52 protein-coding genes and 3 pseudogenes are annotated in these 57,671 nt (G+C 43.4%); 25 read left to right on the forward strand and 30 right to left on the reverse strand.

From position 1 onward, the window contains the following. Positions 1-509, reverse strand: a pseudogene (locus tag BFN00_RS15915) (hypothetical protein); the annotation flags it as partial. Positions 510-645: 136 nt separating this feature from the next. Next, on the reverse strand, positions 646-1,875 hold the full coding sequence (locus BFN00_RS04840) for an acetamidase/formamidase family protein (RefSeq protein ID WP_005247596.1): 1,230 nt from the start codon (positions 1,873-1,875) through the stop codon (positions 646-648). Between the two features lie 369 nt (positions 1,876-2,244). Between BFN00_RS04840 and BFN00_RS04845 the strand changes: the two genes are divergently transcribed. The 7 genes from BFN00_RS04845 to pal all read left to right on the forward strand — a co-directional run bounded on the left by BFN00_RS04845 (position 2,245) and on the right by pal (position 8,852). Further along, the gene (locus BFN00_RS04845) at positions 2,245-3,588 is read left to right on the forward strand and encodes an amidohydrolase (protein WP_171260764.1); all 1,344 of its coding nucleotides are present in this window, start codon (positions 2,245-2,247) and stop codon (positions 3,586-3,588) included. A gap of 267 nt (positions 3,589-3,855) precedes the next feature. Then, positions 3,856-4,263, forward strand: coding sequence for a tol-pal system-associated acyl-CoA thioesterase (gene ybgC, locus BFN00_RS04850; RefSeq protein WP_004645668.1), 408 nt, complete (start codon positions 3,856-3,858; stop codon positions 4,261-4,263). 27 nt (positions 4,264-4,290) lie between these two features. Next, positions 4,291-4,989: a protein TolQ gene (gene tolQ / locus BFN00_RS04855; protein WP_005106405.1), complete on the forward strand. Its 699-nt coding sequence runs from the start codon at positions 4,291-4,293 to the stop codon at positions 4,987-4,989. Continuing rightward, the gene (gene tolR, locus BFN00_RS04860) at positions 4,989-5,438 is read left to right on the forward strand and encodes a protein TolR (protein WP_005106404.1); all 450 of its coding nucleotides are present in this window, start codon (positions 4,989-4,991) and stop codon (positions 5,436-5,438) included. Before tolQ ends, tolR begins: the two co-directional genes overlap by 1 nt. A 3-nt stretch (positions 5,439-5,441) precedes the next feature. Next, positions 5,442-6,737: a cell envelope integrity protein TolA gene (gene tolA, locus BFN00_RS04865; RefSeq protein ID WP_071850622.1), complete on the forward strand. Its 1,296-nt coding sequence runs from the start codon at positions 5,442-5,444 to the stop codon at positions 6,735-6,737. Positions 6,738-6,941: 204 nt separating this feature from the next. Next, on the forward strand, positions 6,942-8,225 hold the full coding sequence (gene tolB, locus BFN00_RS04870; protein WP_171260765.1) for a Tol-Pal system beta propeller repeat protein TolB: 1,284 nt from the start codon (positions 6,942-6,944) through the stop codon (positions 8,223-8,225). Between the two features lie 54 nt (positions 8,226-8,279). After that, positions 8,280-8,852 carry a peptidoglycan-associated lipoprotein Pal gene (gene pal / locus BFN00_RS04875; protein WP_004279115.1) on the forward strand — a complete coding sequence of 191 codons (573 nt, stop codon included), beginning with the start codon at positions 8,280-8,282 and terminating at the stop codon, positions 8,850-8,852. A gap of 79 nt (positions 8,853-8,931) precedes the next feature. Here the strand turns inward: pal and BFN00_RS04880 are convergent, their stop codons facing one another. After that, positions 8,932-9,117 (reverse strand): NF038105 family protein, encoded by a 186-nt coding sequence (locus tag BFN00_RS04880; RefSeq protein WP_004645674.1) that lies wholly within the window; start codon positions 9,115-9,117, stop codon positions 8,932-8,934. A gap of 180 nt (positions 9,118-9,297) precedes the next feature. Here BFN00_RS04880 and BFN00_RS04885 point away from each other — a divergent pair, with 180 nt between their 5' ends. The 5 genes from BFN00_RS04885 to BFN00_RS04905 all read left to right on the forward strand — a co-directional run bounded on the left by BFN00_RS04885 (position 9,298) and on the right by BFN00_RS04905 (position 12,596). Then, the gene (locus BFN00_RS04885; protein ID WP_004731742.1) at positions 9,298-10,272 is read left to right on the forward strand and encodes a class 1 fructose-bisphosphatase; all 975 of its coding nucleotides are present in this window, start codon (positions 9,298-9,300) and stop codon (positions 10,270-10,272) included. A 51-nt stretch (positions 10,273-10,323) separates the two neighbouring features. Beyond that, positions 10,324-11,100, forward strand: coding sequence for a TrmH family RNA methyltransferase (locus BFN00_RS04890; RefSeq protein ID WP_044112049.1), 777 nt, complete (start codon positions 10,324-10,326; stop codon positions 11,098-11,100). Between the two features lie 167 nt (positions 11,101-11,267). After that, complete coding sequence (locus tag BFN00_RS04895) at positions 11,268-11,882, forward strand: RNA polymerase sigma factor (protein ID WP_004645678.1); 615 nt, start codon at positions 11,268-11,270, stop codon at positions 11,880-11,882. Then, a complete protein-coding gene (locus BFN00_RS04900) occupies positions 11,879-12,196 on the forward strand; it encodes a hypothetical protein (protein WP_071850624.1) in 318 nt (105 codons plus the stop codon). Before BFN00_RS04895 ends, BFN00_RS04900 begins: the two co-directional genes overlap by 4 nt. Next, positions 12,186-12,596 (forward strand): DUF3106 domain-containing protein, encoded by a 411-nt coding sequence (locus tag BFN00_RS04905; protein WP_005103857.1) that lies wholly within the window; start codon positions 12,186-12,188, stop codon positions 12,594-12,596. The genes BFN00_RS04900 and BFN00_RS04905 overlap by 11 nt, the downstream gene beginning before the upstream one ends. 56 nt (positions 12,597-12,652) lie before the next feature. Here the strand turns inward: BFN00_RS04905 and BFN00_RS04910 are convergent, their stop codons facing one another. The 4 genes from BFN00_RS04910 to cxpE form a co-directional block, all read right to left on the reverse strand. After that, complete coding sequence (locus BFN00_RS04910; protein WP_071850625.1) at positions 12,653-15,064, reverse strand: CSLREA domain-containing protein; 2,412 nt, start codon at positions 15,062-15,064, stop codon at positions 12,653-12,655. 9 nt (positions 15,065-15,073) lie between these two features. Continuing rightward, on the reverse strand, positions 15,074-16,873 hold the full coding sequence (gene rbtA, locus BFN00_RS04915) for a rhombotarget A (RefSeq protein ID WP_071850626.1): 1,800 nt from the start codon (positions 16,871-16,873) through the stop codon (positions 15,074-15,076). 120 nt (positions 16,874-16,993) lie between these two features. Further along, entirely contained in the window at positions 16,994-17,698 is a 705-nt protein-coding gene (gene hda, locus BFN00_RS04920) for a DnaA regulatory inactivator Hda (protein ID WP_004645685.1), read from the reverse strand. A 14-nt stretch (positions 17,699-17,712) separates the two neighbouring features. Continuing rightward, a complete protein-coding gene (gene cxpE, locus BFN00_RS04925; RefSeq protein WP_004279126.1) occupies positions 17,713-18,933 on the reverse strand; it encodes a chloramphenicol efflux transporter CxpE in 1,221 nt (406 codons plus the stop codon). Positions 18,934-19,068: 135 nt separating this feature from the next. On the opposite strand from cxpE, the gene purM reads away from it, so the two are divergent. Then, positions 19,069-20,139 carry a phosphoribosylformylglycinamidine cyclo-ligase gene (gene purM / locus BFN00_RS04930; RefSeq protein WP_005106398.1) on the forward strand — a complete coding sequence of 357 codons (1,071 nt, stop codon included), beginning with the start codon at positions 19,069-19,071 and terminating at the stop codon, positions 20,137-20,139. 6 nt (positions 20,140-20,145) lie between these two features. Continuing rightward, positions 20,146-20,775, forward strand: coding sequence for a phosphoribosylglycinamide formyltransferase (purN, locus tag BFN00_RS04935; RefSeq protein WP_071850627.1), 630 nt, complete (start codon positions 20,146-20,148; stop codon positions 20,773-20,775). Positions 20,776-20,840: 65 nt separating this feature from the next. Here the strand turns inward: purN and BFN00_RS04940 are convergent, their stop codons facing one another. Continuing rightward, positions 20,841-21,644, reverse strand: coding sequence for an alpha/beta fold hydrolase (locus tag BFN00_RS04940; protein ID WP_005252462.1), 804 nt, complete (start codon positions 21,642-21,644; stop codon positions 20,841-20,843). Continuing rightward, entirely contained in the window at positions 21,641-22,663 is a 1,023-nt protein-coding gene (sppA, locus tag BFN00_RS04945; RefSeq protein WP_071850628.1) for a signal peptide peptidase SppA, read from the reverse strand. The genes BFN00_RS04940 and sppA overlap by 4 nt, the downstream gene beginning before the upstream one ends. Before the next feature lie 125 nt (positions 22,664-22,788). On the opposite strand from sppA, the gene BFN00_RS04950 reads away from it, so the two are divergent. Then, a complete protein-coding gene (locus BFN00_RS04950; protein WP_071850629.1) occupies positions 22,789-23,763 on the forward strand; it encodes a lysophospholipid acyltransferase family protein in 975 nt (324 codons plus the stop codon). Here BFN00_RS04950 and BFN00_RS04955 read toward each other — a convergent pair. The 3 genes and pseudogenes from BFN00_RS04955 to BFN00_RS04965 all read right to left on the reverse strand — a co-directional run bounded on the left by BFN00_RS04955 (position 23,752) and on the right by BFN00_RS04965 (position 28,208). Beyond that, positions 23,752-26,213: pseudogene (locus BFN00_RS04955) on the reverse strand (DNA internalization-related competence protein ComEC/Rec2). The gene BFN00_RS04950 and the pseudogene BFN00_RS04955 sit on opposite strands and share 12 nt — an antisense overlap. An 83-nt stretch (positions 26,214-26,296) precedes the next feature. Further along, the gene (gene lolD / locus BFN00_RS04960) at positions 26,297-26,980 is read right to left on the reverse strand and encodes a lipoprotein-releasing ABC transporter ATP-binding protein LolD (protein ID WP_004645694.1); all 684 of its coding nucleotides are present in this window, start codon (positions 26,978-26,980) and stop codon (positions 26,297-26,299) included. Continuing rightward, positions 26,973-28,208 carry a lipoprotein-releasing ABC transporter permease subunit gene (locus tag BFN00_RS04965; RefSeq protein WP_004645695.1) on the reverse strand — a complete coding sequence of 412 codons (1,236 nt, stop codon included), beginning with the start codon at positions 28,206-28,208 and terminating at the stop codon, positions 26,973-26,975. Before BFN00_RS04965 ends, lolD begins: the two co-directional genes overlap by 8 nt. Positions 28,209-28,234: 26 nt before the next feature. On the opposite strand from BFN00_RS04965, the gene BFN00_RS04970 reads away from it, so the two are divergent. Beyond that, positions 28,235-28,798, forward strand: a complete 564-nt coding sequence (locus BFN00_RS04970; protein WP_004279140.1) for a PilZ domain-containing protein — start codon at positions 28,235-28,237, stop codon at positions 28,796-28,798. A gap of 9 nt (positions 28,799-28,807) precedes the next feature. Here BFN00_RS04970 and BFN00_RS04975 read toward each other — a convergent pair whose 3' ends face one another. Together BFN00_RS04975 and BFN00_RS04980 are read right to left on the reverse strand one after the other, a co-directional pair. Further along, positions 28,808-29,722, reverse strand: coding sequence for a DMT family transporter (locus BFN00_RS04975; protein WP_071850630.1), 915 nt, complete (start codon positions 29,720-29,722; stop codon positions 28,808-28,810). Positions 29,723-29,743: 21 nt separating this feature from the next. Next, a complete protein-coding gene (locus tag BFN00_RS04980) occupies positions 29,744-30,229 on the reverse strand; it encodes a YaiI/YqxD family protein (protein ID WP_171260766.1) in 486 nt (161 codons plus the stop codon). Positions 30,230-30,479: 250 nt separating this feature from the next. Between BFN00_RS04980 and BFN00_RS04985 the strand changes: the two genes are divergently transcribed. Beyond that, positions 30,480-31,412, forward strand: coding sequence for a hypothetical protein (locus BFN00_RS04985; RefSeq protein ID WP_071850632.1), 933 nt, complete (start codon positions 30,480-30,482; stop codon positions 31,410-31,412). Positions 31,413-31,822: 410 nt separating this feature from the next. Here the strand turns inward: BFN00_RS04985 and BFN00_RS16225 are convergent, their stop codons facing one another. After that, a complete protein-coding gene (locus tag BFN00_RS16225) occupies positions 31,823-31,954 on the reverse strand; it encodes a hypothetical protein (RefSeq protein WP_257221144.1) in 132 nt (43 codons plus the stop codon). A gap of 40 nt (positions 31,955-31,994) precedes the next feature. After that, complete coding sequence (gene serC, locus BFN00_RS04990; RefSeq protein WP_071850633.1) at positions 31,995-33,074, reverse strand: 3-phosphoserine/phosphohydroxythreonine transaminase; 1,080 nt, start codon at positions 33,072-33,074, stop codon at positions 31,995-31,997. Positions 33,075-33,434: 360 nt separating this feature from the next. Here serC and BFN00_RS04995 point away from each other — a divergent pair, with 360 nt between their 5' ends. The 4 genes from BFN00_RS04995 to BFN00_RS05010 are packed head-to-tail and all read left to right on the forward strand — an operon-like array spanning position 33,435 to position 38,264. Continuing rightward, positions 33,435-34,895 carry a TolC family protein gene (locus BFN00_RS04995; RefSeq protein WP_071850634.1) on the forward strand — a complete coding sequence of 487 codons (1,461 nt, stop codon included), beginning with the start codon at positions 33,435-33,437 and terminating at the stop codon, positions 34,893-34,895. Between the two features lie 11 nt (positions 34,896-34,906). Then, a complete protein-coding gene (locus BFN00_RS05000; protein WP_071850635.1) occupies positions 34,907-36,037 on the forward strand; it encodes an HlyD family secretion protein in 1,131 nt (376 codons plus the stop codon). Further along, positions 36,037-37,167, forward strand: a complete 1,131-nt coding sequence (locus BFN00_RS05005) for an ABC transporter permease (RefSeq protein ID WP_071850636.1) — start codon at positions 36,037-36,039, stop codon at positions 37,165-37,167. Before BFN00_RS05000 ends, BFN00_RS05005 begins: the two co-directional genes overlap by 1 nt. Beyond that, positions 37,164-38,264 carry an ABC transporter permease gene (locus tag BFN00_RS05010; RefSeq protein ID WP_071850637.1) on the forward strand — a complete coding sequence of 367 codons (1,101 nt, stop codon included), beginning with the start codon at positions 37,164-37,166 and terminating at the stop codon, positions 38,262-38,264. Before BFN00_RS05005 ends, BFN00_RS05010 begins: the two co-directional genes overlap by 4 nt. 27 nt (positions 38,265-38,291) lie before the next feature. Here BFN00_RS05010 and BFN00_RS05015 read toward each other — a convergent pair whose 3' ends face one another. From BFN00_RS05015 to BFN00_RS05040, 6 genes and pseudogenes are all read right to left on the reverse strand, one after another. Next, complete coding sequence (locus BFN00_RS05015) at positions 38,292-38,717, reverse strand: DUF3887 domain-containing protein (protein ID WP_071850638.1); 426 nt, start codon at positions 38,715-38,717, stop codon at positions 38,292-38,294. A gap of 69 nt (positions 38,718-38,786) precedes the next feature. Then, on the reverse strand, positions 38,787-41,768 hold the full coding sequence (gene gyrA, locus BFN00_RS05020) for a DNA gyrase subunit A (protein ID WP_071850639.1): 2,982 nt from the start codon (positions 41,766-41,768) through the stop codon (positions 38,787-38,789). Between the two features lie 320 nt (positions 41,769-42,088). Beyond that, a pseudogene (locus BFN00_RS05025) lies at positions 42,089-42,750 on the reverse strand (hypothetical protein). Between the two features lie 179 nt (positions 42,751-42,929). Further along, the gene (locus tag BFN00_RS05030) at positions 42,930-43,862 is read right to left on the reverse strand and encodes an FAD-binding protein (protein ID WP_071850640.1); all 933 of its coding nucleotides are present in this window, start codon (positions 43,860-43,862) and stop codon (positions 42,930-42,932) included. Between the two features lie 18 nt (positions 43,863-43,880). Further along, positions 43,881-44,633, reverse strand: a complete 753-nt coding sequence (locus tag BFN00_RS05035; RefSeq protein WP_004731799.1) for an electron transfer flavoprotein subunit beta/FixA family protein — start codon at positions 44,631-44,633, stop codon at positions 43,881-43,883. A 522-nt stretch (positions 44,634-45,155) separates the two neighbouring features. Then, entirely contained in the window at positions 45,156-45,761 is a 606-nt protein-coding gene (locus BFN00_RS05040; protein WP_071850641.1) for a LysE family translocator, read from the reverse strand. 112 nt (positions 45,762-45,873) lie between these two features. Here BFN00_RS05040 and BFN00_RS05045 point away from each other — a divergent pair, with 112 nt between their 5' ends. Next, positions 45,874-46,368, forward strand: coding sequence for an Lrp/AsnC family transcriptional regulator (locus BFN00_RS05045; RefSeq protein WP_004645712.1), 495 nt, complete (start codon positions 45,874-45,876; stop codon positions 46,366-46,368). A 208-nt stretch (positions 46,369-46,576) separates the two neighbouring features. Here the strand turns inward: BFN00_RS05045 and BFN00_RS05050 are convergent, their stop codons facing one another. From BFN00_RS05050 to BFN00_RS05080, 7 genes are all read right to left on the reverse strand, one after another. Next, the gene (locus tag BFN00_RS05050; RefSeq protein WP_004731804.1) at positions 46,577-46,960 is read right to left on the reverse strand and encodes a hypothetical protein; all 384 of its coding nucleotides are present in this window, start codon (positions 46,958-46,960) and stop codon (positions 46,577-46,579) included. A gap of 231 nt (positions 46,961-47,191) precedes the next feature. Next, the gene (gene xerA / locus BFN00_RS05055) at positions 47,192-48,127 is read right to left on the reverse strand and encodes a site-specific tyrosine recombinase/integron integrase (protein ID WP_071850642.1); all 936 of its coding nucleotides are present in this window, start codon (positions 48,125-48,127) and stop codon (positions 47,192-47,194) included. Then, positions 48,128-48,733 carry an alpha/beta fold hydrolase gene (locus tag BFN00_RS05060; protein ID WP_071850643.1) on the reverse strand — a complete coding sequence of 202 codons (606 nt, stop codon included), beginning with the start codon at positions 48,731-48,733 and terminating at the stop codon, positions 48,128-48,130. 88 nt (positions 48,734-48,821) lie between these two features. After that, entirely contained in the window at positions 48,822-49,667 is an 846-nt protein-coding gene (dapF, locus tag BFN00_RS05065; protein WP_071850644.1) for a diaminopimelate epimerase, read from the reverse strand. A 12-nt stretch (positions 49,668-49,679) separates the two neighbouring features. Beyond that, positions 49,680-50,924: a diaminopimelate decarboxylase gene (gene lysA, locus BFN00_RS05070; RefSeq protein ID WP_071850645.1), complete on the reverse strand. Its 1,245-nt coding sequence runs from the start codon at positions 50,922-50,924 to the stop codon at positions 49,680-49,682. A 24-nt stretch (positions 50,925-50,948) separates the two neighbouring features. After that, positions 50,949-51,182, reverse strand: coding sequence for an LPS translocon maturation chaperone LptM (gene lptM, locus BFN00_RS05075; protein ID WP_071850661.1), 234 nt, complete (start codon positions 51,180-51,182; stop codon positions 50,949-50,951). Positions 51,183-51,314: 132 nt separating this feature from the next. Next, positions 51,315-52,718, reverse strand: coding sequence for an amino acid permease (locus BFN00_RS05080; protein WP_071850646.1), 1,404 nt, complete (start codon positions 52,716-52,718; stop codon positions 51,315-51,317). A 319-nt stretch (positions 52,719-53,037) separates the two neighbouring features. On the opposite strand from BFN00_RS05080, the gene BFN00_RS05085 reads away from it, so the two are divergent. Then, positions 53,038-54,384, forward strand: coding sequence for an alanine/glycine:cation symporter family protein (locus BFN00_RS05085; protein ID WP_071850647.1), 1,347 nt, complete (start codon positions 53,038-53,040; stop codon positions 54,382-54,384). Positions 54,385-54,480: 96 nt separating this feature from the next. On the opposite strand, the gene BFN00_RS05090 is transcribed toward BFN00_RS05085, so the two are convergent. Continuing rightward, the gene (locus BFN00_RS05090; protein WP_071850648.1) at positions 54,481-54,885 is read right to left on the reverse strand and encodes a hypothetical protein; all 405 of its coding nucleotides are present in this window, start codon (positions 54,883-54,885) and stop codon (positions 54,481-54,483) included. Between the two features lie 174 nt (positions 54,886-55,059). Here BFN00_RS05090 and radA point away from each other — a divergent pair, with 174 nt between their 5' ends. Together radA and BFN00_RS05100 are read left to right on the forward strand one after the other, a co-directional pair. Continuing rightward, entirely contained in the window at positions 55,060-56,451 is a 1,392-nt protein-coding gene (gene radA, locus BFN00_RS05095) for a DNA repair protein RadA (RefSeq protein WP_004731817.1), read from the forward strand. A 118-nt stretch (positions 56,452-56,569) separates the two neighbouring features. Next, the gene (locus BFN00_RS05100) at positions 56,570-57,574 is read left to right on the forward strand and encodes a Tim44 domain-containing protein (RefSeq protein ID WP_071850649.1); all 1,005 of its coding nucleotides are present in this window, start codon (positions 56,570-56,572) and stop codon (positions 57,572-57,574) included. The last annotated feature ends 97 nt before the right edge of the window (positions 57,575-57,671 follow it).

The raw sequence follows: 57,671 nt of genomic DNA on the forward strand, positions 1-57,671 counted from the left end.
TCATTTGAGAATCTAAGTACTAAATATGCCCACGATTCATCTTCAATATTAGACAACTTTATAAGTAGAAATTTTAAAGTCAGTTTCACTGTACTAATATATTCAAAGGAAAGCTTCCTAAATTCAGCTCTGTCTGCCTCTTTTCTTTGAAATGATAATTCAAATTTTTTTTGGCTCTCTTGGCTTTTTATCAACTCTTGATTAGTAGTCAAAGTAATTTTCTCGGAACTTTTAATTTGTTCAATTAAAGAATCAAAGGATTGCTTAGTTAAATCAAAACTTTTCCGTCCATACCAATAAGCTAGCCAAGTCGCTAAACTTCCTAAAATTAAAGCGATAATTACGGATAAAGCGAAAGATGATATTGCTGTTGTATCTGTCGAATGAGTGAGATTAAGTTCCATTTTCTTATTTGGATTTTCGACCATACTTGTAGTTTGTACTAAAGGTTGTTGTGGCACTGTCCACGGAAGCTGAATCATCACTTCATTATTATTCTGCTCTGCCACACCCACCCCTTTTAACTTAAATGAATTTTTATTATCAACATTCTAAACATTTTCAAAGTATCACAAAAGAAAAAGCCAACTGACCATGCCTGAATCAGTTGGCAAAAGCACAAAATAAAAAACTAAATAAAAAAAATTACTTCTCTTCTTTCTTAAACTCCTTAAAATCCGCTTTACGAATCATGGCATGAATACCTTTGGTTCGATCGACCACTTGTGACACTTCAAAGTCAGTCGCAGCACTTAAGTAGGCATAGGCAATTTCTTCAGAAATGCCATATTCATTGACCAGAAAACGGATCGCTTCACGGGTGGATTTACGCATGGCTTCATCTAAGTCTTCATCCAGACCCGGCGTAATCCAGAATTCAGCATTTTCAGCCAGCGGCTGTTTAATCTCTGCACCTGGAATTTTATCCTTGCCAGATTTAAGTAAAGTGAATTTTAAAGTCGCACGTGCCGAACCTTCCAAGGCAGTTAAAGCCACCTCACCATCACCTTGTACAAAGTGACTATCACCTGTATAGAACAAAGCACCTGGCACCTGTACAGGATAATAGGCCGTAGCCCCTGCTCCTAATTCATTGATGTCGATATTCCCGCCATAAAATGATGGTGGTACAGAGTGCACAGGCTCACTGGTATTTGGTGCAACGCCCATCGTGCCCATAAACGGATTCAGCGGGAAACGAATCGCTTTACCAGATTCAGTTTTTAAAACGCCTTCCCATACACCATCCGCATTTTTCTCAATTGGGGTAAAAATGGACACGTTGCCATAAGCATCAGGATTGGCTGGAGATGCATGCTCATGTTTCTGACGTTTCGGAAATTCGGGTAAGGTCCCTTTGCCATGACGGTTTGAAATCACGCCATAAGGCACACGCGGTTCAACTTTTAAAATCTCCACCTTTAGAATATCGCCCGGCATTGCCCCTTCTACATAGACAGGCCCGGTAATAATGTGTGGTCCATCTTTATGGAAATCATGTTTTAATTTGGAATTCGTGATCAGCTTGGCTTCATCTAAAACTTGTTCAGGCTTGACACCTTTTGATGTGAAATATTTCTCTGCATTGCGGCCTTGATCTTCCAGCAGCCCTTCATGCGAAACTGTATCGAAAGTAACTGTGCTACCTGAAGGGACAGTCAAGACAGGTTTTGCATCTTTATTTGGCAGATAACCCCAAGTAATCGTATTTAAGGTACTCGGCACATAATAATGACCTTTATATTCACCACTTTTGAGTAATGTCGGTTTATTTTCCAGCTGTTTCAGTATCTTAAAGTCTTCAGCCCATAGGCTTGTCGAAATAAAACTTAAGCTTGAAGCTACTGCCAGAGATAAAGCCAAAGGTTTTAACATGTGTTCAATTTCCGTCATAAAAAATATTACGAAAGAGTGAATGCAATCTAAGTGCCAAAATAAGTTTAAGAGGTTTAAAAAATCTTCACTTCATTCAGATTATTGATATAGAGGTAATCGTTTTTATCCCTTTTTAGCCTGAAATTTTTATAGTTTTCATACCTTATAAATATAAAAAATCAATTTAGATACATATTTTTACAATGTAAAAGAACAAATAAAGCTCTTTGAGAACAGATATTAACACCAACAATACCTTTAAAGTATTAAAAAATACTTAGAGGGTTTTGGTCAAAATTAGATCAGTATGCCATCCTAAAGAATCACTTTAACCATTTCAAATTCTTAAGGTTCTCCCGAAGTATGAATATGTATAAGCAGATATCCCTTTGTCTCCCTCTTCTTTTCTGTAGCCAGCTCAGCCTGGCCGACTGGATTGATGATTCTGTACAAGCTGCTGAAGCACACACCATCAAATTACGCCAGCATATCCACCAGCATCCTGAACTGGGCAACATGGAATTTAAAACCTCGGAACTGGTCCAAAAAGAATTAAAATCCTACGGCATTGAAGTACGTAAAGGCTATGCCAAAACTGGTGTAATCGGTGTATTAAAAGGTGCAAAACCCGGCCCTGTGATGGCCTTACGCGCAGATATGGATGCATTGCCAATTAAAGAAACTGCACCCGCGCCTTTCGCCAGCAAGCAAAAAGCGATTTATCAAGGCAAAGAATCTTATGTGATGCATGCCTGTGGACATGATGCACATACTGCGATGTTGTTGGGTGCAGCCAAAGTTCTGGCCGCCAATAAAGATAAAATTGCGGGGACAGTGGTGTTTGTATTCCAGCCGGCTGAAGAAGGCGGTGCAGATATTGATAACTTCACTCATGGCGATCAGATTGGCTCACGTAAAATGATTGCCGACGGTGCCTTAAAAAATCCAAAACCTGAAGTGATTTTCGGGATGCATGTCATGGCAGGCATGCCAAGCGGCAATATCTTCTACAAAGATGGTGCGATTTTGAATAGTGCCGATCATCTACGTATTCAGGTCAATGGCAGTCAGGTACATGGCTCCATGCCTTGGGCAGGTAAAGACCCGATTTATGCTTCTGCCCAGATGGTGACCAATTTACAAAGTCTGATCAGCCGTAAAGCCGACCTGACCAAAGGAATGGGTGTGGTCAGTATTGGCAGCATTCAGGGCGGCACCACCGGTAACGTCATTCCAGATCAGGTCAATATGGTTGGCACCATCCGCTCCAATAGTGAAGATGTACGTCAAGGCATTTTAAAAGACTTGCCGAAAATGCTGGAACACAATGCCGCAGCCAATGACGTCAAGGTGAAAGTCGAAATTGCACCTTATGCACCAGTGACCACCAATGATAAAACCTTGACTGAATTGATGCGCCCGACATTAGCGAGCGTGCATGGTGAAGATAAATTGCATGTTTTAGACAACAATGCCAGCGCCAGTGAAGACTTTGCTTACTATGGCCAGCTCATGCCATCGCTCTTCGTGTTTGTTGGTGCCACACCAGCAGATCAGGATCCGGCAAAAGCCGCACCGAACCACAACCCGAATTTCATTGTCGATGATGCGACCTTGAAAACCGGGGTCGAAAGCCATGTCCGTTTTATTCTGGACTATCCAAAAGTGGCCGAGCAGGTTCAGGCCAACTGGAAACAGAAAAATAAAGGCTAATCTTCTATTACTAAAAATGCGCGGCTCCAAGGACTCGCGCATTTTAGTATCTGCTGCTGTTTTATAAATGAGCTGTTAAGCGCTCAGTACTTCATCTTGGCGACTTCTCTCCAGATTTGACACCTTGTGCCATTGGTCTCAAAACTCACAATGCTAAACTTTGAACCGCTAAATTGCTTGACTGTTGGCAGGAATCCGGCAAACTCTAATCCCTTTCCTGCATCTAAAAACAAGCAAAAATTTCGAAAATCTGCATGGAACAAAACTATGGCGAATCACTTTGAATTCAATATCCGCGTTTATATTGAAGATACTGATGCGGGTGGCATTGTCTATCACGCCAATCATATTCGCTATATGGAACGTACCCGTACCGAATGGTTACGTGCCGCTGGAGTGAGCCATTACTGGCATCAGACAGACTACAATTTTGTGGTGCATAAAATTAATGTCAAATACATGCGTCCGATCCTGATGGATGATTTAATTACTGTTACGGCACGTGTCATTTCATGTAAAGCTTCATCATTTGTATTGCAACAAAATATTTATCGTGGTGAAATCATGCTTGCATCAGGTGAGGTTGAGTTGGCATGTATCAGTGCAGAGATGCGACCACGTCGACTCCCGGATGAAATCCGCGAACTAATTCAAAAAGAATTGGAACAAGACTAAAAAAATTTATTGGCACACGTAACAACTATGGCGACTCAGTTAGAATCATCTCTTCAAGTTTCAGATCTTATTTTACAAGCAAGCCCTGTCGTACAACTGGTGATGCTTTCTCTCCTGTTAGCCTCAATATATAGCTGGTATCTGATTGCCAGGCTCTATACGAGTTATAAAAAAGCCCAGGCCGATGATGAACATTTCCAGAAAATCTTCTGGTCTGGTGCTGAGCTGAATACCCTGTATAACAATGCACAACTCAATTCCAAACGCACTGGCCTTGAAGATATTTTCTATCAGGGTCTGGGCGAGTTCCTGAAACTGAAAAAACGCCATGCGCCAACTGCCCAGTCGATTGAAGGGACAGAGCGTATTCTGCGTGTCGGTTTAAGCCGTGACCAAGGTCATCTGGAACAAGGTCTGGGTGCATTAGCAAGTATCGGCTCGGTTGCGCCTTATGTCGGTCTGTTCGGTACAGTCTGGGGCATCATGAACGCCTTCATTGGCCTGGCAGATGTTGATCAGGTGACTTTGGCGACAGTCGCACCCGGTATTGCCGAAGCACTAATTGCAACAGCGATCGGTCTGTTTGCAGCCATTCCAGCGGTATTGGCCTTTAACCACTTCACGGCCAAAGGTGAAACGGTCTACTCTGACCGTGCGCTATTTGCCGAAGAAATGGTGGCGCTATTGCAACGTCAGTCTGTGGGCGTAACTCAGGACAAAGACTAATGGCGATTCAAGGTTCAGGACGCTTTCAGCGTATTAAAAAGCCACTGAAAAGTGACATGAATGTCGTACCATATATCGATGTCATGCTGGTACTTCTGGTGATCTTTATGGTCACCGCTCCGATGATTACCAGTGGCATCAAGGTTGACTTGCCTCAGGCCAACGCATTACCGATCGAATCCAAGGATGCCCCGACCATTGTCACACTGAAAGAAGATGGTTCATATTATCTAGAATATAAAAATCAGGCGACTGGTCCGGTCACACTGGAAGAATTGACGCGTACTCTGGTTGATGCCCAAACCCAGGCACAAAATGAAAACAAGGTGCTCAATGTCGTGATCAATGGCCATAATACCCGTCCATATGGCGATGTCATGGCCTTGATGTCCAGCCTGCAGGATGCTGGCCTTTCTCAAGTCGGTTTACTGACCAAACCCCTAGAATAAAGTATGAAAAATTATCAGAAACCGCCCTTTCAAAAAAAAGCAATTGCGATTGGATTTACGCTCGGCATCCATGCAGTGGCTTTGGTGGGCTTACTTTATCTGGGCATGAGTAAACCCCCTGAACCGCCAAAACAGATCAAAACCGTTCTGATCAAGCCAGAAGACCTTAAACCGGTGACTCGCGAAGAAACCGAATTTGAGGAAACTGCACATGAAAACGTCGCAGAAGAAATTACCCAAACTGCTGAACCCAGTATAGAACCGGCTCCTGTCATTCCAACTGCTGCCCCTGCTGTACCTGTGACTCCACCTCCGCCAAAAGTCGATACACAAAAAGCGCAGCAGGAGCTAAAAGCGGCAGAGGCAGCACAAGCCAAGGCTGCGCAGCAAGCAGCGGAAGCAGCAAAACGTGCCCAAGCCGCTGAACAGGCCAAACAGGCAGCAGCCAAAGCTAAAGCCGATGCAGCGCAAAAATCCAAGGCGGAAGCCGAAGCTGCACGCCAAGCTGAACTGAATGCACAACGCAAAGCCGATGCTGCTCAAAAAGCCAAACTGGAAGCACAGAAAAAAGCTGACTTAGCTGCCAAGCAAAAAGCGGATGCTGCAACAAAAGCCAAAGCAGAGGCTGATGCCAAACGTAAGGCTGAAGCTGCTGCTAAAGCAAAGGCAGATGCGGCAGCAAAAGCCAATAATGATGCAGCGGCGAAACGTAAAGCAGATGCGGATGCGAAAGCTAAAGCCGATGCAGCGGCTAAAGCCAAAGCAGACGCGGCAGCTAAGGCTAAAAATGATGCAGCGGCAAAACGCAAAGCGGACACTGATGCGAAAGCCAAAGCGGATGCGGCTGCTAAAGCAAAAGCCGACGCTGATGCCAAACGCAAGGCAGATGCCGACGCTAAGGCAAAAGCGGATGCAGACGCCAAGCGCAAAGCAGATGCCGAAGCAAAAGCCAGAGCTGATGCAGAGGCCAAAGCTTCAGCCGCTAAACAGGCTGCTGAAGAAGCTGCACAGAAAAAAGCGGAATCAAAACGGATTGCATCCACTGCGAAGCGCGATTTTGAAAATAAGATCAAACGCGCCTGGGATACACCAGTCGGATCATCAGGCCAGCGTGCGACTGCACGTGTAACCCTGAATGATAATGGCGGTGTGGTCTCGGTCATTGTGAATTCAAGTGATTCAGACATGAAAGCCAGTGTAGAAGCTGCAGTCCGTGCTGCTGCACCTTATCCAATGCCTTCCGATCCAGATGCACGCCGTGAAGCACGAAGCTTTACCTCAACCTTTACTGCACAATAAAAACGGAGCCATCACATAAATAATGTTGTGATGGCTTTTATTTTTTAAGCTAAACTTCACTTCAAATTGATTGAATAATATTCACTTTTCACAGTGTCATAACAGTTTGGTCATAAATTCATGGTTTTATTCTATTAAATCCATGCGATGATGTAGCCCAAGCACCTATACAATAAATCCGTTGATTTGAGTAAATAACGAATGATGGAAAAGACTCGCAAACATCTACTCTGCCTCGCAATCATTAGCACTTTAAGCCCTGTATTGGCAACCCAGTCCTATGCCCAATTGCATCTGGAAATTACCAAGGCACCTGAGGCAGCACCTAAAATTGCCGTTGTACCTTTCAGCCAGGATCAGAGCATTTATCCTATTGTGGAAAATGACCTGAATCGTTCTGGCCGCTTTACCAGTGCTTCAAAAAACCTGCCTGCAACAGCGACATTGAATAATCCGAATGCAGAAGCTTGGGCATCGGCTGGTGTTCCCTATGTGGTCACCGGTTCATCCAAGGCCACAGCCGATGGTTCTTTTGAAATCCAGTATCAGCTCTATGATGTCGAAAAAAAACAATATCTATTAAATGAATTGCTGACTGTTCCAGCCTCACGCACCCGTCAGGCAGGGCATATGATCAGTGATGCCATCTATCAGGCATTGACCGGCATTCCAGGTGACTTTAGCGGACGTATTGCCTATGTGCTGCGTAATCCTGCTACGCCGGAACAGCGCTATACCTTGCAGATTGCCGATACCGATGGTGAACAGCCAAAGACCATTTTGACCTCACGTGATCCAATCCTTTCTCCAGCATGGACACCAGATGCCAAAAAAATCGCTTATGTGTCCTTTGAAACCAAACGCCCGGCGATTTATGTACAGGATCTGGCGACCGGACAACGTGAAAAACTGGCCAGCTTCCGCGGCTTGAATGGTGCGCCGAGCTTCTCTCCAGATGGCAAGAGCATGCTGTTTACTGCTTCTATGCACGGCAATCCGGAAATCTACCAGATGAATCTGGAAACGCGTCAGCTACAACGTATGACCAATGACAGTGCCATTGATACTGAAGCACGTTATTCACCAGATGGAAAATCTTTTATTTTCACTTCTGACCGTGGCGGTTCTCCACAAATTTACCGCCATGATCTTGAATCAAGTAGCAATAAACGCCTGACCTTCCGTGGTGCATTCAACGCGCGCGGCACGCTGAGCGCAGATGGTAAAAAACTTGCATTAGTTCATCGTCCAAGCGGCAGTAACTATCGAGTTGCGGTTCAGGACATGACCTCTGGTGTGAACAATATTCTGACGCCAACGACGCTGGACGAATCGCCAAGCTTCTCGCCAAATGGCCAGATGGTAGTCTATGCCACCCGTGAAGGTGCACGCGGACTCTTGTCGATCATGTCGCTGGATGGCCGCTTCCGTATGAATTTACCAAGTGAAACGGGTGAAGTCCGTGAACCGGCTTGGGCGCCAAAATAAGATTTTTATATTGATAAACCCTTTACCCCATAATCAAACTTCATGGAGATGAAGATGAACAAAGTAAAATTATTTGCCTTGCCACTTTTAGCAGCAGCTGTTGTCATGACAGGTTGTGCGAGCCGTAAGCCTGCCGCTGAAGTTCAAACGGGCGGTTTAGATACGACCGGTACAACAACTGTGAATACTCAAGGTCTGAGTGAAGATGCAGCACTGAATGCACAAAACATGGCAGGTGCTTCTGCAAAAGGTGTTACTGCAGAAAATAAAGCATTCTTGGCAAAACGCGTGGTGCATTTTGACTATGACAGTACTGAACTCAGCAATGAAGATCTAAATACGCTGCAAGCCCATGCGCAATTCCTGATGGCCAATGCCAATTCACGTGTAGCACTCACCGGCCATACCGATGAACGCGGTACCCGTGAATACAACATGGCACTTGGCGAGCGTCGTGCCAAAGCAGTAGAAAGCTTCTTGGTGACGACTGGTGTTAATCCTGGTCAACTAGAAGCAGTTAGCTATGGCAAGGAAATGCCAATCAATGCGGGCCATGACGAAAATGCCTGGAAAGAAAACCGCCGTGTAGAAATTAATTATGAAGCGGTACCACCATTGTTGAAATAATTTTCATTCATGATGGTTTCATCAAATAAAAAGCACTCAATCATGAGTGCTTTTTATTTGCTTCAATGAAAGAATCGGTCTACTTGGGAAGCTGATCTTGTTCAGCCGGATGCATCGATTCGATCAGGTCATGTTTATTGAATTGTTTGTACTCTGGTTTTGCTTCATAATCCCGCCAGGCTTCTTTCATCTTGTCTTCAGAGATATCATCTAAAGTAATGCCTTCGCTTGGCGTTGGAGTCGCATCAAACTTCAATGTTGTCATATCTGTGCTCCTATTCTCAATTTTCCTTTGTCTTCAACATAGCACTTTCCGCAGGAGTTGCAAGGGCAAAATCGATACAAATAATCCAGTTTAATTTTTCTTTTAGTACGTTCTCATCTAAAATATAGCCGCATATCGTTTTGATCATTTTTTCCCGATTTAAGTTTTGGAGTTTCCCCTATGTCATACCGCACTTTATCCCAGTTTTTACAACAACAAAGCGGGAATCTCACACCTGAACTTGCACAAGTTATTGAAACGATTGCAAACACTTGCAAAGACATTGATCAATTACTGCAAAAAGGTGCTTTAGCGGGTGTATTGGGAAGTGCACAGCATGAAAACGTTCAAGGCGAAGAGCAAAAGAAGCTGGATGTCATTTCTAATGACTATTTGATTGATGCCTTGCAGCAACATCCAAATGTGGGTGGTTTGGCCTCAGAAGAACTGGATGAATTCACCCCTGCACAAGAAAATGGTCAATTTCTGGTATTGTTCGATCCATTAGACGGTTCAAGCAATATCGACATCAATATGTGTGTTGGTACCATTTTTTCGATTCTTCCTGCAAAAAATGCCGTGACTCAGGCAGAAGACTTTATGCAAGCCGGTGTTCATCAGGTAGCTGCAGGTTATGTGCTTTATGGTCCATCGACCATGTTGGCATTGACCGTCGGCGCAGGCGTAGTGTTCTTTACCTATGACCCTGAGACTCAAGAATTCCTACTGACTTCTGAAGCAATTCAGGTAGCTGCAGATACTAAAGAATATGCGATCAATGCGTCGAATCAACGTCATTGGGAAGCACCAGTACAGCGTTATATCGATGAATTGTTAGCAGGCAAAACCGGTCCTCGTGAAAAAGACTTCAATATGCGTTGGGTTGCTTGTATGGTGGGCGACATTCACCGTATTCTTTGCCGTAGCGGTATCTTCATGTATCCATATGACCTTAAAGATCCGGCTAAAGCTGGCCGTCTGCGTTTAATGTATGAAGCTAACCCAATGAGCATGCTCATGGAACAGGCTGACGGTGCATCAACTACAGGTCGTGTGCGTATTCTTGAGATCGAACCGACAGATCTACATCAACGTGTGCCAGTGATCATTGGTTCTAAAAACGAAGTTGATCTTGTGACCAGCTACCACAACTAATTTTTATAGCGGCAGTCGATATTGAATCGGCTGCCGTGGATTATATCTCCCATGCCAACTTTTTTTCTTGATTCAAAAGACAATCCAAAGATTAAACACTTACGTGGTTTAATCGAACAAAATACCTATCGTAAAAAACAAGGTCAAACGGTTTTAGAAGGCACGCATCTGTCTCTCGCCTGGTTACATGAAAACCGTAAAATTGATTCTATTTTCACCACTGAACATGCACTTTCACATCCTGATTTCGAGAAAATTCTCGCAAAATACACAGGTATGGTCTTTGTTCTAAGCGAGTCTTTATACAAAGATTTAAGTACCTTAGGAACATCTTTAGCCTGTTTAGCTGTGGTGACTTTACCAACAGCAAATTATGCATTGGATTTTAAAGCAGACACTTTGATTCTGGAAAATGTACAGGATCCGGGTAATGTAGGCACCCTGCTTCGCTCTGCTGCTGCTGCCGGTATTGAACAAATTGTGTGTACCAAAGGTTCTGCATCGCTCTGGTCTCCACGCGTATTACGTGCCGGTATGGGTGCACATTTCACACTGCAAACCTTTGAAAATATTTCGCTTGAACAAATTCTTGAGCAATTTCAAATCCCTGTTTATGTAACCAGCTCACACCGTGCTGAAAGCCTATATTCAAAAGACTTACGTAAACCTTGCGTGTGGATTCTGGGCAATGAAGGCCAAGGCGTGTCTGATTATGCGATGCAACATGCTGAAGCCGTGAGCATTCCGCAACCTGGGGGTCAGGAATCACTGAATGTCGCCATTGCGGGTTCGATCTGTTTTTTCGAAATGGTACGTCAACGTATCTAATTAGGGATTTAGGTTACAGTGTTTTAATACGACCCTGCCCGTGTATAAAATAGATTAAACTACAAAAATAATAAACTTAATTGTCAACCAAACCAGGATTCCCAACGTTATATGATTATGAACTTGGGAATAATGGTGGGTGTCCAATGACAGGATTTTCCATCTCAATGGATTTAGCACCAAAACAGTTGCAAACACACGATGTAAGTATTCTGAAGAGTACGGCTGAAGCACGTCTGAAGAATTTCATGCAGGATGTGACTGGGCGTGCCTTGGTGATGATGGAAAGTGCGACTCAAGGTCATCATGGTATTGCCATGGATCTGGTTCAGGAAGCTTTCATTTCCTTACACAAATCCTATGCAGAAAAAAGTACTGAAGAATGGTATCCCCTATTTTATACCATTCTCAACAACAAGTTACAGGACTGGCGTCGTAAAGAGTCACGGCGTGGTCAAATGTTTTCCTTTTTCAAGAAAGTCAGTCTCGATGACGACGAAATTGAATTTGATGATGTCGTCGATGAATCAACACCAACGCCGCTGGACTTTCTCGATCAGGCAGTCACTGCTGAAGAAATCCAAGAAGCGATTGCAAAATTGCCTGTGCGTCAGCAGCAGGCATTTATGTTAAGAGCCTGGGAAGGATTTGATACGCATACCACCGCACAAATTATGAACTGTACAGAAGGCAGTGTAAAAACCCATTATCACCGTGCTATCCAAGGCTTACGTGCCTCTTTAGCGCATTTAAATCCATATCTGGGAGGGTCATCCGAATGAATCAAGATGATTTCTTAAAACAAGTAACTTCCAAACTTGATGGACTGGCACAACAACATAAAGACAAACCTGTTGTCATGCACCATGTTCTTGAAGAAATTCAGGATTCAAAACATTCACGCTTTGCATTTCTAAAAATGTCAGGTTTTGCTTTGGCAGCTGCGATTGCAGGCGTTGTGATATTACCAAATCTTTCGGACCATAACGAACCACAAACTCAAATGGTGTCAGTCCCAAAACTGTCTCCGCAAATGCTTGAAGATTTAGAAATGTTAATGGTTTTAGGTGAGGACAAAGTTCCACATGGCAGCTAAAAAATTGGCGATTGCTTTTTGTGCATTCAGTTTTCTGCAAACCAGCTTTGCAGGATTTGAACGTTTTTGGCTATTTTCCAAGGATGCGAATACCCAAGTAACTGATACTTGGGATAGTCTTTCTGATTCTGAACAATTGGCACTGATTAAACGTTACCAATCTCTAAAAGAAATCCCCGAACAACAACGTGTCAGCTTGCAGCAGCGTATGGACTGGTTTACTCAACTCCCTGATGCGGAAAAACAGAGAATGCGTGAGACTTGGCAAATGATGAGCAGTCAGGAACGCAAAGAACTGGGCGCACGTATGCAAAAAGCGTCTCCTGAGCAACGCCTTGCCATTCGCGAAGAATACATTCTCAAATATCAGCAAGTGACTCAGCAGCCTAACTCGCATTAAAAACTTAATATAAAAAAGCCTCCATATGGAGGCTTTTTTGATGTTTCAATCATATTTTATTTTCTTAAGCGGCGATAACCTACTAGTCCTAATAATCCCAGTAGCCCCCACATTCCAATTGCCCCACCACCACTTGAGGACGTATTCGTATTTTTAACTGTATTACGTAACAAGATTATCGCTTTTTCTGACATTTTTTCATCAGCATCGAAAATCGCATAATCCATGCTGTAATTTGCCTGGCTTAAATTATTTTTTACACTAAATGTCAGCTGTCCACCATAACAGGTCTGATTTTGATAGGTATCAGGACATGCTCCTTGTCGCTCTGCCTTCAGTGAAACTCCCGCAGGCAGCTTAACAATATGAATCGGGATCTCTTTTCCATCTTTATCTTGATAAAAAGCCGACTTTCCTGATGGTAGAGGCCCATCCCCATCATCACTATCATTTTCAAGCGGATTTACCGTCACTGTAAGATTATTCTCTGGACTAAGCCGATATTCATCATCTTTTGCAATCGGTGCAATGTTGTTAAAAGCTGCTCTTAAGAGGCCAGCATTGCTGGCACCTGTAGCCGGGTCTTTAAGGGTATAACTACAGAACTCCATATCAACCGAACTAGTCTGCTTACCATCAGTGCGATACATCATGATCCGGTTTAAATCAGGTTTCCACTCACATTTAAGATTTGGATCATTTGGATTTCCTTCCACAGTGGTCGAATTGCCTGTACCAACTAACTTACCAACACCTAAAGTTTTTACACTGACCTCATAATTTTGTGAATTTAAGGCTTTAATTTGAATCTTATCATTGGTTAGAGTTTCTTGAGGCATAGCCAAGATAAAAGGATTAATATAGATTGCACGATATTTCTGATATTGCTTGGTATATTTAAGCAAATCCTGATAACTTTTCAATTCTTCTTTTAAACCAGAAAGCTCATTTTCTGGAGTATTTTTATCAGCAATGATTTCTTCGAGATCATCTATATTCTCCTGATAAAAGTCATTGAGTTCTACCAAACTCTTATTTTGCAAGTCCGTAATATCGGCTGCAGTCAAACGTCGGATTTCAACTGAGCCGATCTCGCAGGTATTTTTTGCACTTGGATCAAATGTTAATGTGGATCCAATCACACGATCAATACCACGCTGGTCTTGTTCAATACAGCCACTCACCCCGATATCTACCAAATCCGTTGCGGTCTGATTATCACGCGGGTAATACAGCCCTAAATAGCGATTATCAATAGCAGGCTCAATATAATTTGTTAATAAACTGCTGATTATATTGTTAGAGACATCAAGATTATTTGAAGTAGTATCTTCGTCTAATTCTGGCAATACGCAACGTGATGGCCCAGTCGTTTGAATTGCATTTCGAATTGTAGAAAATTCAACACGTTGTGCCATGGTCGGATTTCCCTGATTTAAGGCATATTCACAAGACAGGCCTTGGTTAAAGGCTAAAATATTGAAATTAAAATACCTAAACCCGGTATTGTCATAAAATAAAGTAGATTGGGCTGTATTTTCAACAATAGTATTACTTAATGCAGTTAAACTGGAGAATTTACTGAGCGGACGATTAACTTCATTCGTCATACGCACAATATGTCCTGTGGTACTGGCAGTATTCTTCGCAATAGTAGAGTTAACAATTTCTACTGTGGCATAGCCACAAAAATCAATAATACTGTTAGCAGTGTCTGAACCATTTTTAACAATACTACTGGAATTAATTTTCACATTGGTTTGAGTTGTACCTAAATTTCCCTGACAATCCATCGCCAGAACACTACCATATGAACTCGCCTGATTTTTTTGAATCAAAGAATCCTGAATGACAATATTCCTTTCCGTATTCATTGCTACACTATAAATCGCACCACCTTCTGCAGCTGCTCGGGAATTTACTATTTCACTGGTATTAATACTTAAAGGCCCTGCTACATAAAAAGTACCGCCATTACCTTTATCCAAGGTATTTATTGCTGCATAGCCATCCTTTAAGATCAGATGATGAATTTCCAGACTGGATTGACTGGCCATACTATTAAATAATCTGGTTTTCCCCTGGCCCGAAATAGTACTTTTTAAAGCCTCCCGGGTTGGATATAACAGCGTAATCGGACTACGACTAGCATAGTTAAGCGGAGTTTTCCCATAAATTTTGAGCGCTGACTCTACGATCAGCTCTTTATCTAATTTGTACTCGCCTGCTTCAAGCTGAATCACATCTGCAGCTGAACCATCCAATCGAAGCGTACGTCCTACATTACATCCGCCATAAGATTTATCCAGTTTTGCAGTTTTAATGGCTTCTCGCAAAGAACAGGCACTATTATTCTCGCCATCTTCATCAGCAAAAGTAGTTACATATATCGTTTTATCTTCGGCTGCCATCAAACTCATGGCAGATAAAATCATGGCCGCAAGCAGTCCTTTTTTATAATTTTTCATGATTTTTCCTTAATCTTTTAATCCACGGCGTAAACCTATTAATCCGAGTAAAATCAGTAGCCCACCACCACCCCATGAGCCGCCTGAAGTTTTGACTGCTTTGTCTTCCATTTCATTTTTTGGCTCCTGAACAATTTGAGTAGTAATAGTCAAATAAGGTTTACTTTTATTAAACCGTGTCGATGAGGTCACCACTTGTAGTTCGAAAATATCTGCTCCATGCCAGGTAGAATCCGGGGTATAAACGACATTGCCATGAATATCGATGATTGTTTTACCCTTGGAAGCTGTTTTGGTTTGTACCACTTTCAAACAGCCATCTTGCCAAGGCTCCCCCGTCGGATTCTGACCAACAATGGCATTACACTGTTCTTTTGGAATTAAATCACTATCTCCCAGATAAGATTCAATTGAAAACTTGGCAATTTCACCCTTTAACAGATCTTGTCCCACCAGACTGCCTGAGATTGGTATCGTGATTTCAACAGCACCACGATCACAAAACAGATTATCCATCAAACGGTTGATCCCGCGCTGATCTGCCGCTTCACATGCTACCGTTGGATTTGCTAAACTCAATCCTGTGCCTCTATTCACAATCGGTGATTCACTCACAAGGATATAGTTCAACAAAATTCGTGGGCGCATATAACCGAGAAATTGTCCTTTAGGAACGCTATATGGACAAAGTATGGCATTATTATTTTCTTGTAGGGTCTGACAAATACCTTCACTTTTATCTGAGGATTCAGCAAAAAGTCGTGTACCATTCCAAAACTGGTTCGGCGCGACGGCATCCCCTACACCACACGAGGCTGTCAGCAGATTATTTTGTGACACAGACTTATCACCAGTGATAATTTGGCAATCCTGTGTACCATTTCTTAAAATAATACTATTCGCTACATAAGCTCTTCCATACGGTGCATGGATATTTAAAGCAGTATTTTCATTATCAACCATGGTGAGATTATTCAATCCCATCCCGTCCAGGACATTAATGAGTACACCCTTATTTTTTAGTATCGTACTACTTAATATCTCCCCACTAATACCTTGATCTTTACTGGAGTCAGCAAACTGTCCCGCGCTATAAATATTGGTCGCTGAATTATCCAGTGTCTGGTTATTTTTAAGTACACTTTGATAAATGAGGAAAGCAGGTAGCTCGCTATACAGGATCCCGCCTCGTTGGGCTTTATTATTTTCGATCAGACTATTTTTAATTTGTGCACGGCTTGTTAAGTTCTGACCAAACTTGCCAGCATTATAAATTGCCCCACCCAAGTTGGCAGCAGCATTAAATAGACGGTTATATTCTAGAATTAGCTGACCTTTATTATAAATTAGGCCACCTTGTTCAGCACAACTGGTTTTACCACAGCCTTCAAGATCCAGTTCCTTCAAATTTAACTGAACCAATGTATCTGTACTGTTGATCCGGAAAAGATTATCGGTACCTTTCATTTGAATATGAGCATTATACAAACCTAATGCTTTTTCATCCGTACTGAATTCACCATCACTTTCTGCGACCGCACGGATGGTAAGAGATTTTTTGATCGCAATATGCTGGTTCAACACATAGGTATTTTTTTCTTTTAAAATAATGGTACTGGATGAGTTCTCCCCACCACACCCCATAAAACCTGATTTAGCTAAGCCACGGTTAACATACTCAACAGCTTCTCGAAGTGAACATTCCTTGTCATCTTTTTCAATATCTTCTGTAGTGGTTACAATAATATCTGCACTATACGACTGCCCCGCTATACATAGCAAAGCTATGCCTATGCTCTTCTTGAGCATAACCTTCTCCTTAATTTTTATTTCTTTCTTTTTCTTCTAAAGTTGCAGAATCCTTGCAACAGCGAATTATTTTGCCTTACTGTGTCATAGACTGAGTAATTACTCAAGAATTTTTATGATTTACCGATATTCGTCAATCAAGGCATATATCTGCCGCAGATTGGCATTGCTAACTTTTAACTTTTCCCCTTTAAGTAGTTGAATAATCTGCTCTAATCTTTGAAGCAGCACTGAAGTTTGATGCGGCCCATGGCTGAGTAAATAGTCAAAGATTTGAGGGTCTAAATGGATCCCACGACGATCGAGTACCGAGGAAACTAGCGCATAGCGATCAGCATACAAACTGCCACTCGGAACACGGGTACTAACCGCCTGCGTGAGACGGGATTGTAAATCTGGCAATTCGAGTTTGAGTTCGATAGGTGCAAAACGTGACGAAAACACCAACTGCCCACCACCTTCATTATTATAATTAATCAAGTGAAATACTGCGCGTTGCCAATGGGGTACGCCACTAATCGCTTCGATATCATCAAGTGCTACCAGATCAAAACGATCCAGAGAAGTAATCGCCTCAGTCGGTGCATCTAAAAGCTCAAGCAAAGATACCTGAATTGCAGATTTACCTACTTCCAGATAAGAGTCACAGATGGCAGACAACAAATGACTTTTACCTGTACCGGCTCCCCCATAGACATAAAATTGGTTGATCAGGCCTGCATGTAATTGACGGACAGCATCAATGACATGCCCCCAACCCGGCCCTGAAAAATCACTGATTCGGGCATCGAGCTGAGGTTCTATATCTAACTGCAATTGACGCATACGATTTTGTGGCCTTATGAGTCTTTACGATGTGGATCGTGAATTTTACTTGAGTTCTCCTCTGCTTGCAGCGGTTTTTTCTGTGGCTTTTTCATTTCAATATCAACATCTAAGTCTGCTGTTTCAATATTGATTGAACCGGTAGAGGCATCTTGTATGATAACAGCCTGATCACCATAAAATGGCGTATGTTCATAATACTCACGGATATGCCGCAGCAGTACCACAATCACGGCTGCCACTGGTAAGGCAATCAGCATACCCAAGAATCCGGCCAGTTGCGCACCTGCCAGAACTGCAAATACTACAGCTACAGGAGAAAGACCAATTTTATCACCTAGTAAGAACGGTTGTAGGATATAGCCTTCTACAGCCTGACCCACCATGAATACAATCCCCACCAGTACCAGCTGCCACCAGTCGATTCCAAATTGGAAAAAGGTTGCAATGACTGCGGCAATAATTCCAACCGCAAAACCAAGATACGGAATGATACTGCACAATCCGGCAATCATCCCGATGATCAAGCCAATCTCCAGGCCAATCAGTTGCAGTCCCACTGCATAAACCACGCCCAAAAGAACCATGACCAGGAACTGACCTTTGACAAAGGCACCTAAGACACTATGACATTCACTCACAATATTTAAGGTTGTTTTTTCATAAGGACGGGGAATCAGGCGGCGTAAGCTGTCCAGCATACGATCCCAATCCAGCAAGAAATAAAAGGCAATAATCGGAATCAGGACAATCGTGCCACCAATCTGGATAAAATTCAGGCCAGATTGTGCCAGTTTTAGCAGCATTGCCTGAATACTGTCCGCACTATAATTGGTCTGGACATAGTCCATTACGACTGAGGAAATCTGATCGGTATCGATTTCCATTGGTACCAGATTAAAGCTATCGGAAAGCCAAGGTAAGAACGTGTAATTGATCCAGTGAATCCCGGCTGGAATGCTATCACGCGCATACATCAGCTGCTGCCAGACTAGTGGCACCAGATACCACATCACCAATGTAACCACGATCCCAATCCCGATAAATACGATACTGATCGAGAGCCATCGAGCCAGCCCAATGCGGTGCAAAACATTAACCAAGGGGCTAAATAAATAAGCAATTAGAAAAGCTGCAACAAAAGGAACTACAACTGGTTTAAGCAGATATAAAACCCAAAGTATCAATGCTATACCAGCAAGTATAAGAATGCGCCGTAAAGTACGATCGACCATAGAATCTTGCCTTTTCTCTATTAATCATTCTAAAAATTAAAATATTTTAATAAAGATAGCATTTTAGGCCACAAATACCATAAGAGTTTTACATATTCAGGTTATAATCGCACCCGCGAATGCGGAGACTTCATTATGAGCAACTCAACTTCTACCCCAAACACTGGTTTAAGCTACAAAGATGCAGGTGTCGACATTGAGGCGGGCGACGCGTTAGTCGATCGTATCAAATCTGTCGCTAAGCGTACCTCACGTCCCGAAGTTATGGGCGGTCTAGGTGGCTTTGGTGCACTTTGTAAAATTCCTAAAGGTTATGAAGAACCTGTTCTCGTATCTGGCACAGATGGTGTTGGTACAAAATTACGTCTGGCACTGAATTTGAACCGTCATGACACAATTGGTCAAGACCTGGTTGCAATGTGCGTGAATGACCTTCTTGTCTGTGGTGCTGAACCACTGTTCTTCCTTGATTATTATGCAACTGGTCACTTAAATGTTGATGTTGCTGCAAATGTAGTCACAGGTATTGGCGCTGGTTGTGAACTTGCTGGCTGTGCATTAGTTGGCGGTGAAACTGCCGAAATGCCAGGCATGTATGAAGGTGAAGATTACGATCTTGCAGGTTTCTGTGTCGGTGTTGTTGAGCAAAGCAAAATTATTGATGGCTCTAAAGTCAAAGCGGGTGACGTTTTAATTGGTGTAGCTTCTTCAGGTGCGCACTCAAACGGCTACTCACTGCTTCGTAAAATCCTGGACGTGAAAAACGTTGACCTGAATCAAATCGTCGATGGCCGCCCACTTGCAGATGTTGCAATGGAACCAACACGCATTTATGTAAAACCAATTCTTGAACTGTTAAAACACGTTGATGTCCATGCGATGGCACACATCACCGGTGGTGGTTTACCAGGTAACTTACCTCGCGTACTTCCAAACGGTGCTCAAGCGTTGGTAAATGAATCTTCTTGGGAATGGCCTGAGCTATTCAAACTTCTACAACGTGAAGGCGGCGTAGAACAATTTGAAATGTATCGTACTTTCAACTGTGGCGTCGGCATGGTGCTGGTTGTTGATGCAGCTGATGCAGACAAAACTGTTGAATTACTCAACCAGCTTGGTGAAAAAGCATGGGCGATGGGTCAGATTCAAGACAATGCTGAATCGGTTGCAGGTGCAGACGAAAAAATTCGTGTGATCTTCGCGTAATTTCGCATGATTAAAATTGCTGTACTTGTTTCAGGTAGTGGATCAAATCTGCAAGCCTTGATTGATGCCAATCTTTCAGGGCAAATTGTGGGCGTAATTTCCAATAAACCTGAAGCCTTTGCTTTAACGCGTGCACAACAGGCAGACATTCAGACTGCAGTTATTGAACACAAGCAATATCCGAATCGTGAAGCTTTTGATGATGTCATGCATCAACAGCTTTCGGACTGGGATGTAGATCTGGTGGTACTTGCCGGCTTTATGCGAATTTTAAGTGAAAAGTTTGTGAAAGCCTGGGAAGGGAAAATGTTAAATATTCACCCTTCCCTGTTGCCTTATTATAAAGGCATGCATACGCATCAGCGTGTACTCAATACCGGTGATGTTCTGCACGGTTGTACGGTGCATTATGTTACGGCTGAACTGGATGCAGGCCAAGCGCTTGCCCAAGGTGTTCTCAAGGTTTCTCATCATGATACGGTAGAAAGTTTGGCAACACGTGTGCATAGCCTCGAGCATGTGATCTATCCACAAGTCGTAGAATGGATTTGTAGCGGAACGATTCAACATACTAAAGATGGTGTGTTATATCGAAATGAGAAAATGCAAGCGCCTGTTCAATTCTGCAAGTTCTAAAAAAATTTAGATATAAAAAAACGCATCCTCGGATGCGTTTTTTTATTTCCAATATATTCAATAATTCAAGCAGACTGTTGCTGAATCAGCTGTTTGACCAAGCCAGCTACTTGATCAGGTTGTTCCAATGGGAACATATGTCCACCATCCACCACGGTAAAAGGAATACCAAATTTCTTTTGCACTTGCTGCGGGAACTTGCGGGCCAGAAATGGACCTTTCTTAGCCACAACTAAATGCACAGGAATTTTGGGTTTTGCCTGAGGCAACCACCATAGTGACGGATTGGTTCTAAAGACTGCGACCTCATCCATTTTAGGAATAGTGAGTTCTACCCCACCCCGGATGGGATCATCCTGCAAGGCATGGTCAATATAAGCTTGGAAGCAATCTGCATCAAAATCCTGATAAAAACCTTTAGGGCGCAGCAATTCAGCGGCTTGTTCACGTGAATTCCAATGGTCACGACGGCGTTTGGACAGACCGGCCGGAGACATTTTATCCAATGCTTTTAAGCGAAAAGTCTTGGCAATATGCAAGGCAAAGGCTTCTTTGCCCATAATCATCGGCGGGTCCAGCATGATCATTTGTGAAAACAGTTCCGGACGCTGCAAAGCCGCCTGCAGAGTTAACACAGATCCCAAAGAATGCCCCAGACCAATGACAGGTCGCCCATGTGACTGACGTACAATACTGTCAATCACTTGCTGGGTCAGGCTTTTCCAATGGTTATCAACCGGATAACGCTTGTCTGGCCCTAAAAGCGGCACATAGATAATATCGTAATCATCTTGTAATCCATCAAACAGCTTTTGATAGACTTTGGATGGCACGCCATTGGCGTGCGCGAAATGAATCAATGGTTTCATTGCAGTGTCGTGCTATTTTCTGACTGAAGCTTCTGTGCAACCGAAGAAGCAATTCCATCCCCAATCGATGAACCCATACGACCCAAGACTGATTCAAATGGACTATATTCAATGGTGTAATTCAACGCTTTTTCAGTTTTCAGTTCACGTTTCAAAGTATTTAAGCTACCGATACGATCCGCAATTCCTAATTTCACCGCCTGATCACCGGTCCAGAACAAGCCAGAGAAAATAGCAGGATCATTGGATTTCAATTTATTGCCACGTCCTTGTTTAACTGCATTAATAAAGTGACCATGCACATTATCCAGCACACCCTGTACGTGGGCTTTTTGCGCAGGATCAACCGGCTGAGTCATAGACAGCAAAGCTTTATTTTCACCTGAAGTCATGGTGCGATCTTCAACGCCTAACTTTTGCAATAGATTAGTCACACCATAATTCGGCATGATTACCCCAATTGAACCAACCAGACTCGATGGATTGACAATAATTTCATCCGCGGCTGAAGCAATATAATAAGCACCTGAAGCCCCCGTATCGCCAATCACGGCATACAGTTTTTTCCCAGGATGCTGTTTTTTCAGATACTGAATTTCCTGCCAGATCTCATCCGACTGTACCGGTGAACCGCCAGGTGAGTTGATATTTAGTACCACTGCTTTGCTTTGTTTATTTTCAAAGGCTTTTTTCAATGATTTGATGGTATTGCTACTGTTGACACTCTGCTTGTCGGCTGCAATCGTACCCACAATATCCACGACTGCAATATGAGAACCCGCACCAGCGCTGGCATCTGACGAGACTGAACTACAGCTCTTGCCCAATGCCAGAATAACCACAAGCAGATAAGCAAAAGTCAGGAATTTAAAGAAAATTCCCCAACGGCGCGCACGGCGCTGTTCTTCTACCGAAGCTAAAACTGCTTTTTCAAGCAATTTCCATTCCGGACCAGTCGGTTGAACTGGCTGTTGCGTATTTTGTATTTGATTTTCAGGTTTTGGTGGCCAATCGGACATAAATAATCCAATAAATTGATTTATATTGAATCCATTATATACACTGAATCGGGTAATTCTGTCTAAACAAAACGTTTTCGCCTATAATAAATTTTGTTCTCTTTTTTTGTACTTAGACGAAATCAATGACGAAACAGGGCTCACGGAATTCAGCTTACGGATTACTCAAATACATTAGCCGCCAACCGCTTCCGGTTTCTCGCTGGATGGCCCGTATTCTGGCCTTTATTGTGAACAGTTTTAAAGTCACTAAAACTTCGGAAGTCATTCGTCTCAACCTTGAAATCAGTCTTTCAGAACTGTCTAATCAGGAACGTGAACAGATTAACCGTGCTGCGGTTCGCAATGAATTAATGTCATATTTCGAGTTCTTTACTATTTGGGGCTCAAGCAATCAGAAAAATCTTAAACGCGTTCATCGCGTTATTGGCGAAGATCTACTTCATGATGCCATTGCACAAATTAAAGGCCTCGTGTTAATCGTGCCGCATTTTGGTACCTGGGAAATTATGAATGCCTATATTGCCCAGTTCACTTCAATGACGATTATGTATAAACCTGTGAAAAATCAGGCTGCAGATCAATTTGTACGGGCTGCCCGTAGCCGGGAACAGGCGCATCTGGTACCGACCGATGAATCTGGCGTTCGTCAGATTTTTAAGGCCTTAAAACAAGGCGGCACTACGGTCATCCTGCCGGATCATACCCCGAATATCGGTGGTGAATATATTCCCTATTTCGGCGTGCCTTTGGCCACGAGTAATTTGAGTGCTAAACTGATTCAAAAGACCAAAGCGCGTGCCCTGTTTTTATATGCCTTGCGTAATACTGATGATGGATTCGATATCTTTATCGAAACGGTTGATGAAAAAATTTATAGTGGCAATGCCAATCAAGGCACGCAAGTCATTATCAATAGTATTGAAAATTTAATTCGTCGCCATCCGGAACATTATCACTGGAGTTATAAACGTTTTAATGCGCATCAAGACTTAGGAAATCTCTATAAACTTGAACATGAACAAGCCCTGAACAAAGTAAATGCGTTGAGAACACAAGAACTACATGAAGTTTCGCCCATATTGGAATCAGTCACTTAAAGGCTGACGATACAACCACTGCCATCCATGTCGTTCGGCAGAAAGCACCAGTTTTGAGCCTTGTTGCTGGAAGTGCACACTCCCCTGTTCTGCCGTGGTCAATAATGGAATATTAAGAGCTTTTAACCGTTGCTGCGTCAGTTGGCTCGGGTGGCCATAACGGTTAAATTTCCCAGCCGAGGCAATCGTCAATTTAGGTCGCAAAACTTCTAAAAATTGATAGGCTGAACTGTGCTGACTGCCATGATGGCCGAGTACCAGCACATCGACCTGAAGTTCGGGATAGTCTTGGAGCAGTTGATATTCAGTCTCCCAGCCCGCATCGCCCATCAGTAAAAAGTTTTGATACGGTCCGGTATTTTTAACTTGCAGATATATCACGCACGACCGGTCATTTTTATTGAAGTTTGGCGTATTTAACTGCTGCTGCCGAGGTGCCAGAATTTTAAAGTTAATCGTCTCAGACCATTGCCATTGCTGTCCTGCATAACAAAACTGAAAGCTTGAAGAAGCAGCTGTTTCAGGCATCTGATTGGATGACACTTGTCGGATGTTTAGTTGATCTTTAATGCTGTGATATGCACCGCTATGGTCCTGATCCAGATGGGTCAAAATCAGTTGATCCAGTTCTCCAACACCTTGCACAGACAAAAATGGCATAATCACTTGCCGACCAATACTGAATTTTTCTTCATTATAATAACCGCCCATATCGATCATCATGCTCTTTTGCCCTTCCCGAATGAAGATGGCCTGTCCCTGCCCGACATCCAGAACAGACAGCTGAAATGCATGCTGATTAAGTTGAGGAATGCACAGTGGTAAACAGGCAAGTGCTGTCCAGCTTTTGGGCACTAAGCCACGCGGCAAAAAGACAATTAATAAGCCCAAAATACATAGAGCAATCATCCAGACATTCATGGCCACAGGAATCAGTTGCGGTGCAAACAGCCGATCAAGCAGATTCAAAAATGCCAGCAGTATATGAATAAAAATATCATTGAGCTGAAACAGCAGACTCGAAAGTGGTTCAGAAATGAAAAATAATAAAGCCGCCAGAATATCTACGGGAACTATCAGCAGGCCAATCCACGGGATAGCCACCAGGTTGCTTAGCGGGGTAATCCAAGCCACCTGCTTAAAAAACAACATCATTAAGGGAAACAGGGCCAGAAAGATTTTCCACTGCGACTCCATCAAAACTTTTATTGCAAAATACAGTCGTTGTAATGCTGTTTGTACTGTTTGATGCGGTTGCTGCTGAATGGTTTGATAGATCCGCAGCAAGACAAAACAGGCCCCATAAGACAGCCAGAATGCGGCCGACAAAATGCTAAAAGGATCAAAGAGCAACAATAAGGCAGCACTTAAAATCAGCAGTTTTAATGGCTGCATACTTTGCCTGAGCAGCAGCGTAAAAGTCACAATCACACAAATCAGTAAAGTGCGTAACGCCGGAATTTCAAAACCGACAAAGGCACAATACAGCAATACACATAACAAAAAAGGCAGACTCAAAAAATACTGCCTTGGCCATTTCAGATAAATCTGCGGTACGTACCTTGAAATCAGATATTGCAACGCTCCACAAACGATAAAGGCAAAGATCAGGACATGCGGTCCGGAAATCGCCAGCAAATGACTCATGCCAAAACGCTGGAATTGCTGTTCCGTCGCTTGATCCAAGAGACTTTCATCACCACTTAATAGAGCCAGTAACAAGCCTTTCTGCTGTACGGGTTGTCTGGCCACAAACTCTCTTAAGGTCAGTCGCTGCTGTTCTACCCAAAGCAAAAATCGCTGATTCAAATTTTTCTGCTGACATAGATATTTAGCATGACCTAGTGCATAGAGTTGTTGCGGTTGCAACTCTTGGATATGTTTAATCCTAAACCCGGCCATAACATTTTGCTGCAAGGCCCATTTTTCTGCATCAAAAGCACCCGGTGTCGCATAACTATGGTTAGGTCGAATCTGGCCTTGTAATAAATAATAGTGTCCCAGTTCAAGAGTCTGCTGTTTGGTTACATCATTTCCTAAACTGGATATGACAGGATCTGAAACTGGCAGAAAACCCATCCACTTAACTGTAGTGCCATCAGGGTTAAGCACATGCAGGGCTTGCTGGATATTCTGATCGCCCAGTTTATTCAGCTCTTTGATATAGACTACGATTTTTTTTCAGAGACCTCGTGCTCTCGTTTGGATAAACGTTCAGCCAATTGCAGATTGGCATAAGCATGACCTAAAAAAACTCCCAAAAGCAGGCTTGATCCAGTGATCAACAAGCTTCGCAGCGGTGTATTCGAAATGAACTTTAATTTATGGCAACCCATATACCACAACAGCGCAACGATCAAAACTACCGTCCCGCTCAGTTGAACAGACAGGAAACTTTTCCCCATACAGGCAAGGCCTAAAATCCAGCCGATACACAGCCACTGCAACATTGAATCTTATTCTTTATTATTATTTTGCCCAATAATAAAGCCCACCGGAGTGAGCTTCAATCAAATGCGAATATTCTCGTTATTTATGGTTCAATCCAGAGACCATCCTGCATATGTAAAATCCGGTCTGCAGCATGGGCCAGCTGTTCATCATGCGTCACAATCAGCATCGCCATATTGAACTCACGTTGTAATTCGGTCAGCAGTTCAAAAATCTTTGCTGCAGTCTTGCGGTCTAGATTTCCGGTCGGTTCATCGGCCATCATCAGTTTAGGTTTACCGACCACTGCACGCGCCAAAGCTACACGCTGACGCTCACCTCCGGATAATTCACCCGGCTTGTGAGTCAGACGATGCGAAAGACCAACACGTTCCAGCAAATATTCGGCCTGCTGTTTGGCTTCCTTAAACTTCATGTTGTCGCGTAACATCAGCGGCATGGCCACATTTTCCAGTGCCGTAAATTCTGGCAACAGGTGATGAAACTGATAAACAAAGCCCAAATGCTCATTCCGCACATAACCGCGTTCTGCTTCAGACAAGGTATCAAAACGGCGGCCATTCACCATGACCTGACCCGAAGTCGGACGATCCAACCCGCCCAGAACATGTAATAAGGTACTTTTACCTGAACCACTTGAACCGACAATAGAGACAAATTCACCCGCTTTTACCTGTAGCGACAAGCCACGAATCACATCGACAGTGGCCTTGCCATCGGTAAAGGATTTGTGAATATTCTGGGCATCTAAAATCAGATTACTCATAACGCAAAGCCTCTGCCGGTTGAATTTTTGCTGCACGTAAAGCCGGATAAATTGTCGCGACAAAACTAAGGGCCAGTGACAAGCCTACAATCACCAAGACATCCTGCCAGCGCAGATACGAAGGTAAGTAGTTAATAAAATAGGCATCAAACATATTCAGGCCTAAAGTATTGTTGAGCCAGCCAATAAAGCTACTGATACTGGTTGCCGCAATAATCCCGAGGATGGCCCCTGCACAAGTTCCAATCACCCCAATCACGGTACCTTGCACCATAAAGATTTTGGTAATGGTGGCAGGTGAAGCCCCCAAAGTCCTTAAAATGGCAATGTCCGATTTTTTATCCGTCACCACCATCACCAGTGAAGACACAATATTAAATGCCGCGACTAGAACGATCAGGAATAAAAGCAGGCTGACCATGGCTTTTTCCATCTGAATCGCGCTGAACAGATTACCATGGGTATAAGTCCAGTCCGAAGCATAGAAATTCCCCGGCAAATCACGCACAATTTCCTGAGACACTTGTGGTGCCAGGAAAATATCATCCAGCTTCATACGCACACCCTGCGCACCATCCGGTAGACGCAGCAAGGTCGAGGCATCATTTAAAGCGATATAACCCATCATCGAGTCAACTTCAGCACCAATACTGAAGATTCCCACCACTTTAAAACGCTTGAAACGCGGGACGACACCAGCTGGTGATGGGGTGGCTTCTGGCAAAACCAGAGTAATATTGTCATTTAAACCCACACCCATGGCATCGGTCATTTGCTTGCCCAAAACAATACCAAATTCACCTTTTTTCAGGCTGTCGATACTGCCCTCAACCATATGGTTTTGTATAATTGAAACTTTTTTCTCATACTCGGGTTCAATCCCGCTGACCATAATGCCGGCGACCTGACCCTGTGCGGTCAGCATGCCTTGTAATTGAGTAAAAGGTGCGACTCCCTGAACATGCTCATGCCCTTCAATTTGCTTTGCAAGTTCTGGCCAATTTGTTAAAATTTGTGTTGAGGAAACAGTCGCTTGAGGTATCATTCCTAAGACACGATTCTTTAACTCTCGGTCAAAACCATTCATCACAGACAACACTGTAATGAGGACTGCCACACCGAGTGTGAGGCCGATCATTGAGACCAACGCGATAAAAGAAATGAAGTGGTTACTACGCCGTGCGCGAGTATATTTCAACCCTATATACAGCGAGATTGGTTTGAACATAACCATCTAGTCCGAGGTAATAAATTATGGAAAATGTACAGCATCCAAACGGATTTACGGAAAGACGCGTCATGTCTCGAATCGATGCTGCCTTACGAATTAATTATCAGATTATTTCCGATGATGTTGCCTTGAATGATCCTTACGATCCTAACTTCGTCTTGCCCCGCTATTTTCTACTACTTGCAGAACTAGATCAATTTGATCATGCGGTTAACTACGAATTAGAACAATTATCTGAAAAAGATCAACAAATTGCTCGAATCTTATCCTTATTTAATCAAAAGTTAAACCTTATTACCGGTTCTTTGTATGACGCAATTGTACAAAGCATGTTACCTGTACCAGAGCAAGTGAACTTTTCAGAAACCGGTTTTAGTTTCTTTAATGAGCGCCCTATCGCTGAAGGCACCTATCTGCACGTGACTTTGAGTCATCCGGAAAATTTCTTCCATATTGCAGCAACCGCTCAGGTGGCCTACAGTCGCGAAGAAGAAAATGGCAAATATCGGACTGGTGCATATTTTATTACCATGCATCCCCAAGACCGGGTCAAACTGGGTGAATGCGTCAAGGCTCACTTTGTTTAAATTACTGCTTTAGTCAGTGCTGCTGGGTGATGAAAGGCGAGCGTTATAGCTCGCTTTAATTTCTCTGGAAAAATATAACAACAAACCAGCCAGTAAGATAACGACGCCAAAGACTGCTCCACCCGATAATTTTTCATCATTCAGAATCACCCCGACAAATAAGGCCAGCATCGGCGTCAATACGGTGGTCAATGACAAAGTGGTCGCCTTGATTTTCTGCACCAGTTTAAAATAACAGAACATCGCAATCAGGGAAGCCATGATTACAGCATAACTGAGTCCAATCAGCGATTTAGCCTGCGGAATCTGGGTCGGTGCAAATTGCCAGATAAATAGCAACATGGTACAGGCCATGACCGCTGAAACAGCAATAGAACCGGCCGCTTGTGCCATAGGTTCGAGAGGTGCATTAACTTTTTTCACCCAGAACATCGAAACACAGTAAATAAAAACACTGAGCAACATCAGGCCTATGCCAATCGGCTGAATATGCTGATCTTTGCCACCGACACAGATAATGCCCAGACCCAGCAAGGCAATCGCCATACCACCCCACTGCGAAGGATAGAGCTTAAGCTGAAATACAAAACGGCCAATTAAACCGGTAATAATCGGCGCCAGTCCGAACATCAGGGCAATAACGCCTGAACTCAGATAATCCGTGGCCAGATAAGTGAAAATCTGTGAGCCGATAAAACTGCATGCGCCAGCCAGGTAACTGTGCATGGATAATTTATCTAAGGGAAAACGGGTTTTAAATAGCCACAACAAGGCAAATGCAAAAGGCAAAGCCAAAAAGAAACGCAATGCCAAAGCCCAGAGCGGATGCAAATCCGTCACACTCCAGACAATAGCTAGCGGTGTCGTCGCCCAGATAAAAACCAATAAAAGATAGGTGGCAATCATATTGGTTTGTGTGGGCATGCGAGTCACTCTGAATAAGGCTTAAAGCGCGGAAGTTTTACGTTTTTGTTTTTGGATGGTCTGATCGAGTGCGCTGGAAAATTCGCGTTTATCCCGTTCTGAAATCGGTGGCGGACCGCCCGTTTGCACGCCCGCTCCGCGTAAGCTGTCCATAAAATCACGCAGATGTAAGCGCGCTTTGACATTGGCTGTAGTATAAATTTCACCACGGGGATGAATCGCAATCCCGCCTTTTTCAATGACTTCCGCAGCCAAGGGAATATCTTGGGTCATGACAATATCATGCTCTTTCATGCGCAGAATAATTTCTTTATCTGCAGCATCCGCCCCACTCATCACCTGAATTGAATTAATTCTGATCGAAGGAGTTATTCCGACTGGTTGGTTGGCAACAAAAGTGACTTCTAGCTGATAGCGATCCGAAGCACGAATAATCACATCTCGCAGAATACGGGGCAATGCATCGGCATCGACCCAAAGTTTGAATGGCAACACAGGGCTTCCCATTAAGGTATTAATCATGGTTATTCTAGCAAATTGAGACGATCAGGTTGATGATTAAATCGCTCCATTTTCATTGCATCTGTCATCAATATTTTAAAAAGTATGTGCCCGGTAAAACTGGCGTGATTCACACAAGAAAAAAATTTGACTTCATTTGACTGGCATTTTAATTTTAAAATTCATTCGATTGACTTGAAAAATCGCAATGACCCTCGATTAACTATAAATACATCATCCAAGATCAATTGTGCATATGAAAAATCAGAATAGCCCAGAGATCATCACCATTGATGATCAAAATTTCGGTAGTCATGTCGAACATTGGACCTTGCTCACCGACAACCCTGGCACAGATGTTCCACAGTGGTTAGGCAAAGCTCTTGATGAACCAATCATGCCGATGGGCCTTTGTACACAAGAATGTGATATGGATGCAGAGACCTGGCTGATTCAGGGACCGAGCAAAGCTGCGGTACAGTTGAGTCAAGTGATTGCCGTCGAAAACAACAAACCTCAAGTAGTAAAAACTGCATTTCCGTGCTTTGACAGTCCTTATCAGGTGAAAGCCACGATTGACCGGATTATTAGCTGTAAATCCAATACTCAGGCTGTATTGCGCCTGAATCTGGGTGCTAATAATATTATTTACGCTTTCGATAGCCTGTATAGCGTCAATCACCCGCACTATGAAAAAGACCAGTCCTATGTGGTAAATCTGAATGGCTGGGCCTATGAACTTGAAGCGGTCGCAGATCATGAGCATCTGGTGGTTGATGATCCGGCTTCGATCAAGCACCACCGTGCCTTGAATGATATTCTGGCTGCCAATAATGGTGTAGCACCGGATAATTTGCAGGAACAGATTGATGCCTGGCAGCCGCAGTGCGAAGAAGATAAAGAACCTGTAACCGTAGATTTTTCTAAAATGGTAGCTTATCTATACGGCGAAACCATGGGTCAGGAAGATGAAGCCTGGTTCCAGGGCAATATTGTCGGTAAAACGACTATGCAGTTTATGGGTCAGGACTATACCCTTTATGATGTCCCCCTCATTCATGATGAAGGCCAGCCTGCGACCTTGATCCGGATTGCAACGCGGAATGACCAGTACAGAGACTTCCAGATTGGCCAGTATATTCGTGGCAACTTGTGGATTCAGGCCAATATTTATAGAAAAGCGGCCTAAGTTCAAACAGAAAAAGAAGATATTCATTTTGATGGGTATCTTCTTTTAATCCATCTATATCCTTATTTGTCATTTTAATTTTTGATTATTTTTTATACATATTTTCTGGCTTAATAATCTATTTAAATTCATTAAAAACCAAGTTATCCACATTTTTAAATTCAAATGAATTCATTTTAAATATTTAAAATAACCTTAAAAATCTTGTAAAAATAAGCATTTGATTTCTCATATAAATAATCAGATGTCATGCAAATCTAATATTTAAATAAAATTAAAATTTATGCTCTTTAATCAAAAATGTACTTTATTTAATCAATTTTTTATGATAAAAATACTCACAACAAATTAGTATTAACGATAAATAGATCGGACAATAAATATCTATGAAAATCGTGCAAGAAGAAACATTACAACAGGTCGAGCATCATCTTAGCTCCCGCTATAATATTGATATGATGTCCTGCCTTTTTTTCATGTTGGGGATGCTGATCTGCGGATTCATCCTGCATACTTTTATTTTCTAAAATTATTGCATTCATAAAAAAACCCAGCCTGTGCTGGGTTTTTTCGTTTCAGGAATTAACCATTGCGTTTGGCAAAGTCATCCATAAAGTTCACCAATGCCTGCACACCCTCTAAAGGCACGGCATTATAAATACTTGCGCGCATACCGCCAACCGAACGGTGACCAGCAAGATTCAATAAATGCTGCGCTTCGGCTTCTTTCAGGAACTGTTTCTCAAGATCTGCATTGGCCAAGGTAAATGGTACGTTCATGATCGAACGGTTTGCTTTTGCGATTGGATTCGCATAAAAATCGCTTTGATCGATATAACCATAAAGCAGGTTGGCTTTCTCAAGGTTCACTTTGTGCATGGCATCTACGCCGCCATTTTCCAGTAACCACTCGAATACCAGACCAGATAAGTACCATGCATAAGTGGATGGTGTGTTGACCATTGAGCCATTTTTCGCTTGATCTGAATATTTCAAGATGCTTGGAATTTCTGGTTTGGCTTGATCGAGTAAATCTTCACGAATGATCACCAGCGTTAAGCCAGCAGGCCCGATATTCTTTTGCGCACCGGCATAGATCAAACCAAATTTAGAAACGTCTAATGGTGCAGATAAAATACTAGATGAATAGTCGCACACTAATGGCTTGTCTGTTTCAGGAATTGAAGAAAATTGCAGACCGCCAATAGTTTCATTATCCGCATAATGCACATAAGCTGCATCATCAGAAAGATTCCATTCGCTTTGTGCACTGATCGCATATTTGCCATCAATTTGGATACCTGCTTTTACAACATTGATATCGCCATAACGTTTCGCTTCTTTCAAGGCTTTTTCAGACCAGATGCCGGTATCGATATAGTCTGCTTTGTTGTTTTTGCCAAGCAGGTTCAATGGAATTGCCGAGAACTGTAGTGATGCCCCACCCTGCAAGAACAATACTTTGTAGTTCTCAGGAATATTCATGAGTTTGCGCAGGTCTGCTTCCGCTTTTTCAGCCATGGCAACATAGTCGGAACTACGGTGGCTCATTTCCATGATCGAAAGACCTTTGCCATGCCAGTCAAGCATTTCAGCTTGAGCTTTTTCAAGTACGGCAGTCGGTAATGCAGCAGGACCAGCACAGAAGTTGTACGCGCGCATGATTTTTCCTTTCAGAGTGAAACACAATAAAATGATGGCATTTAACCATATCTGGCAGGGTCTTGCACAAAATTATTTCAATCTATGAGTCAAGATAGAGTCAAAAAATCAATGTAGATTCACAAGATAAATTGACCAGTATTTTAGCCTGCTGTTTTTATCATCTTTGCACTCACAATTGAAAATATTCAAGATTAAGCCATTTTTTGATTCTAGATATTCCATTAAAAACAGCCGATAAGTATTTGAAATACAGATGTAAAAGAAACAATACTATAACTTTACACTAGTTCTATCTGCATACCTTTGATTTATACTAGCGGGATAACATTACCGGCTTTAAATCAGTTTAGCGACTTTATGAAATTAAAGAAAAATAAAAGACAGCTTGTCTGGAGTTTAAATCTGCTTGCATCGATGATGTATGGCAGCTTTACTCATGCACAGAGCATCAGCTTTCATGACGCTGAACGTCAGTTGTTGCAAAATTCTTATAGCAGCCAAGCCTATCAAAGTCTGGAACAGGCCTCAAAACTTGAAGCTGAAGCAGTAAAAGGCGTAGGTCTGCCACGAGTCGATCTGAATGTTCGTGCGTATGCCTTTCATAATGAACTCGATTTACCTTTAGGTGCATTAAAAAATAATTTAGAGCAATCCTTAACCAATGGTGTAAATAATAGAATTGATGAACTGAACTTAGGTGCTATTGCTGATCCGCTAAAAAATAGTTTAAGACCACCTATCCAAAATGGAGTTGGCTTAATTCCTGATAGTTCGCATGTCGTGCTGGATGATCAGGTGATTCGCCCGACGGTTTCAGTCATGATGCCGCTTTATACCGGTGGGCTGACAAGTAGCGCCAAAGAAATCGCCAATATTCAGGTCGGTCGTAGTCAGCTCAGCAACAAACAGCAGCAAGACACGCAGCGTCTTGAACTGATTCAAAGTTATTTTAATGTACAGCTTCAAAAGCAAATGCATGCAGCAGCACTGTTTAATCTGAATGCCATGCAGCAGCATTATCGCAATGCCTTAAAGATGGAACAGCAAGGTTTTATCAGTAAAGGCCACCGCATGCAGTTTGAAGTGGCACGCAATAATGCCGAGCGCAGCCAGCAAAATACGCAGGCCAATTTGAATGCTGCCCTGTTCCAGCTCAATAATCTGCTTCAGGAAAGTAGCATCACCGAACTTTCGACGCCTTTATTTGTCAATAAAACCGAGCCACAGGCCTTAAATCATCTGCTGAAAACCTTTAGTCAGAACTCTGCGCTGATTCAAAAAATGCAGCTGGATACCCAATTGGCTCAAGCCAATGTCAAAGCCCAGCAAGCGGCAAAAAAACCGAATGTTTTTGCTTTTGGCGAATATAGTCTGGATCAAAATGAAAACTGGATTGTCGGGATTGCCGCACGCTATAACCTGTTTTCCGGGATCGATAAAAACAAAAATATTCAGGCTGCCGAACTCAAACGCTCTGCCACAGAACTTCTCACTGCACGCACCCAGCAGGAAATTGAAAATCTGATTTATAAATCTTATAGCGAAGCACTCAGTGCACAGCAAAGTGATGCGCTTCTGGCACAAAACTTGAAAGCCGCACAGGAAAATTTACGCATCCAAGAATTGTCCTTTAAAGAAGATATGGGCACCGCCATACAGGTCATCGATGCACAAAATATGCTGAGCGGACTACGAGCCGAAACTGCCTTGAATGCTTACAAATATGTGATGTCACTGGCCACACTATTACAAAGCCATGGCTCGATTGCAGAATTTCCGAACTACATCCAACATACCAACACTCACTATATTCGCTAATGGAGCCGAACATGAACGAAGATCAAAAGCCCAATGATCCTGTGAATGAAGCGGCTTCATCCAGCGATACAGAAAAATCGCCTGCGCAACAGGTAGAAACAAAAACTGAAATAGAAAACAACGCGACGACTTCGACCGAGCAACAACAAGCTCCTGAAATCGCTAAAAAGAAAAAATATTTATTGCTCGCCCTAATTCCAGTTCTGCTGGCAGTCATCGCATTTGGATTATGGAAAAGCTACCAACCGGCTCCGCTGGAATTGCAGGGTCGTGTAGAAGCTGAAACGGTTCAGGTGGCGACCAAAGTGCCAAGCCGTATTGAAGAAATCTATGTAGAAGAAGGTCAGCGGGTCAAAAAAGGCGATGTGCTGGTGCGCTTAAACAGCCCGGAAATTCAGGCCAAAAAACAGCAAGCCGTAGCGGCTTTACAATCTGCGCTAGCCTTACAATCGACTGCTGAACGTGGCTCGCAGGAAGAAAATATCGCCAGTCTGTATGCCAACTGGCAATCGCTGAAAGCACAGCAAAATTTAGCCAAAGTTTCTTATGAGCGTGGTGCAAATTTATTTAAGGAAGGTGTGATCTCACGCCAGCGCCGTGATGAATTATTTGCAGCCAGTCAATCAGCGGCGCAAATGACTGAAGCGGCGTATCAGCAATACGCACGTGCCAAACGTGGCAGCACCTCGCAGCAAAAGAGTTCTGCCGATGCACAGGTAGATATTGCCCAGGCTGCGCTGGATGAAGCCAATGCATTAGAGGCAGAAACCCAATTAGTAGCACCTGTAAACGGAACGGTGTCTAAAACCTATGGCAAAGTCTCGGAGCTGGTAGCCACCGCAGTCCCTGTGGTCAGCCTGATTGAAGATCAAATGTGGGTGAGCCTGAATATTCGTGAAGACCAATATGCCCCGTTTCAGAAAATGAGCAGTATTGAAGGTTATATTCCCGCCCTAGATAAAACCGCCACTTTTAAAATCAAGCAGATCAGTGCTGAAGGTGAATTTGCCACCATTAAGACCACACGCCAAACCGGCGGTTATGATGTGCGCAGTTTTAAGCTGCATCTTGTGCCCGCACCAGCGATTCCTGAACTGAAAGTCGGGATGAGCGTATTATTTAAACTGAAAGAGACCCGATAATGTGGACGGGTATATGGCGCGAACTGCGCTATCTGCTCCGCGAAAAATGGGATCTGTGTCTGGTCACGCTGGCACCTGCACTGGTGATTATTTTATTCAGCAGCATGTTTGCTCAAGGGAAACCGGATCATTTACCGATTGCGATTATTGATCAAGACCAGAGTGCGCTGAGTCAAAGCATTTATCAGCATGTGGCACTGAATCATACTCTGAAAATTGTTACGGTGTCGGAACAAACAGCTGAAATTGAGCGCCTGTTAAATCAAAATAAAATTTGGGGTTATATCCATATTCCAAGCGGCGCCGAGCAACGTCTGGTTCGTGCTCAGGATGCTGACATCAGTATTGCCTTTAACCAGAGTTATTTCAGTATCGGAAATACCATTTCGTCTGCCATGCTGGTTAGTACCCTGCAAGCACTGGCTGAATTTAGCGGACAGCAATATCTGGGGAACCGGCTGCCCTCTCTCGAAGCACCGTCACCGCATATCAAAATATCGCCACTGTATAATCCGCAGCTGAATTATGAATTCTATCTGGAACCCTATGTCATTCCGGCAATTCTGCATTTACTACTGTGTTGTTGTGTGGCATTTTCCGTCGGTCAGGAACTGAAGCGGCAGACCTTAACAAGCTGGATTAGCAACTCATCCATCTGGATGGCATTACTGTCTAAGAACCTGGTCTATGTGGCTATTTTTAGTCTATGGACCTGGATCTGGATGTTCTGGCTGATTGAAATTCGCGGCTGGTTTGTTGCCGGCTCACTCAGCCTGATTCTATTGGCGCAATTTCTGCTGTATAGCGCTTATGCATTTTTAAGCAGTGCAGTGGTTCTGGCAACCAAAGATTTAAGTAAATCTTTTGGCATCATTGCGGTCTATGGTGGTTCATCTTTAAGTTTTGCCGGTGTGACTTTACCTTTAAATAATGCGCCCCTATTCACCCAGTTTTGGTCCAATATTATTCCGTTCACGCCCTATGCCAAATTACAAACTGAACAATGGGTGATTGGTAGTCCATTGCATATTTCACTGCCAGCTGGATTAATGCTGCTGATCTATGCCCTAGTCTACGCTCTGCTGGCTTATCTGTTTCTTAAAAAAATCGCCAAAGGAGCAACACCATGAAATCCCTTTGGTTTTACTATCTACAAAGCTTTAAAGATATCGTCAGTCACGGCACGATCTTTACCACGCTGATTCTATCCGTCTTGTTTTACAGCTTTTTTTATCCAACCGCTTATCAGGCACAGCAGGCTGAAGCCTTACCGATTATTATTGTCGATGAAGAACAAAGTAGCTTAAGTACCCGCATTATTGGTCAGGTGGCACAAAGCCCCAATGTCGAAATTCAGGCGATTACCGGAAATTTTGCCGAAGCCAAACAAGGGGTGGAGTCACAAAAAGCTGATGGCATTTTACTGCTACCGGACAATTTATCGCAAAGCTTAAGGCATGGTGAAACAGGTGGCATTGGCCTGTATTTAAGCACAGCCAACTTTTTAGTGACCAAACAAATTGGTCTGGGCTTAGCCACATCGGTTGAGCAAACGTTGGCAGACTATACTGAACGCTTTGGCGAGGTCTCGGATTTTTCACCTGCTCTTTCTGTGCATCAAATTCCTTTATTTAATCCGCTGTCCGGCTATGGCAGTTATGTCTTTCCTGCGGTTGCACCCTTAATTATCCACCAAACCATTCTTTTAGGTTTGAGTATGCTGATTTTGGTATATCGGGAAAGAAAAATAGAATTAAACGTAAATGCATTGACTGGGATGTGCTTAGCCGTCTTCACCATCGGCTGTCTGGGATGTTTCTATTTATTCGGTTTCAGCTTCTGGCTGTTTGATTATCCGCGCGGTGGCAACCTGTTCGGGATGCTACTGGCTGTTGCGGTTTTTATCTACACAATAATTGGCATGACCTGCCTATTTGCCAGTTTTCTGGATCTGCCAGAGCGTGCGGGTCATGTAATTGTGTTTACTTCCATTCCACTGTTCTTTTTATCTGGTGCGGCCTGGCCGCATGCTGCCATGCCCACCTGGATGCAAGTCGTTGGCGAAATCCTGCCCTCTACCCAAATTGTGCAGACGTTTATTCAACTCAATCAGATGGGTGTGCCTACAACACTGGTCTTGCCTAAATTGCTTTATCTTGGAATGATCGGCAGCTTGTGCTTTTTCCTGGCTTATCGACGTTTAATTTCTAGTCATCAAAGCAGATAGAGCATTATAGTAATGCTCCTATTCCACTTATTTATTTGACTCGCCAAAGACCTGAATATTGAAATTACGAATCTTGTTGCTGCCATTCGGCTTGTCAAAACTCACATCATACTGAACCAGATTCTCCGGATAGGCAATTTCATAGCTGACCTTATATTGCCCAGGCTGATTAGTTGCTTCTTCAATCTCTTTGGTCATTAAAGTCTTAGACTTGTATTCACCTTGAGGAATTGAACGTGAAAAGCGTTTCATCAGCTTTTCATTATCCTTAAACTGGGTTTGCAACTGCGGTTCTAACTGATCCAGAAATTCCTCATATTTCCCGTCACGCAAATCCTCATAGGCTAGCTGTGCCGCCTTTTCCTGTTCAGGACTCGGATTCGGAATATTGTCCATTGAATTACAGCCAGTCAATGCAACCGCTGCTGCCAACAACATTAATTTGGTTTTCATCGCTTACCCTTATAGCAGTCAAGGTTTATAAAAAAGGACGCCGAAGCGCCCTTTTTATCAGTAAAAAACTTATTCTTCTACTGAATTTTCACCATCTTTTGCAACTTGCTCAGTTTCAGCTGCTACATCTGTTTCTGCTACTAAAGATTCTGCACCTTCAATCGCTTCAACAAACTCATCTTCTTCAACCGCTTCGATTGAAACGACACCAACCAGCAATTCCTCATTACCTAGGCGGATCAGACGAACACCCTGTGCGTTACGACCGGTTTGCGCCACTTCAGATGCACGGGTACGAACCAGCGTACCGCCATCAGAGATTAGCATAAGTTCTTTAGAAGCATCGATGGCAACAGCGCCCACCAATTGACCGTTACGTTCAGAGGTCTTGATCGCAATCACGCCCTTACCGCCACGTTTCTTGGTCGGGAAGTCATCTACAGGCGTACGTTTACCATAACCATTTTCAGATGCACACAGTACTTCGCCAGTTTCAGGTACAACAACCAGTGATACGATTCGGCTAATCAATGCTGAATCTGAACCATCTTCGTCATCAGACTCGATCTCAGTTTCATCATTTTCTTCTAGCTGTGCAGCTGCACCAATGGTCACGCGCATACCACGTACACCTTTGGCAGAACGGCCCATTGAACGCACATCAGTCTCAGCAAAGCGAATGGCTTTACCTTCGTTCGAGAACAACATGATTTGCTGTTCGCCGTCGGTAATCGCTACACCAATCAGGGTGTCATCGCCATTCAGCTCAATCGCACGTAAACCGTTTGAACGAACATTCGAGAACTGTTCAAGCTCTACACGTTTAATCGTACCGTATTCAGTCGCCATAAACACATAGAAGTTTTTACGTACCGCTTCAGCCTGCTGAGCAAAGTCATTGATGATGTCATCATCAAGATCTGTTGCAGAAAGCTCCAAGCCCAACTGTTTCAATTGGATACGCAATGCATCAGAAATATCATCCGCACCGTCTTCAGATTCTGTCAGCGCTGCTTCAAGCTCGGCAAAATGAGCATTGATTACTTCATTGTTTTGCAACTGCGCTGCATTAGCTTTGACAAATGCCTTGAAGTCAGCCAGACGTTCCTTGAATTTCTTCGGCGCATCGATCACCGGCAAGATCGCGGTAATAGTCTCGTTTTCATCCAGTGGCAGCAAGTTCACCATTGGGCGACCTTTGGCACCACGTGATGCTTGCGGCACTTCATAGACTTTCAGACGATAGACCTTACCAACGTTGGTAAAGCAAAGTACCGTCGCATGACTTGACGTCACAATCAGATGTTGAATGTAATCATCTTCTTTCATGCTGGTCGCAGATTTACCACGGCCACCACGACGCTGCGCAGCATAGTCAGACAATGGTTGTGTTTTCGCATAACCTGATTTCGATACCGTCAGCACCATTTGCTCTTCAGGAATCAGATCTTCACGAGAGAAATCGATACGTGACTCGACAATCGACGTTTTACGTGCATCGCCATACTGCTGAAGAATTAATGCCAGCTCTTCACGAATCACGTTCATCAACAGATTAAAGTCATTCAAAATTGCAGTCAGTTCAGCAATTTGTGACAGGATTTCACTATATTCAGCATGTAACTTGTCTTGTTCCAGACCAGTTAAACGATGCAAGCGAAGTTCCATAATTGCATTCACCTGGGTTGGTGACAAACGATAAATCTCGCCATCCAAACCAAATGGGCGACTTGGGTCTTCACCTTCAATCTCATCCGGACGCACAGAAACTGAACCGGCTTTTTCCAGCAAGGCCAAAACACCGCCACCTGCCCACTCACCTGCCTGCAAACGCTCACGCGCTTCAGCCGGATTCGCAGAACTCTTGATAGTTTCGATGATGGCATCAATATTCGCCAGGGCAACGGTTAAACCTTCCAAGATATGCCCACGTTCACGCGCTTTGCGTAATTCGAACATGGTACGACGCGTGACCACTTCCTGACGGTGACGGATAAATGCCGCAATGATGTCTTTCAGGTTCATCAATTTTGGTTGGCCATTGTCCAGGCAAACCATATTGATGCTGAAAGAGTTTTCAAGTTGTGTGTTCTGGAACAGGTTGTTCACGATCACTTCGGCGTTTTCACCGCGCTTCAGGTCAATCGCGATACGCATACCGTCTTTGTCAGACTCGTCACGAAGCTCTGAAATGCCTTCCAGTTTTTTCTCTTTGACCAGTTCAGCAATACGCTCAATGGTTTTTGCTTTATTGACCTGATATGGAATTTCAGTGAAGACAATCGTGGTACGGCCATTTTTCGGATCTTCTTCGAAATGGTACTTACCACGAATATGCAAACGGCCCTTACCGGTACGGTATGCATCGACAATGCCTGATTTACCGTAAATGATACCGCCTGTCGGGAAATCCGGACCAGAAATATGCTCCATCAACCCTTCGATACTGATCTGAGGATCATTGGCATAGGCCAGACACGCATTCACCACTTCAGTCATGTTATGCGGGGCCATATTGGTCGCCATACCGACTGCAATACCGGTAACACCATTAATCAATAAGTTCGGTACACGGGTTGGCATCACCTGAGGAATACGCTCAGAGCCATCGTAGTTGTCTTCCCACTCAACGGTATCTTTTTCAAGATCCGCTAACAGTTCGTGGGTCAGTTTACGCATACGCACTTCGGTATAACGCATGGCTGCTGCGCTATCGCCATCGACCGAACCGAAGTTACCTTGACCATCAACCAATTGGTAACGCAAGCTGAAATCTTGCGCCATACGTACAATGGTTTCGTATACGGCAGAATCACCATGCGGGTGATATTTACCGATCACGTCACCGACTACACGTGCAGACTTTTTATAAGCTTTGTTATAGTCATTGCCTAATTCGTGCATTGCGAAAAGCACACGACGATGAACAGGTTTTAAACCATCTCGTACATCGGGCAATGCACGTGACACAATCACGCTCATCGCATAATCGAGATATGAGCTTTTAAGTTCATCCTCAATGGCAATCGGTCTAATTTCCGATACGCTCATGCATACTCCTTATTCTACAAGCCAATTTTGGCTTGTATTTATATGTCGTAAAACTAGCAAAATCATTAACTCAAACGACTGAGTTAAAAACTAAAATACAGCCCTAAATTATAGCATAAACACTTGTATTTTTGTGTCGAAATATTCAGCTTAACCTTGTTAATTATCTTCATTTTAGTGATCATTTTCTTGTTATTTCAAAACAGAAAATCAGTGCATCCAGACAGGATTTTTCAATACTCAAAATTTTGAGAAATACAGGAGTACAAAAACAAAATGCGCCAATCAACTGGCGCATCTTCATCGTTTTTTCTATATTTTTATTGTGCCTGGTTCAGTACTTTACGATAGCTCAGCACGGCCACAATCAATAAAACTGGCAATAACATTTCTACCCCTTCCTCAATGGTCATAATCATGATTTGAGTATGTGGCACCAACTGGATGCCGAATTCTTCTTTCAGGGTTGAGGTCGTGCGATCGAGCACTTTGCTCAGTCCGCCACAGGCAATGGTGAGAAAGATAAAAAAATGTGCAATATTCAAAGAATTCTTCATGCTTCGTATGGTTTGAACCAGCTTTTTCGCCAGTACCAGAAAGACAAAAATAATGCCGAGCAATAAAATAAATCCGAGCAGCTTATCCATGAGCGGAATTTCAGCACTGCGATAGAAATTAGTTTTGATAAAACTCATTTCAAACACCTGCTTATGGAAATCCATTTCCCGTAATCCCAACAATGTCGCTGCTATAGCCGTAAACACTCGGGTATTAGGTTTGATTTCAACATTAAGCAAACACAGCACTGCCAGCAAGTACCATAACCATGGACTCATGACTTCAAAAGCGCCTGATTCACTAAATAAATACTGAGTCACCGCACAGGCGGTGCATTCAGGGCAGTATGAATGCAAATACCCAGATAAAGCGCAATCAGCAGAAAACTAATGAACAGGATATGGGCGGCTTTGGAAAAGGACATGATTAAAAACAGGAGAAAAACCAAACCGGAATTTTATCACTTTTCACGCAAATGAAATACTCTAGTTTCGACTGCCGAGTATTTTTAAAATTTTTGCATAAAAAAACGCCCTTGGACAAAACAGAAAAGCATTGCTTTCACTGCCTGCACAAGAGCGTTTTTTGAACCCGATTCAGGAATTAGATTTTAGAAACCAATTCAGGAATAACACTGTTCAGGTCACCGACTAACCAGTAGTCAGCAACTGCGTTAATTGGCGCTTCTTCATCTTTGTTGATCGCAACGATCACTTTAGATTCTTTCATACCCGCCAAATGCTGAATCGCACCAGAGATACCTACAGCGATGTACAGGTCAGGTGCAACGATTTTACCCGTTTGACCGACTTGCATATCGTTTGGTACGAAGCCAGCATCTACCGCAGCACGTGATGCACCTTGAGCAGCACCAAGCTTGTCAGCTAACGGATCAAGGATTTTGTGATAGTTCTCACCAGAACCTACACCACGACCACCAGAAACTACAATACGCGCAGCTGTCAGTTCAGGACGTTCAGATTTTACGATTTCTTCGTTGATAAACTTAGAAATACCCGCATCACCCGTAGACGCAGCAGCTTCAACAGCAGCAGAACCGCCCTCAGCAGCTACAGCATCAAATGCCGTACCACGAACAGTCGCCAATACGATGTTTTCGCCTGATTCTACAGTCGCAATTGCGTTACCTGCATAGATCGGACGTTTGAAAGTCTTAGGACCATCTACCGCGATGATGTCAGTGATCATGCTTACATCAAGAAGTGCAGCTGCACGTGGCAAAATGTTTTTACCAGTCGTCGTAGAAGCAGCAAGGATATGTGTATAGCCTTTACCTAATTCAGCAACAAGTTTAGCCACGTTTTCAGCCAATTGGTTTGCATAAGCAGCGTCATCAGCAAGTAATACTTTGCTTACACCCGCAACTTTAGCCGCCTGGTCAGCAACTGCCTGAGCGCCAGAACCAGCAACCAATACAGTGATATCACCACCGATTTTTTGCGCCGCAGCAACAACGTTTAAAGTAGCAGCGTTTAATGCTTTGTTGTCGTGCTCAGCGATAACTAAAATACTCATGATTTTTATCCTTCTGTATTAGATCACTTTCGCTTCGTTTTTCAATTTTTCTACAAGCTCGTCTACAGACTTCACTTGTACGCCAGCTTTACGCTCTGCAGGTGATTCAACTTTCACTGTTTTCAGTTTAGTTGCAGGGTTTACACCGAAATCTGCAGGTGACTTGGTATCAAGCGGTTTTTTACGCGCTTTCATGATGTTTGGAAGTGCCGCATAACGAGGCTCGTTCAAACGCAAGTCAGTGGTAATGATTGCTGGAAGTGTCAGCTCAACAGTTTGTAAACCGCCGTCTACTTCACGTGTTACTTGTACTTTGTCGCCATCTACTTTTACTTCAGAAGCGAATGTACCTTGACCTGCACCCATTAGAGCGCCAAGCATCTGACCAACCTGATTCGAGTCATCATCAATTGCTTGCTTACCCAGAAGGATCAATTGTGGTTGTTCAGCGTCAACAACGCCTTTCAGAATTTTAGCGATTTCCAGCGCACCCAGTTGGCTGTCATCAGCTTCAACCAGAATACCGCGGTCAGCACCAAGCGCCATTGCAGAACGGATTTGTTCTTGGGCTTCTTTAGGACCAATAGAAACAACAATGATTTCTGAAACAGTTCCTTTTTCTTTTAAACGAACCGCTTCTTCCACTGCGATTTCACAGAATGGGTTAATTGACATTTTAACGTTGGTTAAGTCAACACCACTGTTGTCCGGTTTAACACGAACTTTAACGTTGGCATCAACCACACGTTTTACAGCAACAAGAGCCTTCATGTAATCCTCGGCTGTTTTAGCAAATGTAAATGTTGAGAAAAGTTAGTGTAACTCTTCACTTAAATTTTTTTAGGTGCCCTATCTTGCAATGTGTACGGCATTTCGGTCAAGTCACAATTCAACAAAGAGCTGTAAAAATGCGTAAATTTACCTGAACGATGCGTTCACAATTAATTGTTATCCATTTATTACATGAAATGTATAAACATTTACTTAAAATTTAAGCATTGATTTATATTATTTTTTTATCTGATTAATCACATCAGAAGTTTTGATTGATCAGTTTTAATTTAAATTGATTTATAGCAGCTTGAAGCAAAACAGCCGGAATATACGTATGTCAGCTTTTGTCATTTTGGACAGAACTCTTTTTGAGAGCGAATTAAACCTAATATAAAGACAAATTGACCAAATAATAAACCAGCGCATTGAATTCTACGCCGACAAAGTGAATATTTAATTTCAAATCTTCACAATTATAAAAAAAGCATACTGCGAACAGTATGCTTCTTTGCAATCCGATTAATTAATGATTAACCAGCTTGCGGCAAGTGCCAGTAAACCACCAGAAGTTCCATCTACCCATTTTTGTTTACGTTCATCCATTTGGGTTTTTTGGCTGATTTTGCTGAACAAAATACTTAAGCTACAATACACTACAAAAATCAGACTGATAAAAATAAAGGACAGGATCAAACCTTGGCTGACAGTATTGGCTGATTTATCAATAAACTGCGGCAAAATCGCAAAATAAATCAACATGCCTTTCGGATTTAGCAGTGCGGTAAAAAAACCTTTTTTAATCGGATTGGCCGATGTCTTTTTCTCAATGTTCAGCGCATTTTTACTGAATACCGATTTGAGCAAATTAAAGGCCAAATACAACAGATACGCGATCCCAAGCCAGCGAATCGTTTCAAACAGGACCGGAAAAGAAACAATAATAGCCGCAATTCCGAGTGCCACCAGAATAGAATGCACCAGATAACCGCAACACACACCTAAGGTTGCCATCATGCCTGCTTTTGCATCTTTACCCATCACTTGAGACAGGATAAATAACATATCGGGTCCAGGCGTAAAAATCAGGGGAAGCACGGTCAGTGCAAAGAGTACAAATACAGACATTTCCTTTTCCTTTCAAACTCCAGAAAGTGAAATAAGTATCTGCGATTTTTTACAAAATTGGCTTTCAATTTATTTTATAATAAGTATTATTTTTCGAATATTATTCTAATTTATGAAAATATCCACCAAGTCTGTGCGGGTAAAACTTGATCGAATTGATAAAAATATCATTCGACATTTACAGGCCAATGGCCGTATTCAGAATAATGATCTGGCACGTGAAATCGGACTTTCACCTTCATCCTGTTTACGCCGGGTGAAATTACTGGAAGATGCAGGCGTGATTCAGAACTACACCACTATTGTCGACCAACAAAAAATTGGTTTTCAGCTGATTTTATTTTCGCGCATCTGGTTAGTCGGTCAGGACGCTGAAACCATTGATACCTTTATTGAGGCGATGAAAGAATTGCCGCAAGTGATGGAGTGCTACATCATTTTGGGGGAAAGTGATGCCATGTTGAAAGTCGTGGTGCCTGATCTGGAAAGTTACCGGAAATTCCAGTCGACCCATCTGACCAAAAAAAATGGTATTACCAGTGTCAAAACGGATTTACCCAGCCAGATTATTAAACAGAGTTTTCAGCTACCTTTAGAAGATTTATAGACAAACTGATTTTAGATAACGAAGCTATGTTCTTAATTTAAGATTTACATACTCGTAGCTTGCTTAAACCATAACCTGTGCTGCAAGCGCATAGATGGCAAGTTCTACCCTAAGAAAAGGTTGCCTATAGAAGACAACCTTTTCCTCTTGAACAACGCCAAACCACAGGACTGAATCTTATTTTTATGTTGTGTGGATGCTTCAGAATTTACTCAGTTTCTTGTGCTAAAAAATCACGATGGACATGGCTTAAATCTACCAGCTCATAGTCTGCCAGTTCAAAAATTTGCCAAATCGCAATCGCATCTTCTTTTAAATCGACTGCCTGAGTCGCACGATTCGACAATTGCCATTGCAGGTCAGAAATCCATAAATAGTATTGTCCAGTCGCCGCATTAAAGGCCTGAACTTTTCCATCGGCATTAATCCCTTGAATGATGGCACCTTCAGGTAAGGTCGCTTCAAGATTGGGTAAGCTAATGTCCACAAAATGCTTGATTTGTCGCAAACCATAACCTGCAAACATTTCTTTTTGAGCTTCACTTAACTGTGCATATTTTTGCTCTATATCTGCAATTACCAGTGTGTCCATGTCACCTCCCATCGGTCAAATACTGAGACGCCGCTCAGCAATATTTCATTTTAAATATTAAATACTATTTATTGTTATACCTGAAATGGCGCATTTAACGAATAAGACAATAGTGAAATGCGTACCCAAACGCCAATGTTCAGTTCAATTCCATTTTAAGGTTTATATATGAACGTTTTGTGCCAAAAATACAATTTTCATGATTTTTATTCTTTACAACTTGGCACATGATCAATCTTCTTTATGCTGCGCACGTGGATGAGCCTGATCATAAATTTGGGCCAGATGATCAAAATCGACATGAGTATAAATTTGCGTGGTGGTTAAATTACTGTGTCCCAGCATTTCCTGCACCGCGCGTAAGTCCCGGCTATTCGACAACATATGACTGGCAAAGCAATGTCTTAATAAATGTGGATGTAAATCTACATTCACGCCTGCGCGCTGCGCCTGAAACTTGACCCGATTTTCAATTTGCCGTGCACCAAGCGGATTGCCTTTCTGGGTAATAAATACATTCGCCTCCGGCACAAAATCACCATTCCATAAAGGATAGATTTGCAACCAGGCCATCACGCTGTCTTTGGCCTTGGAACCGAAAGGCACTATCCGGGTTTTATTGCCTTTACCAGTAATGCGTAATAACTGCCGGTTGAAATCAATATCTTTAATTCTCAGGCTTTGCAGTTCTGCCAGACGCAGCCCACTCGAATAAAGCAATTCCAAAATCGCTTTGTCCCGGAGCCACATTTGCTGCTGTATTTCATTTTCAGGCGCAGGCTGATCTATAATCTGGTTGACGGTTTCAATATCCACCATGCCCGGCAAAGGACGCGATTGACGTTTTAACTGAAAATCATCCGCCGGATTAAAAGCCATATGCTGAGCCTGCTCGGCCCATTTCATAAACTGGCGAATAGCCGAAAGCATACGTTGCAGGCTGCTAGGACTGAGCTGATGCTGTTCCACTTTTTCAGCCAGAAACTGGCGTAAATCGGTGGCTTCTACATCGTTTAAATTAAGCTGTTCACGCTGGCAAAACTCTAAAAAATCCGAGACATCACGCTCATAGGCTTGTAAGGTATGTTTGGACTGGTTTTGAATTTCACGTTCTTTCAGCCACATATTGAGCAAGAGTTGAGGTGGCACAATCACTGCTTGCTCCATTTAGAATTGCTCCAGATAACCTTGAATCAGCATTGCAACCTGACCTGCATGAGTATTGACAAAGAAATGATCTCCACCTTGGATAATATACAGTTTTGCATTTTTAAAAATTCCTGCCAAGTATTGTCCAAGCTGAACAGTACTTAAAGGATCATGATCTCCCCAGATCAGCAAGATCGGAACGTCCAGACTTGCGAGCTGAACGCAGCTAAATTCAGTTTGGTCTTGTACAAACCAGTCCGGTGCTGTTTTAAATTGTTCACGATAATCTCTACGCCAATCTGCACAATGAAATGTTTTTAAATTCAGACCACCAGATGTCGCCAACAATACCAGTCCTTTGACTTTCTGTGGATGCTTAAGTGCCAATCCAATGGCCAATACACCACCCATAGACTGGGCAATCAGAATGGAATCATTCTCAATTTTTTCTTTCACGAATTCATGCAGATCATACAGGTTTTGAATGGCTAAATTTGGCGCTACGCCATCAAAACCCGGATAGGCAATGACTTGCTGATCTGTATATTTGGTTAATGCTGCCCTTAATGGCTGCCAAAAGTGCTGGCTTCCTGAAGCACCCGGCAGGAAAACAAGCTTATTCATCTCATTCAAATTCTACGGTTTTTCCCATCCTAGCATAAAAAAAAGCACCATCGATCAGACAGTGCTTTTTTCTCAAGCGGAACCAAGCTTAACCCTGGAAATAACGTAAATCCAGACGTCCTTCATACACGGTCGCCGTTGGCCCGGTCATCCAGACCACATCACCTTCTTTCCACTCAATTTGCAGCTTGCCACGTGCCAGTTCAACTTCGACTTTACTCGACAGCAGACCACGGCGCATACCTGAAATTGCGGCAGCACAGGCACCTGTACCACAAGCCAAGGTCTCGCCTACACCACGCTCGTACACGCGTAAACGTGCATGTTTTTCATCAATAATCTGCATAAAGCCAGCATTGACTCGTGCCGGGAAGCGCGCATGTGATTCAACTTGTGGACCAATACGTGCGACATCAGCAGCGATCACATCCGGTACAATTGTCACCGCATGTGGATTCCCCATATTGACCACATCAATGGTCAGCTTTTCACCGCCAGCAAGATCGATGTCATATAGGCTTTCCGGTGCATCGGCCAGGAATGGAATTTCCTGAGGCAGGAATTTTGGATAGCCCATATTGACCCGTACCCAACCATTCGCACCCAATTCAGGCTCTACAATGCCTGATTTGGTTTGTACCTTGATTTTGGTTTTGGTGGTGAGCTGACGATCATGCACAAATTTGGCAAAACAGCGCACGCCATTACCACATTGTTCCACTTCTGAACCATCGGCATTAAAAATCCGATATTTAAAGTCTGCACTTGGGACATCGGGTGGCTCAACCACCAAGAGTTGATCAAAACCAATGCCGAAGTTACGATTGGCCAAACGCTGAATGGTCAAAGTGTCTAAATAAGCACGCTGGCTGATCAGATCAACCACCATAAAGTCATTGCCCAGACCATGCATCTTGGTAAATTCTAATAACATCCTGATTTATCCTTAAGGCAATAAACGCTCACGTTCCCAGAGTGATTCAATCGTTTCACGTTCACGAATCAAATGCGCCTGGTCAGCGTCGACCATTACTTCAGCAGCACGACCACGGCTGTTGTAATTTGAGCTCATGACGAAACCATATGCACCGGCACCGAGTACCGCCAGTACATCATTTTCTTTAATGGCAAGCTCACGCTCCTTACCCAAGAAATCGCCAGTTTCACAAATTGCGCCCACGACATCCCATTCTTTCGTTTCGACATCGGTACGAGGTGTAACAGATTGAATGTCCATCCATGCTTCATATAACGCAGGGCGAATCAGGTCATTCATCGCTGCATCAATGATCGCGAAATTACGATGATTGGTCGGTTTTAATAGATCTACTTTAGTCAGTAACACACCAGCATTGGCAGAAATACTACGTCCCGGTTCCATATACACTTTCAAGCCCAACTTTTCTAGAGCCGGACGCAGTGCATTAGCATATTCCTCAACCGATGGTGGTGTCTCATCTTTATACGTCACACCCAGACCACCACCGATATCGATATGTTTAAGGGTGATTCCCCGTTCTTTCAACTGGTCGATCATGACAATGACACGATCCAGTGCATCCACAAATGGCTGGGTTTCAGTCAACTGTGAACCAATATGGCAGTCAATCCCGACCACATCCAGATTTGGCAATGACGCTGCATATTGATAAGTTTCAAATACGCTATCCGATGGAATACCGAATTTATTTTCTTTTAAGCCGGTTGAAATATAAGGATGGGTTTTGGCATCGACATCCGGATTCACACGCAATGAAATCGGTGCTTTGACATTTAATTCAGCCGCAACTTTCTGGATACGATCCAGCTCGGCATAAGATTCGACGTTAAAGCAGGCAATGCCGACTTCCAACGCTTTTTTGATATCCGCTTCAGATTTACCCAGGCCCGAAAATACGATTTTCGAAGGCTCACCACCAGCTTTCAGCACACGCGCCAATTCACCACCCGTCACAATATCAAAACCGGCGCCCTGTTTGGCCAATACATTCAATACCGCAAGATTAGAGTTGGACTTTACCGCAAAACAGATTTGATGATCGATAAAGTTAAAAGCACGGTCCATATCTAAAAAATGCTTTTCCAAAGTGGCTTTGGAATAAACATAGAGTGGTGTGCTAAATTGCTCCGCGAGCTGTTGTAATGAACATTGCTCAGCGTGCAATACCCCATTAATGCGGGTGAAACTCATGAAGGTATCCTTTCTGTGAAAGCGTTATGGTGTGGTTTTAACGTCTGAATCGGTAGGTGCAGCAAACTGTTGTTGCACAGGTGTCTCTCGTTCTTCATCGGACGCTTTAGGCTCAGTTTCAGTATTTTTGTATAACAGATACTTGGCACGCTTGTCGTAATTCGGATCATTCGGCAAGTGCAAAGCCCCTGACTGTCCACAACCTGCAAGAGCAAGACCTGTCGCTAAGATACTGATGTAGCAAATGACTTGGCGCATCTGACCACCTAATGTAATAGTTTCGATGAAGTATAACGCGATCATTCGGCATGACCCAAGCGTTAAACGCTAGAGAGTATCTTTAGACAAAAAAAAACGCCAGCAGATCGCTGACGTTTTTATTGATAAGGTTTATTTATGTTTCTGTTTATAGAAACCAAAATATCCAATGATTAGCAGGATAAACCAGATCGGACTGATCATCAGTGCCTGACGGGTATCCTCTTCCAGTGCCAAGACCACAATCATGCTCAGGAAGAAAATAATCACGATCCAACAGGTCACTAAACCACCTGGCAGCTTAAAGGTTGATTTAGCATGTAGTTCTGGACGTGTTTTGTAATACACGATATAGCTCCAGATAATGATGATCCAGACACAAATAAACAGAATCGTGGATAAAGTTGTGGCCAAGGTAAAGGCCCGAACGGTATCCGGAACAAAATACTGGAGTGCTGCACCCAGCAACAAACACACGGCAGAGAAATACAGGGCATTTGCAGGGACCGCGCGACGGTTCAGGCGACCAAAGGCAACCGGTGCCTGCTCTTCACGTGACAGGCCAAACAGCATACGACTGGTCGAGAATACGCCACTGTTCATCGAGGACATCACCGAGGACAACACCACCAGGTTCATGATAATCGCAGCCGCTGCAATGCCAGCCTGACTGAACAGGTTTACAAAGGGCGAAACATTCGGGTCAATCTGGTTCCATGGAGTCACTGACATCACAATCAACAATGCCAATACATAGAAAATAATGATACGAATCGGAATAGAGTTCACCGCTTTCGGCAGGTTCTTTTCGGGGTCTTTGGTTTCAGCTGCTGTAGTCCCCACCAGCTCTACCCCGACAAAGGCGAAAATGGCGATTTGGAATCCAGCCAAGAAACCATATCCCCCTGTTGGGAATATCCCGCCATGATCCCAGATATGACTAAAGGATGCGACCGTACCGGCATCATTGGTAAAACCGGTAAACACCATCCACAGGCCAACGGCAATCAGCACCACAATGGCGATAATTTTGACCAGGGCAAACCAGAATTCCATTTCACCAAACAGTTTTACCGTGACCAGATTCAGCCCCATGATAAACACAATCGCGGCAACACTGATCATGACGCCTTCTTCAGGGCTAAAGGGCAAACCATTATTGAAGAATTGCAGATAATAAATAATGGCTGACAGATCTGCGATCCCGATGGTGATCCAGCAGAGCCAGTAGGTCCAGCCAACAAAATATCCCGCCCAAGGCCCGATCAGATCCGTGGCAAAATCAATAAATGATTTATATTGCAAATTGGAAAGTAACAATTCCCCCAATGCACGCATCACCAGAAAGACCATAAAACCGATGATCATATAGATCACCAGAATCGAAGGACCTGCAAGACTGATGGTTTTACCCGAACCCATAAACAGGCCGGTTCCGATGGCGCCCCCAATGGCAATTAACTGTAGGTGCCGATTGGACAAACTCCGCTTTAATTCACCGTGCTCTGCCGATGAATTGTTATATTTTTCTGACATTATTAATTACAACTTTGAGTTTTACTCGCGACAAATTAACGTAAAAAATGCTGAATACAAAAATAAAATTTGCATCATTTGTATTTCCTGATTAATTGAAGAAGTTAATTTATTTTTCTTATATCGCTCTCCAGTTACATTTTTGCTTTATTTTTGACCTGAAAGATTCGAGTAATTTCTTGTCAAATTTTTAAAACTGTGTAAAAAATAAAACACTATTCAGCCAATTTATGCATTTAGGATGAATGCATCTGGCATAGCAATTGCTTTTTAATCAATACCTCGAACTACACAGACATGGATCAATAAGAAGAATTTTATGCAAAATTTACAAAGTTTAATGGAAACTTTAAGCGGCTGGGTCTGGGGCCCTTATATGCTGGTACTGATTGTTGGTACCGGGATATTCCTTACCTTCCGTTTATTGTTCTGGCAGTTCCGCATGTTGCCCCTAGCCTTTAAACAGGTCTTTGGCAAGCATCCTGACCATTCAGGTGATATTTCCCAATTCGCTTCACTCATGACCGCACTCTCTGCCACGATTGGTACCGGTAATATTGCCGGCGTAGCCACTGCCTGTGTCCTCGGTGGTCCGGGTGCGGTGTTCTGGATGTGGATGACTGCCCTGTTTGGTATGGCGACCAAATATGGCGAAGGTGTTCTGGCAGTCAAATACCGAGTGAAAAATGAGAAAGGTGAAATGTCCGGTGGTCCGATGTACTACATCGAGCGGGGTCTGAAATGGAAATGGCTGGCGCTGATTTTTGCCTTGTTCGGGGCACTGGCTTCTTTTGGGATCGGCAGCTCCGTACAGTCCAATACCGTAGCATTGGCAGTGCAAAACAGCTTGGGCATCGAAACCTGGATGACAGGTATTATTATTACTGCCTTTTCGGCACTGGTGATTTTGGGCGGGATTAAATCGATTTCCAGAGCAGCGTCACTGATTGTTCCTATTATGGCTATAGGCTATGTGGCAGGGGGATTAATTATCATTTTTAATAATCTCGAACTGGTCGTTCCTGCGCTTAAAATCATCTTCACCTATGCCTTTACTGGAGAAGCCGCAGTGGGCGGTGCAATTGGTGCGGCGATTCGTTATGGTGTGGCACGTGGTGTATTCTCAAACGAAGCCGGCATGGGTTCTGCGCCGATTGCTGCTGCAGCGGCAAAAACCGATCATCCAGCCCGTCAAGGTCTGGTGTCTATGACCGGTACCTTCATTGATACTATTATTGTCTGTTCAATTACCGGTATTGTTCTGGTGATGGGTTATATCATGGCCGGTAATTCATTCGGAGATCAAACCGGTGCCGTATTGACCATCGGTGTATTCGACAAGCTGCTACCTGGTATTGGCGGCTGGGTGGTGACTTTCGGGATCATTTTCTTCGCTTATTCCACCATTTTGGGCTGGAGCTACTATGGCGAAAAATGTACCAGCTATTTACTTGGCGAAAAATTCGTTTTGCCCTATCGCATTATTTATATTGCCTCAGTGTTTATCGGCTGCATTGCAACACTGGATCTGGTCTGGCTATTCGCCGATACCTTTAACGGCCTGATGGCGGTGCCGAACTTAATCGCATTATTATTGCTATCTGGGGTCATTGCCAAAGAATCGAAAGACTTCATTGCAAGACGTAAATCTGGTGAACTTTATTAATTGACAAGTTATTTAACTACTCAAGCCAAAATAGTAAAAAGCCACGTTAATCGTGGCTTTTTCTGTTTCATCTTTTCCATTCTTCATCATGAAAATTTAGCAACGTAAACCACTACAAGCCAGCTTGTCCCACTCAGATTCAAGCTCCAGTGCCAGTCCTAAAGATAAAACAAAAAACTGAATGCCTTTAATTTTCATATTGCCCTGTTCATCTTCCAGATACTCACTCAGTTTTTGATAGGTTTTATGATGCAGATCAAAAGGTACATCCAGATAAAGACCACCTAGGTAGATTTCACTATGGACGGTTTGATCCACACCTAAACACGGCATATAGGCAATCCCCTGTTGCTCTAGCCAGCCGATCAACATCTGGCGAACCGAGTTTGCATCCCGATCTGGATGTACATAATGATCAAAATGCACGAATAACACATCACGGTTTTTTTCACGTGCGATCGCATCAATATGTTTCAGCAATTGTGACAAGATCTGTTCCATTCCAGCATAACAAGATAGGCATTATAGACGGCGTTACCGCACAGTATTCAAATCAGCATAAATAAAAGCGACAAACCTTGTCGTAAAAACCATGATTTTTCAGGTGAAAGGCTTGGTTTTCGATGGCATTCACCGCTATGCTGTCACTCAATTTCAATCGCTTCATCTTCAAATATGGCTAAAGCAAAAAGTGTGTATCGTTGTGAACAATGTGGTGCCGATCATCCAAAATGGTCGGGGCAGTGTTCTGAATGCGGGGAATGGAACAGCCTGGTTGAGGTGACCATTGCACCGGCAGTGACACATCGCGCCCAGCCAAAAATTGGTGGTGGATATGCAGGCCAGGCGTCCAGTATTACTACCTTAAATCAGGTCTCAGTCTCTCATGAAACCCGTCTGCCGACGGGTATTAGCGAATTTGATCGGGTCTTGGGTGGCGGACTAGTGACCGGTTCGGTGGTTCTGATCGGCGGTGATCCCGGGATTGGTAAATCCACCATCTTGCTACAAACAGCCACGCACATGGCATCTGCCAAAAATCCGGCCCTGTATGTGACCGGTGAGGAATCCTTGTCTCAGGTGGCTTTACGTGCCCAGCGTCTGGATCTGCCAACTGACCAGCTCAAAGTCATGGCAGAAACCTGCGTCGAACGTATTTGTGAAGTACTAGCACAGCAACGTCCTGCAGTAGCCATTCTGGATTCAATCCAAACCCTGTATACCGAAACCCTGCAATCTGCCCCGGGCGGTGTCTCACAGATTCGTGAATCAGCGGCCCTGCTGACCCGTTTTGCCAAAAATAGCGGCACATCTTTATTCTTGGTCGGTCATGTAACCAAAGAGGGCGCCCTGGCCGGCCCACGTGTACTGGAACATATGGTCGACTGTGTACTGTATTTTGAAGGCCAGTCGGATTCACGTTACCGAATGATCCGAGCGGTTAAAAACCGTTTTGGTGCGGTCAATGAACTCGGTGTGTTCGGCATGACCGACAAAGGTCTGCGCGAAGTATCTAATCCTTCAGCCATCTTTTTAAGCCGTTATGATGAAGCCATTCCCGGTTCGATTGTAATGATCAGCCGCGAAGGTACGCGCCCGCTTCTGGTTGAGGTTCAGGCGCTGGTCGATGATGCACATGGCCAACCAAGACGTGTAGCACTTGGCTTGGATCAGAACCGTCTAAATATGCTCCTTGCAGTCATGCATCGGCATGGCGGTGTGCAAACCTCCGGCCAGGATGTTTATGTCAATATCGTCGGTGGTTTGAAAATCACCGAAACCGGTTCGGATCTGGCGGTACTTCTCGCCTGCGCTTCCAGTATCCGTGGCAAAGCCTTGCCGCAACAGCTGGCGGTTTTTGGTGAAGTCGGACTGTCTGGAGAGATTCGTCCTGTGCCGAACGGCCAGGAACGCCTAAAAGAAGCGATCAAGCATGGGTTTAAATACATTATTGTCCCTCGCGGCAATGCACCGCAAAAATCCATTGAAGGCGTGCAAATTATTGCAGTTGCGCGTTTACATGAAGCCTTGAGCGAGGCAATGGCGCTAAGTGATGAACTCAACTAACTATGAACTGGCCTATTTGGTATAAAGAGCAAAAAAATACAGATTTTTGATTGAAATTCCACACAAAGCCTATATAAATAGACTGTACAAACAGGTTTTATTCTCATAGGAAAAATGAATGGAAGTTCGACAGCGCGGTTTGATCACAGGTATCTTGACAGCAGTTTTATTGGTTGCGCCTTTTGCAGCTGAAGCAAAACGTGCCGGTGGCGGTAAAAGTCACGGCATGCAACGTTCTGCACAGCCTACTCAATCTTATCAACAACCTCGTCAAGCTGCGCCTGCTCAACAAGCGCCAGTTGCCGGTGCTGCAACCCAGCAAAAATCTGGTCCGGGTGTCGGCGGTATGGTTGCTGCGGGTGTAGCCGGTGCTGCGATTGGTGCAGTTGCTGCCAACGCCTTGGCGGATGATCAAAGTGTAGCAGCGTCTGAAGCTCAGGCTGCTCAAGCAGAAGAGGAAAAAGGTGGTATTCCGGGCTGGATCTGGATCCTTCTTGCTGCTGCTGTTGCCTTCTTCATTTTCCGTAAAATGGGCGCAAAAAAAAAAGTAGCTTCTAACCCATACGCACCAAATAGCGGTGCTGGTAATACAGCACCTTTTGGTCAAGCACCGGCTACACCTCGCGGTGGTGACAGTACCAATATTTTTGGCCAGAACGTGGGTAATCAAACGTCAAGCAATAATGCTCCGTTCGGTTCTGCTCCAGTAAATAACGCGCCTTTTGGTACAGCTTATACCCAAAGTGGCAGCCAGTTACCGGATGGTACTGAACCTGCAGCGTTCTTGCGTGTAGCGCGTCAGCGTTTTAACCATATTCAGTCTATGAATACAGCAAGCAACATTTCTGAAATTCAGCGTTACTTGACCCCTGATCTTTATCAGTCAATGTATAACGACATCATGAACAATCAGGATCAGGATGTTGCCGAGTTTTCAAATCTGAATGCGATGGTCGTCGACTCATCTACAGACAATGGCCAGTATATTGTCAGCGTACGTTTCACCGGTACGGTCAGCGAAGACTTGAACAGCTTGCCACAGCCATTTGCGGAAATCTGGCACTTTACTAAACCAGCAGGTTCAAATCAGGACTGGGTGGTTGCAGGTATTCAGCAAGACTAATTCTCGATCAATTATTTTTAAACAGCGGCTTTCGGGCCGCTGTTTTTATTTTTAAAGCTTCTATATTTTGTTCAACACTTCCCGTACTGCCCTCCTC

This window comes from Acinetobacter sp. AR2-3, assembly GCF_001878775.1.
In the GTDB taxonomy this organism is placed as follows: Bacteria; Pseudomonadota; Gammaproteobacteria; order Pseudomonadales; family Moraxellaceae; genus Acinetobacter; species Acinetobacter lwoffii_D.

Coding starts and splice junctions, on each gene's coding strand:
- lolD (WP_004645694.1), bottom strand. CDS start 26,980: ATGAGTAATCTGATTTTAGATGCCCAGAATATTCACAAATCCTTTACC.
- BFN00_RS04995 (WP_071850634.1), top strand. CDS start 33,435: ATGAAATTAAAGAAAAATAAAAGACAGCTTGTCTGGAGTTTAAATCTG.
- BFN00_RS05060 (WP_071850643.1), bottom strand. CDS start 48,733: ATGAATAAGCTTGTTTTCCTGCCGGGTGCTTCAGGAAGCCAGCACTTT.
- BFN00_RS05085 (WP_071850647.1), top strand. CDS start 53,038: ATGCAAAATTTACAAAGTTTAATGGAAACTTTAAGCGGCTGGGTCTGG.
- BFN00_RS04975 (WP_071850630.1), bottom strand. CDS start 29,722: ATGCCCACACAAACCAATATGATTGCCACCTATCTTTTATTGGTTTTT.
- BFN00_RS05040 (WP_071850641.1), bottom strand. CDS start 45,761: ATGTCTGTATTTGTACTCTTTGCACTGACCGTGCTTCCCCTGATTTTT.
- BFN00_RS04985 (WP_071850632.1), top strand. CDS start 30,480: ATGAAAAATCAGAATAGCCCAGAGATCATCACCATTGATGATCAAAAT.
- radA (WP_004731817.1), top strand. CDS start 55,060: ATGGCTAAAGCAAAAAGTGTGTATCGTTGTGAACAATGTGGTGCCGAT.
- dapF (WP_071850644.1), bottom strand. CDS start 49,667: ATGTTATTAGAATTTACCAAGATGCATGGTCTGGGCAATGACTTTATG.
- BFN00_RS04885 (WP_004731742.1), top strand. CDS start 9,298: ATGTCATACCGCACTTTATCCCAGTTTTTACAACAACAAAGCGGGAAT.
- BFN00_RS04970 (WP_004279140.1), top strand. CDS start 28,235: ATGGAAAATGTACAGCATCCAAACGGATTTACGGAAAGACGCGTCATG.
- cxpE (WP_004279126.1), bottom strand. CDS start 18,933: ATGGTCGATCGTACTTTACGGCGCATTCTTATACTTGCTGGTATAGCA.
- purN (WP_071850627.1), top strand. CDS start 20,146: ATGATTAAAATTGCTGTACTTGTTTCAGGTAGTGGATCAAATCTGCAA.
- sppA (WP_071850628.1), bottom strand. CDS start 22,663: ATGTCCGATTGGCCACCAAAACCTGAAAATCAAATACAAAATACGCAA.
- serC (WP_071850633.1), bottom strand. CDS start 33,074: ATGCGCGCGTACAACTTCTGTGCTGGTCCTGCTGCATTACCGACTGCC.
- BFN00_RS04845 (WP_171260764.1), top strand. CDS start 2,245: ATGTATAAGCAGATATCCCTTTGTCTCCCTCTTCTTTTCTGTAGCCAG.
- purM (WP_005106398.1), top strand. CDS start 19,069: ATGAGCAACTCAACTTCTACCCCAAACACTGGTTTAAGCTACAAAGAT.
- lptM (WP_071850661.1), bottom strand. CDS start 51,182: ATGCGCCAAGTCATTTGCTACATCAGTATCTTAGCGACAGGTCTTGCT.
- BFN00_RS04895 (WP_004645678.1), top strand. CDS start 11,268: ATGGATTTAGCACCAAAACAGTTGCAAACACACGATGTAAGTATTCTG.
- BFN00_RS04840 (WP_005247596.1), bottom strand. CDS start 1,875: ATGTTAAAACCTTTGGCTTTATCTCTGGCAGTAGCTTCAAGCTTAAGT.
- BFN00_RS04890 (WP_044112049.1), top strand. CDS start 10,324: ATGCCAACTTTTTTTCTTGATTCAAAAGACAATCCAAAGATTAAACAC.
- BFN00_RS05035 (WP_004731799.1), bottom strand. CDS start 44,633: ATGAAGGCTCTTGTTGCTGTAAAACGTGTGGTTGATGCCAACGTTAAA.
- pal (WP_004279115.1), top strand. CDS start 8,280: ATGAACAAAGTAAAATTATTTGCCTTGCCACTTTTAGCAGCAGCTGTT.
- tolQ (WP_005106405.1), top strand. CDS start 4,291: ATGGCGACTCAGTTAGAATCATCTCTTCAAGTTTCAGATCTTATTTTA.
- BFN00_RS04910 (WP_071850625.1), bottom strand. CDS start 15,064: ATGAAAAATTATAAAAAAGGACTGCTTGCGGCCATGATTTTATCTGCC.
- xerA (WP_071850642.1), bottom strand. CDS start 48,127: ATGGAGCAAGCAGTGATTGTGCCACCTCAACTCTTGCTCAATATGTGG.
- tolA (WP_071850622.1), top strand. CDS start 5,442: ATGAAAAATTATCAGAAACCGCCCTTTCAAAAAAAAGCAATTGCGATT.
- BFN00_RS16225 (WP_257221144.1), bottom strand. CDS start 31,954: ATGAATGCAATAATTTTAGAAAATAAAAGTATGCAGGATGAATCCGCA.
- BFN00_RS05045 (WP_004645712.1), top strand. CDS start 45,874: ATGAAAATATCCACCAAGTCTGTGCGGGTAAAACTTGATCGAATTGAT.
- gyrA (WP_071850639.1), bottom strand. CDS start 41,768: ATGAGCGTATCGGAAATTAGACCGATTGCCATTGAGGATGAACTTAAA.
- BFN00_RS04980 (WP_171260766.1), bottom strand. CDS start 30,229: ATGGGAAGCCCTGTGTTGCCATTCAAACTTTGGGTCGATGCCGATGCA.
- BFN00_RS05030 (WP_071850640.1), bottom strand. CDS start 43,862: ATGAGTATTTTAGTTATCGCTGAGCACGACAACAAAGCATTAAACGCT.
- BFN00_RS04965 (WP_004645695.1), bottom strand. CDS start 28,208: ATGTTCAAACCAATCTCGCTGTATATAGGGTTGAAATATACTCGCGCA.
- hda (WP_004645685.1), bottom strand. CDS start 17,698: ATGCGTCAATTGCAGTTAGATATAGAACCTCAGCTCGATGCCCGAATC.
- BFN00_RS04940 (WP_005252462.1), bottom strand. CDS start 21,644: ATGAAACCATTGATTCATTTCGCGCACGCCAATGGCGTGCCATCCAAA.
- BFN00_RS05010 (WP_071850637.1), top strand. CDS start 37,164: ATGAAATCCCTTTGGTTTTACTATCTACAAAGCTTTAAAGATATCGTC.
- BFN00_RS05090 (WP_071850648.1), bottom strand. CDS start 54,885: ATGGAACAGATCTTGTCACAATTGCTGAAACATATTGATGCGATCGCA.
- ybgC (WP_004645668.1), top strand. CDS start 3,856: ATGGCGAATCACTTTGAATTCAATATCCGCGTTTATATTGAAGATACT.
- BFN00_RS04900 (WP_071850624.1), top strand. CDS start 11,879: ATGAATCAAGATGATTTCTTAAAACAAGTAACTTCCAAACTTGATGGA.
- lysA (WP_071850645.1), bottom strand. CDS start 50,924: ATGAGTTTCACCCGCATTAATGGGGTATTGCACGCTGAGCAATGTTCA.
- BFN00_RS05050 (WP_004731804.1), bottom strand. CDS start 46,960: ATGGACACACTGGTAATTGCAGATATAGAGCAAAAATATGCACAGTTA.
- tolB (WP_171260765.1), top strand. CDS start 6,942: ATGGAAAAGACTCGCAAACATCTACTCTGCCTCGCAATCATTAGCACT.
- BFN00_RS05000 (WP_071850635.1), top strand. CDS start 34,907: ATGAACGAAGATCAAAAGCCCAATGATCCTGTGAATGAAGCGGCTTCA.
- BFN00_RS04905 (WP_005103857.1), top strand. CDS start 12,186: ATGGCAGCTAAAAAATTGGCGATTGCTTTTTGTGCATTCAGTTTTCTG.
- BFN00_RS05015 (WP_071850638.1), bottom strand. CDS start 38,717: ATGAAAACCAAATTAATGTTGTTGGCAGCAGCGGTTGCATTGACTGGC.
- BFN00_RS05080 (WP_071850646.1), bottom strand. CDS start 52,718: ATGTCAGAAAAATATAACAATTCATCGGCAGAGCACGGTGAATTAAAG.
- BFN00_RS04950 (WP_071850629.1), top strand. CDS start 22,789: ATGACGAAACAGGGCTCACGGAATTCAGCTTACGGATTACTCAAATAC.
- rbtA (WP_071850626.1), bottom strand. CDS start 16,873: ATGCTCAAGAAGAGCATAGGCATAGCTTTGCTATGTATAGCGGGGCAG.
- tolR (WP_005106404.1), top strand. CDS start 4,989: ATGGCGATTCAAGGTTCAGGACGCTTTCAGCGTATTAAAAAGCCACTG.
- BFN00_RS05100 (WP_071850649.1), top strand. CDS start 56,570: ATGGAAGTTCGACAGCGCGGTTTGATCACAGGTATCTTGACAGCAGTT.
- BFN00_RS04880 (WP_004645674.1), bottom strand. CDS start 9,117: ATGACAACATTGAAGTTTGATGCGACTCCAACGCCAAGCGAAGGCATT.
- BFN00_RS05005 (WP_071850636.1), top strand. CDS start 36,037: ATGTGGACGGGTATATGGCGCGAACTGCGCTATCTGCTCCGCGAAAAA.